This is a genomic window from Ruegeria sp. AI2, assembly GCF_056541275.1.
Map to the genome: position 1 here is coordinate 56,804 of NZ_JBQFYB010000008.1, position 54,853 is coordinate 111,656.

General features: G+C 59.4%; 60 protein-coding genes (1 of these 60 only partly in view). 27 read left to right on the plus strand and 33 right to left on the minus strand.

Features of this window, described 5'->3' with window-relative positions:
- Positions 1-642, plus strand: partial view of a glutathione-dependent disulfide-bond oxidoreductase gene (gene yghU, locus ACR0LL_RS14335; RefSeq protein ID WP_480587869.1) — the 3' portion only. The gene continues 237 nt to the left of window position 1, outside the view; 642 of the gene's 879 nt are visible here — the last part of the coding sequence; the start codon falls outside the window, past its left edge; the stop codon is at positions 640-642.
- 59 nt (positions 643-701) lie between these two features.
- Here the strand turns inward: yghU and ACR0LL_RS14340 are convergent, their stop codons facing one another.
- The gene (locus ACR0LL_RS14340; RefSeq protein ID WP_480587872.1) at positions 702-1,490 is read right to left on the minus strand and encodes an SseB family protein; all 789 of its coding nucleotides are present in this window, start codon (positions 1,488-1,490) and stop codon (positions 702-704) included.
- Complete coding sequence (locus ACR0LL_RS14345; protein ID WP_480587875.1) at positions 1,483-2,070, minus strand: uracil-DNA glycosylase family protein; 588 nt, start codon at positions 2,068-2,070, stop codon at positions 1,483-1,485. Before ACR0LL_RS14345 ends, ACR0LL_RS14340 begins: the two co-directional genes overlap by 8 nt.
- A gap of 249 nt (positions 2,071-2,319) precedes the next feature.
- On the opposite strand from ACR0LL_RS14345, the gene ACR0LL_RS14350 reads away from it, so the two are divergent.
- Genes ACR0LL_RS14350 through ACR0LL_RS14365 form a run of 4 tightly spaced genes read left to right on the plus strand, consistent with a single transcriptional unit; the run spans position 2,320 to position 6,891 of the window.
- Positions 2,320-2,979: an ABC transporter ATP-binding protein gene (locus ACR0LL_RS14350; protein WP_209504732.1), complete on the plus strand. Its 660-nt coding sequence runs from the start codon at positions 2,320-2,322 to the stop codon at positions 2,977-2,979.
- Positions 2,957-4,540 carry a KpsE/RkpR family capsule polysaccharide export protein gene (locus tag ACR0LL_RS14355; RefSeq protein ID WP_480587878.1) on the plus strand — a complete coding sequence of 528 codons (1,584 nt, stop codon included), beginning with the start codon at positions 2,957-2,959 and terminating at the stop codon, positions 4,538-4,540. The genes ACR0LL_RS14350 and ACR0LL_RS14355 overlap by 23 nt, the downstream gene beginning before the upstream one ends.
- A 5-nt stretch (positions 4,541-4,545) precedes the next feature.
- Positions 4,546-5,379: a 3-deoxy-8-phosphooctulonate synthase gene (gene kdsA / locus ACR0LL_RS14360; protein WP_480587881.1), complete on the plus strand. Its 834-nt coding sequence runs from the start codon at positions 4,546-4,548 to the stop codon at positions 5,377-5,379.
- 15 nt (positions 5,380-5,394) lie between these two features.
- Entirely contained in the window at positions 5,395-6,891 is a 1,497-nt protein-coding gene (locus ACR0LL_RS14365; protein ID WP_480587883.1) for a phosphomannomutase/phosphoglucomutase, read from the plus strand.
- A 47-nt stretch (positions 6,892-6,938) separates the two neighbouring features.
- Here the strand turns inward: ACR0LL_RS14365 and ACR0LL_RS14370 are convergent, their stop codons facing one another.
- A complete protein-coding gene (locus ACR0LL_RS14370; RefSeq protein WP_480587885.1) occupies positions 6,939-8,894 on the minus strand; it encodes an AsmA family protein in 1,956 nt (651 codons plus the stop codon).
- A gap of 95 nt (positions 8,895-8,989) precedes the next feature.
- Here ACR0LL_RS14370 and rimO point away from each other — a divergent pair, with 95 nt between their 5' ends.
- Positions 8,990-10,378 carry a 30S ribosomal protein S12 methylthiotransferase RimO gene (gene rimO / locus ACR0LL_RS14375; protein WP_480587887.1) on the plus strand — a complete coding sequence of 463 codons (1,389 nt, stop codon included), beginning with the start codon at positions 8,990-8,992 and terminating at the stop codon, positions 10,376-10,378.
- Positions 10,379-10,515: 137 nt separating this feature from the next.
- Here the strand turns inward: rimO and ACR0LL_RS14380 are convergent, their stop codons facing one another.
- A complete protein-coding gene (locus tag ACR0LL_RS14380; protein WP_209504738.1) occupies positions 10,516-10,704 on the minus strand; it encodes a hypothetical protein in 189 nt (62 codons plus the stop codon).
- 228 nt (positions 10,705-10,932) lie between these two features.
- Between ACR0LL_RS14380 and ACR0LL_RS14385 the strand changes: the two genes are divergently transcribed.
- Positions 10,933-11,175 carry a CDGSH iron-sulfur domain-containing protein gene (locus ACR0LL_RS14385; RefSeq protein ID WP_480587888.1) on the plus strand — a complete coding sequence of 81 codons (243 nt, stop codon included), beginning with the start codon at positions 10,933-10,935 and terminating at the stop codon, positions 11,173-11,175.
- On the opposite strand, the gene ACR0LL_RS14390 is transcribed toward ACR0LL_RS14385, so the two are convergent.
- The 5 genes from ACR0LL_RS14390 to ACR0LL_RS14410 all read right to left on the minus strand — a co-directional run bounded on the left by ACR0LL_RS14390 (position 11,176) and on the right by ACR0LL_RS14410 (position 13,112).
- The gene (locus ACR0LL_RS14390) at positions 11,176-11,436 is read right to left on the minus strand and encodes a DUF6455 family protein (RefSeq protein WP_480539282.1); all 261 of its coding nucleotides are present in this window, start codon (positions 11,434-11,436) and stop codon (positions 11,176-11,178) included. It lies immediately after the preceding gene.
- Positions 11,436-11,705: a DUF6455 family protein gene (locus ACR0LL_RS14395; RefSeq protein ID WP_480587890.1), complete on the minus strand. Its 270-nt coding sequence runs from the start codon at positions 11,703-11,705 to the stop codon at positions 11,436-11,438. The genes ACR0LL_RS14390 and ACR0LL_RS14395 overlap by 1 nt, the downstream gene beginning before the upstream one ends.
- 14 nt (positions 11,706-11,719) lie before the next feature.
- Positions 11,720-11,971, minus strand: a complete 252-nt coding sequence (locus ACR0LL_RS14400) for a DUF6455 family protein (protein ID WP_267366457.1) — start codon at positions 11,969-11,971, stop codon at positions 11,720-11,722.
- A gap of 68 nt (positions 11,972-12,039) precedes the next feature.
- Entirely contained in the window at positions 12,040-12,408 is a 369-nt protein-coding gene (locus ACR0LL_RS14405) for a YigZ family protein (protein WP_267366455.1), read from the minus strand.
- Entirely contained in the window at positions 12,405-13,112 is a 708-nt protein-coding gene (locus tag ACR0LL_RS14410) for a M48 family metallopeptidase (RefSeq protein WP_480587892.1), read from the minus strand. The genes ACR0LL_RS14405 and ACR0LL_RS14410 overlap by 4 nt, the downstream gene beginning before the upstream one ends.
- A gap of 121 nt (positions 13,113-13,233) precedes the next feature.
- On the opposite strand from ACR0LL_RS14410, the gene ACR0LL_RS14415 reads away from it, so the two are divergent.
- Entirely contained in the window at positions 13,234-13,473 is a 240-nt protein-coding gene (locus ACR0LL_RS14415; RefSeq protein WP_267364243.1) for a hypothetical protein, read from the plus strand.
- On the opposite strand, the gene ACR0LL_RS14420 is transcribed toward ACR0LL_RS14415, so the two are convergent.
- On the minus strand, positions 13,470-13,745 hold the full coding sequence (locus ACR0LL_RS14420; RefSeq protein ID WP_480587894.1) for a DUF167 domain-containing protein: 276 nt from the start codon (positions 13,743-13,745) through the stop codon (positions 13,470-13,472). The genes ACR0LL_RS14415 and ACR0LL_RS14420 overlap by 4 nt on opposite strands.
- 134 nt (positions 13,746-13,879) lie before the next feature.
- Between ACR0LL_RS14420 and ACR0LL_RS14425 the strand changes: the two genes are divergently transcribed.
- Complete coding sequence (locus ACR0LL_RS14425; RefSeq protein WP_267364247.1) at positions 13,880-14,458, plus strand: nitroreductase family protein; 579 nt, start codon at positions 13,880-13,882, stop codon at positions 14,456-14,458.
- Complete coding sequence (locus ACR0LL_RS14430; RefSeq protein ID WP_480587895.1) at positions 14,443-15,153, plus strand: EI24 domain-containing protein; 711 nt, start codon at positions 14,443-14,445, stop codon at positions 15,151-15,153. The genes ACR0LL_RS14425 and ACR0LL_RS14430 overlap by 16 nt, the downstream gene beginning before the upstream one ends.
- Before the next feature lie 6 nt (positions 15,154-15,159).
- On the opposite strand, the gene ACR0LL_RS14435 is transcribed toward ACR0LL_RS14430, so the two are convergent.
- Positions 15,160-15,432, minus strand: a complete 273-nt coding sequence (locus tag ACR0LL_RS14435) for a DUF1467 family protein (protein ID WP_209504749.1) — start codon at positions 15,430-15,432, stop codon at positions 15,160-15,162.
- 24 nt (positions 15,433-15,456) lie between these two features.
- The gene (gene mce / locus ACR0LL_RS14440) at positions 15,457-15,861 is read right to left on the minus strand and encodes a methylmalonyl-CoA epimerase (RefSeq protein ID WP_170346086.1); all 405 of its coding nucleotides are present in this window, start codon (positions 15,859-15,861) and stop codon (positions 15,457-15,459) included.
- Between the two features lie 136 nt (positions 15,862-15,997).
- On the opposite strand from mce, the gene ACR0LL_RS14445 reads away from it, so the two are divergent.
- Positions 15,998-16,717: a response regulator gene (locus ACR0LL_RS14445; RefSeq protein WP_480587897.1), complete on the plus strand. Its 720-nt coding sequence runs from the start codon at positions 15,998-16,000 to the stop codon at positions 16,715-16,717.
- Between the two features lie 180 nt (positions 16,718-16,897).
- Here the strand turns inward: ACR0LL_RS14445 and aspS are convergent, their stop codons facing one another.
- The 4 genes from aspS to ACR0LL_RS14465 form a co-directional block, all read right to left on the minus strand.
- Complete coding sequence (gene aspS, locus ACR0LL_RS14450) at positions 16,898-18,673, minus strand: aspartate--tRNA ligase (protein ID WP_480587898.1); 1,776 nt, start codon at positions 18,671-18,673, stop codon at positions 16,898-16,900.
- A 79-nt stretch (positions 18,674-18,752) separates the two neighbouring features.
- Positions 18,753-19,424, minus strand: coding sequence for a CPBP family intramembrane glutamic endopeptidase (locus ACR0LL_RS14455; RefSeq protein ID WP_480565369.1), 672 nt, complete (start codon positions 19,422-19,424; stop codon positions 18,753-18,755).
- Positions 19,421-20,068, minus strand: a complete 648-nt coding sequence (locus ACR0LL_RS14460) for an aminotransferase class IV family protein (RefSeq protein WP_480505948.1) — start codon at positions 20,066-20,068, stop codon at positions 19,421-19,423. The genes ACR0LL_RS14455 and ACR0LL_RS14460 overlap by 4 nt, the downstream gene beginning before the upstream one ends.
- Positions 20,023-21,150: an aminodeoxychorismate synthase component I gene (locus tag ACR0LL_RS14465; protein ID WP_480587900.1), complete on the minus strand. Its 1,128-nt coding sequence runs from the start codon at positions 21,148-21,150 to the stop codon at positions 20,023-20,025. The genes ACR0LL_RS14460 and ACR0LL_RS14465 overlap by 46 nt, the downstream gene beginning before the upstream one ends.
- A gap of 178 nt (positions 21,151-21,328) precedes the next feature.
- Here ACR0LL_RS14465 and carB point away from each other — a divergent pair, with 178 nt between their 5' ends.
- Complete coding sequence (carB, locus tag ACR0LL_RS14470; protein WP_480587901.1) at positions 21,329-24,682, plus strand: carbamoyl-phosphate synthase large subunit; 3,354 nt, start codon at positions 21,329-21,331, stop codon at positions 24,680-24,682.
- Positions 24,683-24,747: 65 nt separating this feature from the next.
- On the opposite strand, the gene ACR0LL_RS14475 is transcribed toward carB, so the two are convergent.
- Genes ACR0LL_RS14475 through ACR0LL_RS14485 form a run of 3 tightly spaced genes read right to left on the minus strand, consistent with a single transcriptional unit; the run spans position 24,748 to position 29,308 of the window.
- Positions 24,748-27,795: an efflux RND transporter permease subunit gene (locus tag ACR0LL_RS14475; protein ID WP_480587902.1), complete on the minus strand. Its 3,048-nt coding sequence runs from the start codon at positions 27,793-27,795 to the stop codon at positions 24,748-24,750.
- Positions 27,796-27,806: 11 nt separating this feature from the next.
- Positions 27,807-28,844 carry an efflux RND transporter periplasmic adaptor subunit gene (locus tag ACR0LL_RS14480; RefSeq protein WP_267364260.1) on the minus strand — a complete coding sequence of 346 codons (1,038 nt, stop codon included), beginning with the start codon at positions 28,842-28,844 and terminating at the stop codon, positions 27,807-27,809.
- Positions 28,841-29,308: a MarR family winged helix-turn-helix transcriptional regulator gene (locus ACR0LL_RS14485; protein ID WP_267364261.1), complete on the minus strand. Its 468-nt coding sequence runs from the start codon at positions 29,306-29,308 to the stop codon at positions 28,841-28,843. The genes ACR0LL_RS14480 and ACR0LL_RS14485 overlap by 4 nt, the downstream gene beginning before the upstream one ends.
- Before the next feature lie 159 nt (positions 29,309-29,467).
- Between ACR0LL_RS14485 and ACR0LL_RS14490 the strand changes: the two genes are divergently transcribed.
- The gene (locus tag ACR0LL_RS14490; protein WP_480587903.1) at positions 29,468-30,592 is read left to right on the plus strand and encodes a beta-ketoacyl-ACP synthase III; all 1,125 of its coding nucleotides are present in this window, start codon (positions 29,468-29,470) and stop codon (positions 30,590-30,592) included.
- Between the two features lie 26 nt (positions 30,593-30,618).
- On the opposite strand, the gene ACR0LL_RS14495 is transcribed toward ACR0LL_RS14490, so the two are convergent.
- Together ACR0LL_RS14495 and ACR0LL_RS14500 are read right to left on the minus strand one after the other, a co-directional pair.
- Positions 30,619-32,421 (minus strand): hypothetical protein, encoded by a 1,803-nt coding sequence (locus ACR0LL_RS14495; RefSeq protein WP_480587904.1) that lies wholly within the window; start codon positions 32,419-32,421, stop codon positions 30,619-30,621.
- 159 nt (positions 32,422-32,580) lie between these two features.
- Positions 32,581-33,042, minus strand: a complete 462-nt coding sequence (locus tag ACR0LL_RS14500; protein ID WP_480587906.1) for a hypothetical protein — start codon at positions 33,040-33,042, stop codon at positions 32,581-32,583.
- Positions 33,043-33,397: 355 nt separating this feature from the next.
- On the opposite strand from ACR0LL_RS14500, the gene ACR0LL_RS14505 reads away from it, so the two are divergent.
- Positions 33,398-33,976: a thymidine kinase gene (locus tag ACR0LL_RS14505; RefSeq protein ID WP_480587907.1), complete on the plus strand. Its 579-nt coding sequence runs from the start codon at positions 33,398-33,400 to the stop codon at positions 33,974-33,976.
- Here ACR0LL_RS14505 and ACR0LL_RS14510 read toward each other — a convergent pair.
- The 5 genes from ACR0LL_RS14510 to ACR0LL_RS14530 all read right to left on the minus strand — a co-directional run bounded on the left by ACR0LL_RS14510 (position 33,973) and on the right by ACR0LL_RS14530 (position 37,179).
- The gene (locus ACR0LL_RS14510) at positions 33,973-34,923 is read right to left on the minus strand and encodes a 2-hydroxyacid dehydrogenase (protein ID WP_480587909.1); all 951 of its coding nucleotides are present in this window, start codon (positions 34,921-34,923) and stop codon (positions 33,973-33,975) included. The genes ACR0LL_RS14505 and ACR0LL_RS14510 overlap by 4 nt on opposite strands.
- Complete coding sequence (locus ACR0LL_RS14515) at positions 34,923-35,261, minus strand: tRNA-binding protein (protein WP_267362951.1); 339 nt, start codon at positions 35,259-35,261, stop codon at positions 34,923-34,925. The genes ACR0LL_RS14510 and ACR0LL_RS14515 overlap by 1 nt, the downstream gene beginning before the upstream one ends.
- Positions 35,254-36,069 (minus strand): pyrroline-5-carboxylate reductase, encoded by an 816-nt coding sequence (gene proC, locus ACR0LL_RS14520; protein WP_480587911.1) that lies wholly within the window; start codon positions 36,067-36,069, stop codon positions 35,254-35,256. The genes ACR0LL_RS14515 and proC overlap by 8 nt, the downstream gene beginning before the upstream one ends.
- Positions 36,070-36,108: 39 nt before the next feature.
- Positions 36,109-36,609, minus strand: coding sequence for a type III secretion system chaperone family protein (locus ACR0LL_RS14525; protein ID WP_209598027.1), 501 nt, complete (start codon positions 36,607-36,609; stop codon positions 36,109-36,111).
- A 321-nt stretch (positions 36,610-36,930) separates the two neighbouring features.
- On the minus strand, positions 36,931-37,179 hold the full coding sequence (locus tag ACR0LL_RS14530) for an accessory factor UbiK family protein (RefSeq protein ID WP_050604795.1): 249 nt from the start codon (positions 37,177-37,179) through the stop codon (positions 36,931-36,933).
- 97 nt (positions 37,180-37,276) lie between these two features.
- On the opposite strand from ACR0LL_RS14530, the gene lgt reads away from it, so the two are divergent.
- The 5 genes from lgt to ACR0LL_RS14555 all read left to right on the plus strand — a co-directional run bounded on the left by lgt (position 37,277) and on the right by ACR0LL_RS14555 (position 41,499).
- On the plus strand, positions 37,277-38,167 hold the full coding sequence (gene lgt, locus ACR0LL_RS14535; RefSeq protein ID WP_480587913.1) for a prolipoprotein diacylglyceryl transferase: 891 nt from the start codon (positions 37,277-37,279) through the stop codon (positions 38,165-38,167).
- Positions 38,164-39,231 (plus strand): class I SAM-dependent methyltransferase, encoded by a 1,068-nt coding sequence (locus ACR0LL_RS14540; protein WP_480587915.1) that lies wholly within the window; start codon positions 38,164-38,166, stop codon positions 39,229-39,231. The genes lgt and ACR0LL_RS14540 overlap by 4 nt, the downstream gene beginning before the upstream one ends.
- A complete protein-coding gene (gene pgeF / locus ACR0LL_RS14545) occupies positions 39,228-39,986 on the plus strand; it encodes a peptidoglycan editing factor PgeF (RefSeq protein WP_267362960.1) in 759 nt (252 codons plus the stop codon). Before ACR0LL_RS14540 ends, pgeF begins: the two co-directional genes overlap by 4 nt.
- A 270-nt stretch (positions 39,987-40,256) precedes the next feature.
- Positions 40,257-40,385, plus strand: a complete 129-nt coding sequence (locus ACR0LL_RS14550; RefSeq protein WP_480587917.1) for a hypothetical protein — start codon at positions 40,257-40,259, stop codon at positions 40,383-40,385.
- 331 nt (positions 40,386-40,716) lie between these two features.
- Positions 40,717-41,499, plus strand: a complete 783-nt coding sequence (locus tag ACR0LL_RS14555) for a Hint domain-containing protein (protein ID WP_267362963.1) — start codon at positions 40,717-40,719, stop codon at positions 41,497-41,499.
- A 119-nt stretch (positions 41,500-41,618) separates the two neighbouring features.
- Here the strand turns inward: ACR0LL_RS14555 and ACR0LL_RS14560 are convergent, their stop codons facing one another.
- The gene (locus ACR0LL_RS14560) at positions 41,619-42,119 is read right to left on the minus strand and encodes an Lrp/AsnC family transcriptional regulator (protein ID WP_209504770.1); all 501 of its coding nucleotides are present in this window, start codon (positions 42,117-42,119) and stop codon (positions 41,619-41,621) included.
- Between the two features lie 227 nt (positions 42,120-42,346).
- Here ACR0LL_RS14560 and trxB point away from each other — a divergent pair, with 227 nt between their 5' ends.
- From trxB to ACR0LL_RS14580, 4 genes are all read left to right on the plus strand, one after another.
- Positions 42,347-43,288, plus strand: coding sequence for a thioredoxin-disulfide reductase (trxB, locus tag ACR0LL_RS14565; RefSeq protein WP_480587919.1), 942 nt, complete (start codon positions 42,347-42,349; stop codon positions 43,286-43,288).
- 3 nt (positions 43,289-43,291) lie between these two features.
- Positions 43,292-43,741: an RES family NAD+ phosphorylase gene (locus tag ACR0LL_RS14570; RefSeq protein WP_480587921.1), complete on the plus strand. Its 450-nt coding sequence runs from the start codon at positions 43,292-43,294 to the stop codon at positions 43,739-43,741.
- 80 nt (positions 43,742-43,821) lie between these two features.
- The gene (locus ACR0LL_RS14575) at positions 43,822-45,513 is read left to right on the plus strand and encodes an adenylate/guanylate cyclase domain-containing protein (protein WP_480587923.1); all 1,692 of its coding nucleotides are present in this window, start codon (positions 43,822-43,824) and stop codon (positions 45,511-45,513) included.
- A 196-nt stretch (positions 45,514-45,709) separates the two neighbouring features.
- Positions 45,710-47,428 (plus strand): bifunctional sulfate adenylyltransferase/adenylylsulfate kinase, encoded by a 1,719-nt coding sequence (locus tag ACR0LL_RS14580; RefSeq protein WP_480587925.1) that lies wholly within the window; start codon positions 45,710-45,712, stop codon positions 47,426-47,428.
- Between the two features lie 100 nt (positions 47,429-47,528).
- Here ACR0LL_RS14580 and ACR0LL_RS14585 read toward each other — a convergent pair whose 3' ends face one another.
- From ACR0LL_RS14585 to ACR0LL_RS14595, 3 genes are all read right to left on the minus strand, one after another.
- On the minus strand, positions 47,529-48,416 hold the full coding sequence (locus ACR0LL_RS14585; protein ID WP_480587927.1) for a PhzF family phenazine biosynthesis protein: 888 nt from the start codon (positions 48,414-48,416) through the stop codon (positions 47,529-47,531).
- 92 nt (positions 48,417-48,508) lie between these two features.
- Entirely contained in the window at positions 48,509-48,733 is a 225-nt protein-coding gene (locus ACR0LL_RS14590; RefSeq protein ID WP_209504776.1) for a DUF1150 family protein, read from the minus strand.
- A gap of 5 nt (positions 48,734-48,738) precedes the next feature.
- The gene (locus ACR0LL_RS14595; protein ID WP_058275530.1) at positions 48,739-49,152 is read right to left on the minus strand and encodes an Hsp20 family protein; all 414 of its coding nucleotides are present in this window, start codon (positions 49,150-49,152) and stop codon (positions 48,739-48,741) included.
- A gap of 163 nt (positions 49,153-49,315) precedes the next feature.
- Between ACR0LL_RS14595 and ACR0LL_RS14600 the strand changes: the two genes are divergently transcribed.
- From ACR0LL_RS14600 to ACR0LL_RS14615, 4 genes are all read left to right on the plus strand, one after another.
- Positions 49,316-49,540 (plus strand): YdcH family protein, encoded by a 225-nt coding sequence (locus ACR0LL_RS14600; RefSeq protein WP_267362973.1) that lies wholly within the window; start codon positions 49,316-49,318, stop codon positions 49,538-49,540.
- A 76-nt stretch (positions 49,541-49,616) separates the two neighbouring features.
- Positions 49,617-50,102 carry a 5-(carboxyamino)imidazole ribonucleotide mutase gene (gene purE / locus ACR0LL_RS14605; protein ID WP_480539325.1) on the plus strand — a complete coding sequence of 162 codons (486 nt, stop codon included), beginning with the start codon at positions 49,617-49,619 and terminating at the stop codon, positions 50,100-50,102.
- The gene (locus ACR0LL_RS14610; RefSeq protein ID WP_480587929.1) at positions 50,099-50,854 is read left to right on the plus strand and encodes an NAD(P)-binding domain-containing protein; all 756 of its coding nucleotides are present in this window, start codon (positions 50,099-50,101) and stop codon (positions 50,852-50,854) included. The genes purE and ACR0LL_RS14610 overlap by 4 nt, the downstream gene beginning before the upstream one ends.
- 2 nt (positions 50,855-50,856) lie before the next feature.
- Positions 50,857-51,924: a 5-(carboxyamino)imidazole ribonucleotide synthase gene (locus ACR0LL_RS14615; protein WP_480587931.1), complete on the plus strand. Its 1,068-nt coding sequence runs from the start codon at positions 50,857-50,859 to the stop codon at positions 51,922-51,924.
- Positions 51,925-51,989: 65 nt separating this feature from the next.
- On the opposite strand, the gene ACR0LL_RS14620 is transcribed toward ACR0LL_RS14615, so the two are convergent.
- Genes ACR0LL_RS14620 through ACR0LL_RS14630 form a run of 3 tightly spaced genes read right to left on the minus strand, consistent with a single transcriptional unit; the run spans position 51,990 to position 54,792 of the window.
- Positions 51,990-53,141 (minus strand): alpha-D-ribose 1-methylphosphonate 5-triphosphate diphosphatase, encoded by a 1,152-nt coding sequence (locus ACR0LL_RS14620; RefSeq protein WP_480587933.1) that lies wholly within the window; start codon positions 53,139-53,141, stop codon positions 51,990-51,992.
- Complete coding sequence (locus tag ACR0LL_RS14625; RefSeq protein WP_480587935.1) at positions 53,138-53,911, minus strand: alpha/beta fold hydrolase; 774 nt, start codon at positions 53,909-53,911, stop codon at positions 53,138-53,140. The genes ACR0LL_RS14620 and ACR0LL_RS14625 overlap by 4 nt, the downstream gene beginning before the upstream one ends.
- A gap of 29 nt (positions 53,912-53,940) precedes the next feature.
- Entirely contained in the window at positions 53,941-54,792 is an 852-nt protein-coding gene (locus ACR0LL_RS14630; protein ID WP_480587937.1) for a DMT family transporter, read from the minus strand.
- Positions 54,793-54,853: the final 61 nt, after the last annotated feature.

The window sequence follows — 54,853 nt, forward strand, 5'->3', positions numbered from 1 at the left end:
CTGATCAACATCGGCGAGGGCGACCAGTTCGGTTCAGGGTTTGTCGAGGTCAACCCAAACTCGAAAATCCCCGCCCTTTGGGATCGCTCTGGCGACAAGCCGGCTCGGGTGTTTGAAAGTGCCTCGATCCTGTTTCATCTGGCTGAGAAGTTCGGAGAGTTTCTGCCCGCGTCCGGGCCGGAACGGACCGAAGTCATGAACTGGCTATTCTGGCAAATGGGCAGCGCCCCTTATCTGGGCGGCGGGTTTGGCCATTTCTACGCCTACGCGCCCGAAAAGTGGGAATACCCGATCAACCGCTTTGCGATGGAGGCAAAACGCCAGCTGGACGTTCTGGACAGGGAACTGGCGAACAAGACCTATATCGCGGGCGAGGAATATACGATTGCCGACATGGCGATCTGGCCGTGGTACGGTCAACTGGTTCTGGGCCGTCTGTATAGCGCGGCAGAGTTCCTTGACGCGGAATCCTACAAGAACGTGGTGCGCTGGGCCAAGGCGATTGACGCACGGCCTGCGGTTCAGCGTGGCCGTATGGTCAACCGCGCCTTTGGCGAGCCGCACACGCAGCTTCACGAGCGTCACGACGCCCGTGATTTCGAAACACGTACGCAGGACAAACTGGAAGCTGCTGCGGAATAGCAGAGTCCCATCCTAGTGACACGCGGTGCATTGTGCGCCGCGTGTTTGCGTTTTGGCCGTTACTTCAGAATTGGCGGTTTCGCGGGATTGCTGCCCGGAACCTCGCGCACCAGATCTGCAACCTGCGGTTCGGGCAGGTCAAAGCGAAGTCCCGTCTTCGCCAGCAGCGCGGCAGCGGCGTCATCTGTGGAAAAGAACCCGACATCCATCGCCCCCGCTTCGATCCCCGAAAACGTCAACGCTTCCGAAGCTGCCTTGGCCAGCGCTGTCTCGGCCCCTTCGACCACACCGACAAACCCCAGCAAATGACCCTGAGCGCCCGCCTCGGATTTCGTGGCGACCAGATAGGCCGCACTGGCAAGTCCGCCAGCAGTTGCCAGCTTTGCATCAAGGGCGGTCAACAGGCTGTCCGGCAGACCGGAGGGCGGCATGAACTCGGCAAGCTTTTCCTCGACCTCTTTGGGGCCATGCTGCAACGTTTCGGCCAGCCAGCCCAGGGCCTCGGCAGGCACCAGCATGGATGATGGCGCAGTTTCCAGGTTCAGGCCCAGCCCGATACCCTGCCCTGCCAGCATCCCCGACAACACACGCCCCGACAGCGCAACATAAGGCACTGGCCTCCCGGCAAACCGCGCCAATCGTTCCTCGCGGTCGAACGCCAACACAAAGCGCCCGTCGGCCACATCGAACACCTCGGGCGAGATGTTTTCGCCCATCGCTTCCTCGGTCAGCATCAAAAACAGCTCACTATCAGCAAGCCGTTCAAAAAACCGCAGACGGGCAGCATCGTTCTGCGGATCTGCCAGCATCGCGGCATGCGCCGTGTCCAACGCTGTGGCTTCAGTCATTCAGCACCTCTTGGACCCGCGCGCGCAGAACCGGCAGCAGTTCTGCCTCGAACCACGGGTTTTTCTTTACCCATGCCGTATTCCGCCAGGACGGATGAGGCAAGGCAAAGACCCGCGGCGCATGGTCCTGCCAGTTCCGAACGGTATCCGTCACCGACCCTCGCGCGCCCAGATGATATTTATGCGCATGACCACCGACCAACACCGTCAACGGCACCTGCCCCAGTTCCTGCATCACCCTGTCATGCCAGGTTTTGCCGCATATCGCGGGCGGAGGAAGGTCCGCGCCGCGGGTATCATAGCCGGGGAAACAGAACGCCATGGGCACAATCGACACAAGGTCACGATCATAAAAAACAGGTTCATCGACCCCAAGCCAGTGGCGCAGCCTGTCGCCTGACGGGTCAGTAAAGGGCTGCCCCGACTCGTGCACGCGCGCACCCGGTGCCTGCCCTGCGATCAGGATGGGTGTTCCGCGCCGAAACCAGACCACCGGGCGGGGTTCATGGGCAGTTTTGGTTTGCGCAAAGGACGCGGCGCACAGGCGGCACGCGCGGATTTCGCCATCTAAATCTTTCATCTTGTTGCAAAACCTCCCAAAGCTGTTTTGCAAGGATCAGGTGTGAAACCACATAATAAAGGTGCGGCAGATTACCAGAAGTGCAGCGGAATTGCCGACAACCGATCAGTTGTTTGAGGGGTCGGCAGCAACGCATTGAACATTTGTTTCATAATTCGACATAATGTAGCCAACATGAAACGGTAAAAACCATCCTTTCTGACCGCCTGAAAGCGCGGCGACACAACGGAAACGAGCAGCAGGCCCCGAATGCTAGAGTTCGACAATGTCAGCAAGTCCTTCTGGACCGGGACGCGCCGCAAGGTGATCCTGGACAGGGTCTCGTTCCGTGTCGAACTGGGCACGTCGCTGGGCGTTCTGGCCCCGAATGGTACTGGCAAAACCACGCTGATCAACATGATGGCCGGCCTGGAAAAACCCGACGAGGGCGTGATCCGCCGCGAATGCCGGGTCTCGTTCCCCATGGGTTTCACCGGGGGTGTAACCGGCAAGTTGTCGGCGCTTGAGAACGCGCGATACATCGCCAAGATTTACGGCATGGACCCGGACTATGTTGAGGCGTATTGCAAATGGCTCTGCGGTTTGGGTGAATATTTCGAACAGCCGCTGTCCACCTATTCTTCGGGGATGCGGTCTCGATTCACGTTTTCTTTGATGCTGGCGCTGGATTTCGACATGTATCTTGTCGATGAAGGGATGCCAGCGTCTACAGATGTTGAATTCAACGAAAAAGCAGGGGCGATCCTGAAGGAAAGGTTGCGCACCACGACATTGGTGATCGTGTCGCACAGCCCGACTGTTTTGGAAAAATTCGCTCAGCAGGCCGCCGTTCTGCTGGACGGGCAATTGTACATGTTTGACTCCTTGGAAGAGGCAAAGCAGCTATATGACTACGAAACCCAAGGTTAGAAAGTACAACTGGCGCAGCAATCGACAGGTGGACGATTCGGCCGAGGCGCGAGCGGATGCAATCTCGCGCATACGGGGCGCGACGCAAGGTCAGGCACCGGCGGCCGAGGTCCAGCCAGGCACGCAAATTGACGACATCAAGCGCGAAGGCCTGACAGGCCGCCAGTTGCGTATTGCGCGTAAACTCGCGCAGAAACACGGACTGGCAGCAACATCGGACTATGATGCGGTGCGCTTGCTGCGCAAGAAAGGCATTGATCCGTTTCAGCGCACGAACCTTCTTGATCTTGCCGCGGCAAAGCCCTCGGGACAGGGCGACAGTTCGAAGGTCAAAGACAAGATCAGCATTCAGTTGCCGCAATCTGTAGGCACAAGCACACCGAACCTTCCGGGACCCGAGCTCAGCCCGGCTGAGCGGCGCAACCTTGAAGTCGGTCAGATTCAGAAGGACATCGCGCGTCGACGCAGGCGTAAGCTGTTTGGCCTTTTCGCGCGTCTGGCCGCCTTTGTGTTCCTTCCGACCTTTGTTGTGGGGTTCTATTTCTATCGCATCGCCACCCCGATGTATGCCAGCGATTCCGAGTTTCTGATCCTGCAAGCCGATGGCGGGCCGGGTTCCATCGGCGGGCTGCTCGCCGGGACGCAATTCGCCACCACGCAGGATTCAATCTCGGTTCAATCTTTCCTGGAATCGAAAGAGGCTTTGTTGCTGCTGGATCGGGACGCCGGTTTTTCTGATGTCTTCAAGCAGGAAGTGATTGATCCGATTCAAAGGCTATCACCCGACGCCACGCTGGAAGACGCATACAAGCTGTTCAAACGCATGATCACAATCGGGTATGATCCAACCGAAGGGGTCATTCGGATGGAGGTTGTTGCACCAGACGCACAGACCTCAACCGAGTTCTCGGAGCGTTTGATCTCTTACGCCGAAGCCCGGGTGAATGCCCTGTCCGGCAAGAAGCGTGAAGACCAGATGCGCGACGCATTGGAAAGCTTTGAAGCGGCGCAGGAGGCGCGGCGGCAGGCGCAGGAGGAATTGATCGAGCTTCAGCTTCAAGGGGCGGTGCTGGACCCCGAGAATGTCATTGCCAGCCTGCGCGCCCGCATCAACGAGATCGAGATATTGGTGCAGGACAAAGAGCTTGAACTTGCCGCCCTGCAAGACAACCTGCGTCCGAACAAAGCCAAGGTCGACGGCGTCAAGGCTGATATTGCCCGGCTTGAAAGGGTGCTGGAACAACTAAATGCCGAGATGCAGGATGCTTCCGATGGCGAAAATTCGCTGGCGCGGTTGAGCGTGCGCATCCAGATCGCTCAGGCGGATCTGGCGGCACGGGACATGATGCTGCAAACGGCAATGCAGCAAATGGAATCGACCCGATCCGAAGCTAACCGGCAGGTGCGTTACCTGACCGTCTCGGTGAACCCGATCCCAAGTCAGGAACCCAGCTATCCGCGCACGTTCGAAAATACGATTTTGGCATTCCTGTTGTTTGCTGGTATCTACCTCATGATCTCGCTTACCGCGTCGGTCCTTCGTGAACAGGTATCCTCATAAGACTCATGAAACATGTAAAAATCTCCGACCTGACAGTCGGCAACGACCTTCCGCTGACCATTATTGCAGGCCCTTGCCAGCTTGAAACGGCAGACCACGCACAGATGATTGCTGGCAAGATGAAAGAGGCCTGCGATGCAGCCGGCGCGCAATATGTCTTCAAGGCATCTTATGACAAGGCGAACCGGACCTCGCTGTCCGGCAAGCGTGGCATGGGCATTGATGCGGGGTTGCAGGTTCTGGATAGCATCCGCAAATCGATGGGCATTCCGGTCCTGACCGATGTTCATACCGAAGCGCAGTGCGCCATCGCTGCCGAGGCGGTAGATGTCCTGCAAATCCCGGCGTTTTTGTGCCGCCAGACGGATATGCTGCTGGCTGCGGGCAATACGGGAGCAGTGGTCAATGTGAAAAAGGGTCAGTTTCTTGCGCCGTGGGAGATGCCCAATATCGTGTCCAAGATCGAAAGCACAGGCAACACGAATATCCTGCTGACCGAACGTGGCACTTCGTTCGGCTATAACACGCTGGTGGCTGATATGCGGTCCCTGCCGCAAATGGCCCAAACCGGATACCCGGTGGTGATGGATGCGACCCATTCCGTGCAGCAACCGGGAGGAAAAGGTGGCTCCTCGGGCGGGCAACGCGAATTTGCACCGGTCATGGCGCGCGCCGCCGTGTCGCTGGGTATTGGCGCGGTGTTCATTGAAACACACCAGGATCCGGACAATGCCCCTTCGGATGGGCCCAACATGATTCCGTTGGATCAGATGCCCCAACTCATTGACACTTTGATGCGCTTCGATGCGCTGGCCAAAGCTGATCCTATTCAGATTTAACGACTGAGACTTGTTATGACCAAACCAATTCCCGAGGTAACACCGAACACCTGGAGTTTTCTGCGCGACGCGATGATCAAACCCACCGGGTTTCGCGAATATGACGCCCGCTGGAAATATCCGGAAGAGATCAACCTTCCAGGCATGACAGCGCTGGGCCTTGGGCTGGGTACCCAAATGCGCAGGCGCGGGATCGAACCCGTGATCGCCGTAGGAAACGATTATCGTGACTATTCACTGGCGATCAAAAACGCCCTGATCCTGGGATTGATGCAGGCCGGTATCCGCGTGAAAGACATTGGCCCTGCGCTTAGCCCAATGGCCTATTTCGCGCAGTTTCATCTGGATGTACCGGCCGTGGCGATGGTTACGGCCAGCCACAATCCAAACGGCTGGACTGGGGTCAAAATGGGCTTTGACCGCCCTTTGACACACGGCCCCGACGAGATGTCTGAATTGCGCGACATCGTTCTGAACGGCGAAGGTCAGGCGCATGAGGGTGGATCTTGGGAATTCGTCGAGGGCGTGAAGGAAGCGTATATCGACGACCTCGTCGGTGATTTCAAAGTGTCCCGCCCGCTAAAGATTGTCTGCGCAACCGGAAACGGCACCGCTTCGGCCTTTGCGCCCGAAATCTTCGAACGGATGGGGGTTGAGGTCGTCCCCAGCCATAACCGGCTGGATTACACTTTCCCGAATTACAACCCGAACCCCGAAGCGATGGAAATGCTGCATGACATGGCGGCAACGGTAAAATCCAGCGGTGCCGATCTGGCGCTTGGGTTTGACGGTGACGGTGATCGTTGTGGCGTCGTAGATGATGAAGGCGAAGAAATCTTTGCCGACAAGGTGGGTGTGATCATGGCCCGCGATCTTGCCAAGCTGCACCCCGGATCGACCTTTGTCGCAGATGTGAAATCTACCGGCCTGTTTGCCAGCGATCCCGAGTTGCAGTCCCTTGGCGTCAAGGCGGATTACTGGAAAACCGGCCACAGCCACATGAAACGGCGCGTCAAGGAAATCGGCGCGCTGGCTGGGTTCGAAAAGTCGGGCCATTACTTTCTGGCCGAACCGGTCGGGCGCGGTTACGACTGCGGAATGCGCGTCGCGGTCGAGATCTGCAAGCTGATGGACCGCAACCCGGATCAAAGCATGTCCGACCTGCGCAAGGCGCTGCCCAAAACATGGTCAACGCCCACCATGTCACCTTATGCAGCAGATACCGAAAAATACGATATCCTGCAGCGTCTGGTCGACAAGCTCGTTGCCAAAAGCGAAGCTAGTGAGACATTTGCTGGCCGTGCGATCAAAGAGGTCGTTACGGTGAACGGCGCACGTGTCATTCTGGACAATGGCAGCTGGGGGCTGGTGCGGGCTTCATCCAACACACCCAATCTGGTGGTCGTCTGTGAAAGCAGCGAAAGCGAGGCTGAGATGCGGGCGATCTTTGCCGATATCGATGCGGTGATCCGAACCGAACCCGGTGTTGGCGATTACGACCAGACCATCTGAAGAAAACTGCTTGGGGCATATCTGATCGCCCCAAGCGCAACACTTGCTCAGTTGCCGCCAAACAGTTTGAGCAGCCCTTTCTTCGCCTCTTCTTCAAGCTTGTTCTTAAGCGCATCTTCGATCTGATCGCTGTCCGTGATGGTAGTATCCAGCTCGTTTCCAACCTTTTCAAAAACTTTCTGTTTCGCGTCGTTTTCCAGCTCTTTGACCTTCACATCTGCCGCTGCTTCGATGACCTTGGTCAGATCCGGCTTGATTGACGGGTTGCTCCACGGGCCAACGATACGCACAGGCACCGATATGCCCTGCCCCGAATTGGCCCGCAAAGCTACGGGCGTGAACAGATAATCGATATTGCGCGCACCCAGCCCCACGACCCCCTGACCATCGGCGCGGAAATTCTTGAGCGACATAAGCAGATCGTTATTCGTCAACACACCCTGATCGATGGCGAAGCTGGCCGACAGGCTGTTGAACACAGTTGTCCCGCCTGATCCGGTCCCCTGCCCCATAAGTCGATCCAGATCGAAACCGGATATTACCCCCGTCCCGACATCCAGATTTCCCTTACCGCTGAGAGAATGCATAATCTGATCCTCAGACTGACCTACACCCAGAAACTCAACGGTTCCTGCCGCGCTTCCCGACAGGCGTTCGACCCCGGCCAGTGTCGACAACGCCTGTTTCAGATCAATCTCACTTGCTGTCACCTTGCCACCCACGGACAGGCCATTGCGATTGTTGGCAACCACCTGTCCGTTCAACTGACCCGAAAACAACGTTGCCGGATGCATGGCAAAAACCGCCCGCGCACGGTCCAGTGTCAGCGTCAGGTCACTTTTCCCAAAGGTCATGCCGGGAACCGCGATTGAGTTGGCCGTCAGGCGAATATTTCCATTCGCCAAAGCCAATGCGGATGCGTCGATTGGGTCTTTTGACCAACCTTCCTGAACTGGTGACGCAGGTTGAGACGCGCCACCCGACCCGGTGCCGGTTTCGGATATCTTTGACAGGTCAAGATCGCCCGCATCCAACCGTGCGACGATCTGAGGGGGATCGGAAATGGTGATATCCGCCTCTCCGACGAACCGGTTGCCATCCAACTGCGCTGTCATGCTTCGCAGGGAAATCCGACCGTCCCGCGTATAGGTCATTTGTGCAGAGATATCAGCAACGTTACCCAATCCCCACGGCACAGCCACACCCGCCTGACCGAAGGCCGCCAGCATCTTTTCCGTATCTCGGGTGGTGATCTTTGTGGTCCCGTCCATCTCTCCGGCCAGATTGACGTGGCCGTCAAAGCCTATCTCACCACCCGGTGCAGTCAGGGCCAGTTCAAGCGCGGTTACGGACCCTGCGGCAAAAGCTGGCAAGTCCGGGATCTTCAAATCAACCTGAACAGCACCTCCGGGTACAGGCATTGATGCTTCCATTACCATCGGCGCAGTGACCAGAGGCCAACTGGCCGACAAGGTGACATCAGGAAAATCCATCTGCGCGGCACCTTCTTCCACATAGATCAGTCGCGCATTATTTAGCTGCAACTCTTCCAAAGTTACGGCCGACGATGCGCCTGCCGGAACCGTCCCCGCAGACGGTGTGGCAGTCGCGGTGGTCACAGGCGCGCTCAGCTCCCAGTTTCCGCGCCCTTGCGAACGCTCCAGCCGCAGCACAGGGTTTTCCGCGAAAACACGTTTGATCCGCAGATCCCCATTCAAAAGCGCAGCAGCATCCACGCCCACGGCAAGGCTATCAGCGCTCAGCATCGGCTCTGGCCCGGCCCAGCTGGCGTTCCCAAAACGCACCGGCCCGGTTTCCATACCCAGCACGGGCCAGAACGACAGGCGCACATCGCCGCTCAATGTCAGTTCGCGCCCTGTCTGGGCTTTGACCTGCTCGGCCAGAATCGCGCCAAGCTTGTCGCCTGGCATCAGCAATAGCGCGCCAATGACCAGCCCAACTACCGCCACAACAATAAACAGGATGCGTATCAGCCATTTCATGATCTGCTCTCCGCCTTTTGGCTTGTCTTTGCCGCGATCATTCAAATCGCACGTCACATTTGCAAGGGGAAGCTTTCCCCACTATATGCCGCGCCATGACGACGAACCCGCCAAACCTCCGCCCTGACCTGGCTCCGGCCGCCCGGATCACCGAGACACCCCGTTCAAACCAGCCGACGATCGGCATGGTGTCGCTGGGCTGTCCAAAAGCTTTGGTCGACAGCGAACGCATTCTGACCCGGCTTCGTGCTGAAGGATACGGCATTTCGCCCGATTATGCCGGGGCCGATGCCGTCATTGTGAACACCTGCGGGTTCCTCGACAGCGCCAAGGCGGAATCGCTGGACGCAATCGGAGAGGCACTGGTTGAAAACGGCAAGGTCATCGTCACCGGCTGTCTGGGGGCCGAACCGGATTACATCCGCGAACACCACCCCCGCATCATGGCGGTCACCGGTCCGCATCAGTATGAACAGGTACTGGATGCGGTTCACGCCGCCGTTCCCCCTGACCCTGACCCGTTCGTCGATCTGCTGCCCGCCAGCAGCGTTCGACTGACCCCCCGCCACTACAGTTATCTGAAAATCTCCGAGGGCTGTAACCACAAATGCAAGTTCTGCATCATCCCCGATATGCGGGGAAAACTGGCCAGCCGTCCGGCCTATGCGGTTCTACGCGAGGCGGAAAAGCTGGTCGAAAATGGCGTGCGCGAACTGCTGGTGATCTCGCAGGATACTTCGGCCTATGGGCTGGACCGGAAATACGATGTGAACCCGTGGAAAGACCGCGAGGTACGCAGCCACATCACCGATCTGGCCCGAGAACTGGGTCAGATGGATGCCTGGGTGCGGCTGCACTATGTCTATCCCTATCCACATGTGCGCGAGTTGATCCCGCTGATGGCGGACGCCGGGTCCAACATACTGCCCTATCTGGATATCCCGTTCCAGCACGCCCACCCGGATGTTCTGAAACGGATGGCCCGCCCCGCGGCAGCGGCCAAAACTCTGGACGAAATTCAGACCTGGCGCGCAATCTGCCCGGATATCACCCTGCGTTCGACCTTTATCGTTGGCTATCCCGGTGAGTCTGAGGCCGAATTCCAAACCCTGCTGGACTGGATGGATGAGGCGCAACTGGATCGTGTCGGCTGTTTTCAATACGAAAACGTGGATGGTGCGCGCTCAAACGACCTGCCCGATCACGTCCCGGCAGAAGTCAAACAAGAACGTTGGGATCGCTTCATGGAAAAGGCGCAGGCCATTTCAGAAGCCAAGTTGCAGGCTAAAGTCGGACAAAAGCTTCAAGTAATCGTCGACGAAGTGGATGACGAAGCCGCCACCTGCCGCACAAAATCGGACGCGCCTGAGATCGACGGCAACCTGTTTATTGACGAGGGCTTCGAAGGCTTCACTCCCGGCGATATCGTCACGGTCGAAGTGGACGAGGCGGGGGAATACGATCTGTGGGGAAAACCCGTTTGACGCCAGTAACCTGCCCATAATGCCCTGGGGTGAATAGTTACCCCGTACAGCGCAGGTAGAAAAAAACCGCCATGAATGGCGGTGATAATTCCTGAAAATGGTGCAGGCGGTCCGTAGTCAGACCGCCTGCGATAAGCTTACTGAGAAACCGGGTTGCAGACGGTTTGACCTGCTTCGGTTGTTGCCAGTTCATAGCCTGCCGAGCAGCTGGCCGAGCCATACTTGTCATAGTCGGGTTGTACGTAAACAGGGGTCGGTTCTTCCTGCTGCGCACAAGCGGTCAGGACCAGGGCAAATGCGCCAACGGCTGCAAGTTTCAGTTTCATGTCCGTCAATCCTCTATTACTTTTCTGATATTGCCCAGCTTTTCGGGGCCGCAATCAGAATACGGTCTGAACGGCAATCTGGCAACCAATTCGATCACAACCTTGTGAGTCAGAGCGATTCCATGCCAGTTCGAAGCCCAAACGATGATCCTTGAGGCATTACATCTACCCTTTTGTCTGTACTGCCCTAAATTGTGCGACGTTTTCAGCCAAAGACGGAGAAACCACATGTCAGACACACCCGTTATTGCCCAGAAAACCCCTTTTTCAGTCGAGGTTGTCGAAGGGAAAACCTATTTCTGGTGCGCGTGTGGAAAATCGAACCGGCAGCCCTTTTGCGATGGATCACATAAGGACAGCGGGTTCGAACCGGTGAAATACACGGCCGAGACCAGCAAAAAGGTCTTCTTTTGCGGGTGCAAACACAGTGCAAACGCGCCGCTATGCGATGGAACGCATAAAGACCTTTGATCAACCTTTTAATCTGTTCAGTGTCTCTGAATTTGCACAGAAATCCGGGGCCGTGTCCGCTGGATGCTGCCGCTGAGCCAGCCAGCTGGTGCATTGCGCATCACAACCCGATGCGCGACAGCGCGTGACCAGTTCGGCGTATTCTTCGGGCGACAGCCGCCCTTCGGCCATGGCTTCGCTCAGTGAAATTCCCATGCTTCGCGAGACAGAGCGCGTCAACCAAAAGTGCTTTTCGACCTCACCCAGAATATCCCGAGGCATCACGCGTCCTCCGCTTGCAAAACTTTGATGGCCTTGAAACGCTCACGGTTCGGGCATGTGCATGGGGCATGATCAATCTGTTCGCGCCGTTCCAGCCACTCTGGGCAGGTTCTGGCCCAGGCACAGCCTCGGCATTGCTGCACGATCTCGGCCCAATCCTCATGTTTCAGGTGACCGTCCCGATAGGCTGCGGCCAGGTCGGTTCCTGTGACCTCGCCCATCCGCAGTACCAGGCGCAGGTGGGCCATGATTTCACCGAGACGTGGCATGGCGAACCTGACAGTTAAGGCATCAATTTGTGCAGTAACTCCTGGTTACGGCAATATTCAGGTGTCCGCCCAGCGGTCGCCATTTTCTTAAGCAGATCCTGACAATGATCCGGGTTCGGACAATCGGTACATCGCAGAACTGCGTCAGAAATCTGGTCGACAGATAGCTTGCCGCCAATGGCTGCTTCCTCAAGATCGATGTCCAGCATTCTGGCCATATCGTCCACCAATCCGGCATGAAGCCGCAAGGACTCTCGGGTGGGCATGCTATATCCTTTCCCTTTCGCGCTTTACGAAATCCTAGCGCATCCGGAAGGTCAGACTTTGATACAGGTCAAGATTGGACGCCGATGTGGTCCAGATAGGCCCGGGTTGCATCCTGAACGCGGCGAAAGCGGTCCCCACCCAGCTTTTTGCCTCCGTACCAGCGGGTGACGATGATCACGTGATTGTCCAGCCCTGCACGCTCGATCATCCGCAGGATTACCATACCGGCCCCGCTTTCCCCATCATCGGCCTTCAGCGCGCCGGTCGGCAAGGAGGCGGCCCACGTGTTATGTGTGGCCTTGGCATAAGATTTATCGGACTTCAGTTGGTCCAAAACCGCGTCAACTTCCGCGCGTGATACCACGCGCGCCCCGGAAACCGCATATTTCGACCCGCGATCCGTCAAAATCACGCCAAGGCGCACAAGATCGGTCATTGCGTCAGTCCCAGTTGCGTCGCGGTTTCAAGCACGATGTGAACGCGCTGCGCATTTGGCGGGTGGGTGCCCAGAAACCTGTCGCCGGGATCCGGAATCCGGTCAAAGAACTTCGCCCCAACCAGCGGGTTGTAGCCCGCATTATGTGTAATGATCGTGCCCATCTGGTCAGCCTCAAGCTCAAAATCCTTCACATAAGCCTGAACACCAACCTGCGCCCCAACTTTCTGGGCCTCTTCTATGTCGGCGGCGTCGCCCCCGCGCAGCTTTTCCGCCTTTCCGAACTCAGTTGCGCTTGCGCTGGCATTTTCGCTTTGCCGTGCGATGTGGCCCAAAACGTGATGGGCCGCCTCGTGCCCCATGACAAAAGCCAGTTCATCTGCATTTTGTGTGGAGCGGATCATCGCAAGTGTAAAGATTATGGTGGGTTGCTTCTGGTCGTCCAATGTCTGAAACGCATTGGCCGGCGCACGTGGGTTCAGATCAACGAGAATCCGGAAATCGCATTTCTGAAGCCTTGATTGTTTCAAACACTGGCTGCGAGCCTGGGCCCCAATGTTCTGGCTGACTTCGCGAAAGGTCTGGGCCATGGTTTCGGACTCCGGCCCTTCACCCAGCCAATCCTCGGCGGGTTGCACGCGCAGTGCACCTTCCGCACAGGCCGCAAGCAGCAGGGGAAGCACCAAAACAAAGCGTCTGCGCATGTTACATCCTTCGGCTCGGTCTGACCGTGATTTCAACATAGTACGTGCTGTTCAGAGTGACCACACAATGCTTTGAAACGAACGTCTTGCATTGCGCGTCGACGGCTTGCACTCTGTCCTTATGTTTTCGATTGAGCATGAATTCGACTCGACGGTCATAACGCTTGTGGACGAAGGTGAAAAACCTTTGCAAGAGGATGTTGTGATCAACAATTTCGCCGAATGCGTCACGCTGGAACAGTTTGATCCGCGAACCGACCAGGTGCAAAAGATCACCTTGTCGCCCGAACAGGTCCGCGATCTGGCCGCGGCGCTGGACCTGCCCGAGGGGGTTTACCAGATCCGTGAAACGGGGCCTTAGGGCACATAGACAAACACCTTGTTGCGCGCGGTTTGCCCCTGCTTGAGTGTCAGTGTCGAAGGGGCAACGCCAAGACATTTCGCAAGGATCACCTGAACCGCATGGTTGGCTTTGCCACTGTCAGGCGGTGCCGTGACAAATACCCTGATCTGCCCGTCTTTTACGACCATCCGGTCGCGCGCGGCCTTGGGTGTAACTTTCAGATGAAACGTTGCCCCGGCGTGCGCCTGCGCGCTGAGATCCGGCAGATCTCGTAGTTTGAATTTCGCCATTGTCGCCCCTTCCCTCAATAGTCTTGCATGATGGGCGGTGGAATGAAATTGATCCACGCGATCCGTCGCCGCGCCCTTGAAACCCTCGGCATGCCGACCAAGATACAGAGACGTGATGTAAAGGAAGTTAACATATGTCCATGAAAAACCCCGCTGCTCTGGAGTTTTTGCAGTCGCGCCGGTCCCGACCCGCCAAGACACTGGTTGCCCCGGCTCCGACACGGGACGAATTGCGCCCCCTGCTGACCGCAGCCGCACGCAGCCCCGATCACGGAAAACTGGAACCCTGGCGATTTATCGTTCTGGAACAGGGGGCCATGGCACGGTTGGCAACCCTGACCGAGGCCTGCGGGCAACGGCTGAACAAAAGTCCGGAAGACATTGCAAAAGCGCGCAGCCAGTTCGACATGGGGCATCTGGCCGTAGCCGTGATCGAAGTACAAAAACCGTCCGAGAAAATACCCGCGATCGAACAAACCTATTCTGCGGGCGCGGTCTGTCTGGCCCTGCTGAATGCCGCGCTGGCCGCAGGCTGGGGCGCAAACTGGCTATCGGGTTGGCAAACCCATGACCACGACTTCTGCGTTGACGCCTTTGGGCTTGCCGACAACGAACGTGTCGCCGGGCTGATACATATCGCCACCGAGGGAACAGCACCACCCGAACGCCCGCGGCCCGATGTGGCAGCCTTGACGGAATGGATCACAGAATGATCATCCTGAACGCCTTTTTCAGCGCGCTCGGCCAGATCGGAGACCCCAAATTCCGCGCCGTTCTGCTGCGCGGTGTAGGTTTGACCATCCTGTTGCTGGGTCTCGCCTGTGCGGGTGCGATCAGCTTGATCAACTGGTTGTCGGGCAGTGAAATCTCGCTGCCATTTGTCGGAGCTGTCCCGTGGCTGAACGACGTTCTGAACTATTCAGGTATCGTTCTCGTCCTGATCCTGCCTGTTTTCCTGATGGTGCCGGTGGCGTCAGCCATCACATCGATCTTTCTGGACGAGGTGGCACAGGCGGTCGAGGACAAGCACTTTCCAGACTTGCCACCTGCACGACGCATCCCGGTGTCAGAAGCCCTGTTGGACGGCCTCAGCTTTCTTGGCGTGCTGATTGTCGCGAACCTGCTGGCGCTGATCCTCTATGCGATCTTCACCCCGTTTGCGCCCTTCATCTTCTGGGCCATGAACGGGTTCCTGTTGGGGCGGGAATACTTCACGCTGGCTGCAATGCGCCGGATCGGGCGGGATGGCGCGCGCCAACTGCGGGCCAGGCATTCGACCACGATCTGGGTCGCTGGAACGCTGATGGCCATCCCGCTGTCGATACCGCTGTTGAATCTGGTGATCCCGATCCTTGGCGCGGCGACATTCACCCATATTTTTCATGCTGTGTCAGGCCAAAAGGTCTGACACAGATTAGCGCGGCTCCAGTTGGTTCAACCAGTCGAAGTCCCGCACTGAAATTGCACCAGATATGATGATCCCGGCAATGATAACCCACAAAACCACTGCAATGGCGGTGGTGATCCACATCTTGGCCTTCAGATGATGGACTTCCGGCGCGCCCGCATGGGTGCCCGGAACGATATCGTTCAGGTCACCCTGAGTTTTGATGCGAATGGGCAGAACCACAAGCAACGTCATGAACCAGATGACGGCGAACAGCACCAGTGCAGCGGTAATGGTCACTTCAGGCCCTCCCGGTTTTGCGGATCATACCTGTTCCAGCTCGACAAGGCAGCCGTTGAAGTCTTTAGGATGCAGGAACAGCACCGGTTTGCCATGCGCGCCGATCTTGGGTTCACCCGACCCCAGAACACGGGCACCGGTCGCTTTTAAATGATCACGGGCGGCGATGATGTCTTCGACCTCATAGCATACGTGATGAATACCACCTGCCGGGTTCTTTTCCAGAAACCCGTTGATAGGGCTGTCGTCGCCCAGCGGGTACAAAAGTTCGATCTTGGTGTTGGGCAGTTCGATGAACACAACCGTGACGCCATGATCCGGTTCGTCCTGCGGCGCGCCAACCTTGGCGCCCAGCGCATTGCGGTATTGCTCGGATGCCGCCTCAAGGTCGGGTACGGCGATGGCAACGTGGTTCAGACGTCCAATCATGTCTCACTCCTGATGTCCTGCGTTGCGTGGGTTATGGGGGCTGCTCTGCGAAAGAACAAGTGCGCCAAATCGCGCGTTAACGTCGTGTTAGCCAGAAGTTCCTAGCGTGAAGCATCTGCTGGATAGGAGAGCTGCCATGGACGATTCGGGCCTCATTGCCACCACCGCCGCCACGCCCACCGCAACGCGGCCTTTGCTGGGGCAGACAATTCTGGTTGTTGAAGACAGCCGATATGCCTGCGATGCGATCCGCCTGATGTGCCTGCATAGCGGCGCACGTATCCGACGCGCTGACTGCCTGAAATCGGCACGGCGACACCTGCAGATCTATCGCCCCTCGGTCATTCTGGTCGATATGGGCCTGCCCGACGGGTCCGGAGCTGACCTGATCGCCGAACTGGCCGAAGCTTCACCACGGATCAGCGTGATCATGGGCCTGTCGGGCGATGACGCCACCGAAGGTCTGGCCCACGCTGCCGGGGCGGATGGCTTTCTGTCCAAGCCGATAAAATCATTGTCTTATTTTCAGAAGTCCATTCTGGAGCGCCTGCCCGAGGATCGACGCCCAAGCGGGCTCCACTCGGTTCGCGACGAAGTCATCCAACCCGACCCGATGGCTTATCAGGACGACATGGCCCATATCGCCGATGTCCTTACCGGGCCCAACGATCATCGCACATGGGATTACGCTGCCCAGTTCCTGCAAGGGGTCGCACGAGAAGCCGATGACAGACCGTTGGCAGAAGCCGCCCGAAAGCTGGCGCTTTCACGGGCGAACGGCGCACCGATCACCGCGCAGGCAGCGCAGGTCGCCGGCATGGTGCAGAACCGCCTGGAACAGAGAAAGGCGATTTGACGTGATTGCAGCTTATTTCATCACTGCAACGCTTCTGTGCATCTGGGCCTATCGCCAAACACGGCAGACTGCACGCTCAATTCGTGTCAACCGAGGCGATTTGAACAACCCACTGGACTGACCCGCGAATGCTAATCGGCTTCAAAACGAAACCACCCGCTTGATGCGGGCGGCTCTCGTTCAGTCCTGCGGGATTAGGCGCAAGCCCAGTTCCATCAGTTGATCCGAGGTCGGGTCTGAAGGCGCGTCCATCATCAGATCTTCGGCCCGCTGGTTCATAGGGAACATCATGACCTCGCGGATATTGGCCTCATCCGCCAACAGCATCACGATCCGGTCGATCCCAGCGGCGCAGCCACCGTGCGGCGGCGCACCGTAGTGGAAGGCGTTGAACAGAGCGCCAAAGCGGGATTTCACTTCATCCTCGCCATAGCCTGCCAGTTCAAAGGCCTTCAGCATGATTTCCGGCTTGTGGTTCCGGATCGCACCCGACACCAGCTCATATCCATTGCACGCGAGGTCATACTGATACCCGCGCACATCCAGCGGATTGCCCTGTAGCGCTTCCATGCCGCCCTGCGGCATCGAAAACGGGTTGTGCTCAAAGTCGATCGCGCCGGTTTCTTCGTCTTGCTCGTAGATCGGGAAATCAACAATCCAGGCAAAGGCAAAGCGGTCTTTCTCGGTCAGGCCAAGCTCGTCGCCGATCACATCGCGCGCCTTGCCTGCAACCTTTTCAAAGGCTTTCGGCTTGCCGCCCAGGAAAAACGCCGCATCGCCGACACCCAGACCCAATTGCTGACGGATAGCCTCGGTCCGCTCGGGGCCGATGTTCTTGGCCAGCGGGCCCGCAGCCTCCATCCCTTCGCCCTGATCGCGCCAGAAGATGTAGCCCATACCAGGCAGACCCTCTTTCTGGGCAAATGTGTTCATGCGGTCACAGAACTTGCGGCTGCCACCGGTTGGCGCGGGGATAGCGCGAATTTCGGTGCCTTCCTGTTCGAGCAGCTTTGCAAAAATCGCGAAGCCAGACCCCCGGAAGTGGTCAGAGACCACTTGCATTTTGATAGGGTTCCGAAGGTCGGGCTTGTCCGTGCCGTACCACAGCGCCGAATCCTTGTAGGAAATCTGCGGCCAGTCCTGATCGACCTTGCGGCCACCGCCGAACTCTTCGAACACACCGGTCAAAACGGGCTGGATCGTGTCGAACACGTCCTGCTGCTCGACAAAGGACATCTCGAGATCGAGCTGGTAGAAATCGGTGGGTGAGCGGTCGGCGCGCGGGTCTTCGTCGCGGAAGCAGGGCGCAATCTGGAAATACTTGTCGAAACCCGACACCATAATCAGCTGCTTGAACTGCTGTGGGGCTTGCGGCAACGCGTAGAACTTGCCCGGATGCAGGCGCGACGGCACAAGGAAGTCACGCGCGCCTTCGGGCGAGGACGCGGTGATGATCGGCGTCTGGTACTCGCGGAACCCCTGATCCCACATACGCTTGCGCATGGAGGCCACCACGTCCGAGCGCAGGGTCATGTTGCGCTGCATCGCCTCGCGTCGCAGGTCGAGGTAACGATAACGCAGGCGTGTTTCCTCGGGGTATTCCTGATCGCCGAACACCATCAGCGGCAGTTCCTCGGCGGCCCCCAGAACTTCCAGTTCGCGCACGTAAACCTCGATCTCACCGGTGGGCAGTTTCGGGTTAACCAGTTCGGCGGCACGCGCCTTGACGGTTCCGTCGATGCGGATGCACCATTCGGAACGCACCTTTTCAAGCGCAGCAAAAGCGGCGCTGTCGCCATCGCACAAAACCTGTGTCACACCAAAATGGTCGCGCAGGTCGATGAACAGGACGCCCCCGTGATCTCGGACCCGATGCACCCAACCGGACAGGCGAACGGTTTCACCGACATTAGCGGCGGTCAGTGCGGCGCAGGTGTGGCTGCGATAGGCGTGCATGGATCATATCCCTTCGGGCGCAGAATTCGTCGCGCCGATACACCCTGTCAGGCCCGGAAAGTCAAGGCGGGTCGCCCTGTCAAAACGGCCTTTGCACGTTGCCTGAGTAGAAATAGACACCCAGCCCGACCGCAAAGATGATATTGCCCGCAATCGCGTGCAGCAGCACCGCATAGAAGAACGAGCCGCGCTGCCTGTAGGCCCATGCAAACAGCAGCCCGCCCGCAAATGTCATGAGGACGACAATCCAGCTCCAATACATCAGATGCGCGAACGAGAAGATGGCAGCATTCAGCACATAAGCCGCGCGCCCTTCTGGCAGGATCGCGTGATAGCGACGGAAGAACAGTGGGCGGAACAGAAGTTCCTGTGGCAGTGCAGACAAAACAGGATAACCGATCCAGATAAACGCCAGCATCTCAGGGCGGTGTACTAGCAGAAAAAACGCGGCGTCGGGGCGTGTCACCTGAATCAGCCCAACGCAAAACACGGACATGAAAGCGGTAAACAGCACAACTTCGCGAAGCGACCAGTTGGCCCAATCATAGCGCAACTCGGCCCATTGAAAGCCCGGTGTCCAATGCAGCAGCATGATCCCCAGCCCGGTCAGGGCAAACAGAGCCGGAAACATCCAGTTCGGTGGAAACAAAACCGCGATGATCAGCGGCAGGACAACATAGAACAGGCCGAACTCAACTCTTAACCGCGGCAATGCAACCGGCGGTCCGACCATCGCGCTGTCTTTGGTCACGTGTCTATCAGCTCCACCCGGATCAGCCCGCGCAATGAATTGCCCATGTAGGCAGTTTGTGCATTTTTCAGGTCGCTCAAGGTCAGCACGGCCTCAGACACCGTTCCTTTATCCAGTAATTCTTCGCGCAATATGCCAGGCAACAGACCGCTGGAGAGCGCAGGTGTCAGAATACGACCGTCCTGTTTTTCGACGAAAAGGTTGCTGATGGTGCCCTCACACAGCTCATCAAGCTCATTCAGGAATAACACCTCGTCTATGCCATCCGTCAGCGCGGCGCGAGTATTGTCATAAAGGGCGCGGCGGCTTGTCTTGTGACGCAGCCAAAGATCATTGGAAGCCAGTCGCTGATCAGACAGGGCGATGCGCCAGACCGGAGGGTTGCTGGCCAGAACCCCGGTGGTCAATTCGAATGCGCCCGATGCGTCCAGTGTAAGGCGGCACCGCAAGGGGGTGTCGCCCAACGCGCCATCCAGCGCGGCGGTCGCTGAATCCGGGTTGAAGGGAAGGCCAAAGGCCGCAGCGGTTCGGGCCATGCGCGCAAGGTGACGGTCTTTTCGGACAAAGCCCTGACCTGGCCGAAACGCCAGTGTTTCGATCAGGCGGAAATCAGGCTCAGCTGGCGGGCGAAGCGGGCTTTCCATAGCGCCTCCTCATATTCTGCCGGGGCGGTGCTGTCCCAGACAAGGCCCCCGCCCACGTTCAGGGTGGCCTGATCGTCTTCCAGCATCAGCGTACGGATGGCCACGTTGAACTCGGACCGGCCATCAGGCGCGGCCCAGCCGATGGTGCCACAATAGATGTCGCGTGGCCAGGGTTCCAGCCCGGCCAGAATTTCCATGGCGCGAATTTTGGGGGCGCCCGTGATCGAGCCGCAGGGAAACAACGCCGTCAGTATATCGCTGAGCCCTGCGCATTTGAGCAACTGGGCACGGACAAGTGAAACCATCTGATGCACTGTCGCATAAGTTTCCACCTTGAACAGTTCAGGGACATGAACGGAACCGGGCAATGCGACACGGCTGATATCGTTGCGCAGAAGATCGACGATCATCAGGTTTTCCGCCCGGTTCTTTTCGTCCGTGGTCAGAAACGCCCGGCGCCGCATATCCTCGTCCGGGTCTTCGCTGCGCGGCTGGGTGCCCTTCATCGGTCGAGTCTCGATCTTTCCATCCGCGTCTGTGCGGAAGAACAACTCTGGCGAGCGGCTGAGCAAATCCGGCAACCCGACCTGCTGCACCAGCGCACCATGCCCAACGGGCTGCCCCGCTGCCAGTGCCGCATAAAGGGTTTCACTGCTGCCCGAGACGGTCAGGTCAATCGGAAAGGTCAGGTTCGCCTGATAGATATCACCGGCACCGATGGCATCATGCACCACTTGAAAGGCTTCGCCATAGCGCGCCTCGTCCCAGCGCGGCTGAAACGCGCGCACCTCGCCCGCGGGCGTCGGTAAAGCAACCCGATCCGGCGCGCCGTAGACCCCAAAGCACAGCAAGGGCAGCCGACGCGATTCCGGCAAAAGATTGATCAGCCGGGGTTCAAGCACATATCCCAGTTCATAACTGGCATAGCCAGCCAGCCAGGCCCCGCCCGCGCGCGCCTCATCCAGCGCCGCCAGAGCCTGGGGCACGTCCTCCGCCGTATCCGCGCGGATAATCCGAGTCGGGCGCTGAAACCGGGTTCCGCGACCGGCTGGTCCCTGATCAAAACGAATACGCAACTGCATCCTCTTTTGCCGTGAAGGGCGATATAGAGAATACTCTGGCAGGGGAAAGGGGGGAAAGCGGCAATTTCGCTTCTGTTTCCGATACCCCTTGAACCTTTCTGCGTGGTCCCTATAACGCACGACAATTTGGGCGCTTGGGCGGCGCCAGCGACTCGTGCAAAATCGAAGGGGCCAGGCCATGCCGAAGAGAACCGACATCAAGTCGATCATGATCATCGGGGCGGGTCCCATTGTTATCGGTCAGGCCTGCGAGTTCGACTATTCCGGCGCTCAGGCCTGCAAGGCCCTGCGCGAAGAAGGTTACCGGGTTATTCTGGTCAACTCGAACCCGGCGACAATCATGACTGACCCCGGACTTGCCGATGCCACCTATATCGAGCCGATCACGCCCGAGGTCGTCGCCAAGATCATCGAAAAGGAACGCCCTGACGCCCTGCTGCCAACAATGGGCGGGCAAACCGGTCTGAACACCTCGCTCGCGCTGGAAGAGATGGGGGTGTTGGACAAGTTCGGTGTCGAGATGATCGGTGCCAAACGCGACGCCATCGAGATGGCCGAGGATCGCAAATTGTTCCGCGAGGCGATGGATCGGCTGGGGCTGGAAAACCCCAAAGCCACCATCGTGACCGCCCCCAAGAAGGCCGACGGCTCTGCCGATCTGGAAGCAGGTGTGCAGATCGCTCTGGACGAGTTGGAGGAAATCGGCCTGCCCGCCATCATCCGCCCGGCCTTTACCTTGGGCGGCACAGGCGGCGGCGTGGCCTATAACCGCGAGGATTATATCCATTTCTGCCGCTCGGGCATGGATGCCTCGCCTGTCAACCAGATCCTCGTCGATGAAAGCCTGCTGGGCTGGAAAGAATACGAGATGGAAGTGGTGCGCGACACTGCCGACAACGCCATCATCGTCTGTTCCATCGAAAACGTCGACCCGATGGGCGTGCACACGGGTGACTCGATCACCGTGGCCCCTGCCCTGACGCTGACCGACAAGGAATACCAGATCATGCGCAACGGCTCGATTGCCGTGCTGCGCGAGATCGGGGTGGAAACCGGCGGCTCGAACGTGCAATGGGCGATCAACCCCGATGATGGCCGCATGGTTGTGATCGAAATGAACCCGCGCGTGTCGCGTTCATCGGCGCTGGCCTCCAAGGCGACGGGTTTCCCGATTGCCAAGATCGCCGCGAAACTGGCCGTGGGCTACACGCTGGACGAGTTGGACAATGACATCACCAAGGTCACGCCTGCGTCGTTCGAACCTACCATCGACTATGTCGTCACCAAGATCCCGAAATTCGCGTTTGAAAAATTCCCCGGCTCTGAACCCTACCTGACCACTGCAATGAAGTCAGTGGGTGAGGCGATGTCCATCGGGCGCACCATCCACGAATCCATGCAGAAGGCGCTGGCATCGATGGAATCCGGCCTGACCGGGTTTGATGAGATCGAAATTCCGGGGTTGAGCATCGGCCTGTGGGATGAGGTCGAAAGCAGCGATGACAAGGCGCATGTCATCAAGGCGATCAGCAAGCAGACCCCCGACCGTCTGCGCACTATCGCACAAGCCATGCGTCATGGCCTGGCCGACGATGAAATCTTTGGCGTCACCAAGTTTGACCCTTGGTTCCTGGCCCGCATTCGCGAGATCATCGAAGCAGAACGCACCGTGCGCAAGGACGGTCTGCCAGTGACCGAAGAAGGCATCCGCAAGCTCAAGATGCTGGGCTTTACCGATGCGCGTCTGGGCAATCTGTCAGGCCGCAGCGAAGATAACGTGCGCCGCGCCCGCCACAATCTGGGCGTTACCGCGGTCTTCAAACGCATCGATACCTGCGCTGCTGAGTTCGAAGCGCAAACCCCCTATATGTACTCGACCTACGAAGCCCCGATGATGGGCGATGTCGAATGCGAGGCACGCCCAAGCGACCGCAAGAAGGTCGTTATTCTTGGTGGTGGTCCGAACCGGATCGGTCAGGGGATCGAGTTCGATTATTGCTGCTGCCACGCCTGTTATGCGCTGACCGAGGCCGGGTACGAGACCATCATGGTCAATTGCAACCCCGAGACGGTTTCGACCGACTACGACACCTCGGACCGTCTGTATTTTGAGCCGCTGACCTTTGAACACGTCATGGAAATCCTGACGAAAGAACAGGAAAATGGCACGCTGCACGGCGTGATCGTTCAGTTCGGTGGTCAAACACCGTTGAAGCTGGCCAACGCGCTTGAGGCCGAGGGTATTCCGATTCTGGGTACCACGCCGGACGCAATCGACCTGGCCGAAGACCGCGAACGGTTCCAGGCGCTGGTCAATGAACTGGGCCTGAAACAGCCCAGAAACGGCATTGCCTCGACCGACGAAAAGGCGCTGGAGATTGCGGAAGAGATCGGTTTCCCGCTGGTCATCCGCCCCTCTTACGTTCTGGGCGGTCGCGCGATGGAAATCGTGCGCGATATGGATCAGCTGCGACGCTATATCAACGAGGCCGTTGTGGTCTCCGGCGACAGCCCCGTACTGCTGGACAGCTATCTGGCCGGCGCAGTCGAACTGGACGTAGACGCCCTGTGTGACGGCACCGACGTTCACGTCGCGGGTATCATGCAGCACATCGAAGAAGCGGGCGTTCACTCGGGCGATTCCGCCTGTTCGCTGCCGCCCTATTCGCTGTCGAAAGAGATCATCGGGCAGATCAAGGATCAGGCGTTCAAGCTGGCCAAGGCGCTGAATGTTGTTGGCCTGATGAATGTGCAATTCGCGATCAAGGATGATGAGATCTATCTGATCGAAGTGAACCCGCGCGCCTCGCGCACCGTGCCGTTTGTTGCCAAGGCCACCGACAGTGCGATTGCGTCGATTGCGGCGCGCATCATGGCGGGCGAGAAGTTGGCCGATTTCCCGATGCGCCCGCCCTATCAGGAAGGCAAGGACACCAAGATCGCGGACCAGATGACGCTGGCCGATCCGGATATGCCCTGGTTCTCGGTGAAAGAGGCCGTCATGCCCTTCGCCCGTTTCCCCGGCGTCGACACCATCCTTGGCCCGGAAATGCGCTCGACCGGCGAGGTGATGGGCTGGGACCGTGACTTCCCACGCGCGTTCCTCAAGGCGCAGATGGGCGCGGGCATGGTGCTGCCGTCCTCTGGCCGTGCGTTCATTTCGATCAAGGATGCCGACAAGGGCAAAGCCATGCTGGAAGCGGCACAAGTTCTGGTTGATCAGGGTTTCACGCTTGTGGCCACACGCGGTACCCAAAGCTGGCTGGACAAACAGGGTGTTGCCTGTGACGTGGTGAACAAGGTGTACGAAGGCCGCCCGGATGTTGTGGACATGCTGAAAGACGGTCAGGTGCAGCTGGTGATGAACACCACCGAAGGTGCGCAGGCGGTTGAGGACAGCAAGGCCATCCGCTCGATCGCGCTGTATGACAAGATCCCGTATTTCACCACCGCTGCAGGGGCCAACGCCGCAGCACTGGCGATCAAGGCACAAGCTGAGGGCGACGTTGAGGTGAAATCGCTACAGGGGTAAAGACCCCTGACCCAAACGAAAAAGCCCCAGAGGAAACTCTGGGGCTTTTCTTTATTTCCAATGCCTTACGCAGGCGTTTCCATCGTTTTCTTTGGTTCGTCACGGGCGAAGAACAGCAGGTAAAACACCGGTGCCGCAACCATTGTCAGCACGGTGGCAAATGCCAGACCGCCCATGATCGTCACTGCCATCGAGACGAAGAAAGCATCCGTCAGCAGTGGCGCCATGCCCAGAATGGTCGTGACAGCCGCCAGCATGACGGGCCGCAAACGCGACACGGATGCTTCGATGATTGCCTCGCGCAGGGGCTTGCCGGTGGCGCGGACCAGATCGATTTCTTCAACCAGAACAATGCCGTTCTTGATCAGCATACCCGACAGGCTGAGCAGGCCCAGAAGTGCCGTAAAGGTGAAGGGCAGCCCTGTTCCTAGCAGGCCGATCACCACGCCGTTCACGGACATCGGCACCAGCAGCCAGATGATGATCGGCTGACGGATCGCGTTGAACAACAGGACCGAAATCAACACCATGATCAGCAGGCTCAGCGGCAATTGTCTGCCTAGGCTTGCCTGCGCGTCGCGCGAATTTTCGAACTCACCGCCCCACTCCATCTTGTACCCGGGCGGCAATTCGATGGCCTCGATGGCGTCCCGAACTTCGGCGTGAACCTGTGCCGCAGTCAGGTCGGGCGGGATGTCCGCGCCGACGGTGATAGTCAGAACCCGATCACGACGGTGAACCAGCGTATTGAGCGTTTTGTACTCGAATCCATCCACCATTTGTTCAATTGGTACAAATTTTTCCGACTGGTCCGAGTACACGACCTGATCGACGATCGAGTAATCTCCGTCCGCAGGTCGGCGCAGGATGATCGGGATCAGGCGGTCGCGCTCGCGGAACACACCACCCGTAATGCCGTCGGTCGAGAATTGCAGGGTGGCGGCGATGTCTTCGCGTGTGACACCTGCTGTCTGCGCCCGTTCGGTGGCATAGATCGGTTGCAGCGCCAGTTCCTGTTCGCGCCAGTCGTGATGAACCAGCAGCGCGTTCGGGGATGCGGCTGCCATGCGCTGCACTGCCACGTCCGCGAGCTGGCGCAGCACGACCGGATCGCTGCCCGAGAAGCGGGCCTGAATCGGATCACCACCGCCGGGGCCAAAAACCAGGCGCTTGGTGCCAAACTCACCTTCGGGGAACTGGACTGACCCAAACGCCTCAAGGTCCGCTTGCAGCGCCGGGATGTCGTCCAGGCTTGCTGTGCGGATGACCATGTGCCCATAGCTGGGATTCGGCTTTTCGGCGGAGTAGGTCAGCATGAAACGGGTAGCCCCCTGACCGACAAAGGTCGTGACCGAGACGACGTCGTCGCGTGCTGCCAGCCACTCTTCGAACACCGCCATGTCTTCGGCGGTTCGTGCAATCGGTGTGCCCTGCGGCAGTTTGTAGTGCACGAAGAACAAAGGCGTGTTGGAGTTGGGGAAGAACTGCTGTTTCATCAGCCCAAACCCGGCATAGCACACCACGGTTACGCCGACGAGACCAGCAACAACCAGCCATCGGAAGCGCAGCGCAAAGCGCAGGATCGCACCATAGGTGCGGAACAGGAGGCCGCCGTAAGCGTCGATCTCGCCTGCTTTGCCCTGTTTGAAGAAGTAATGCCCCAATAGCGGCGTGACGGTGATCGCCAAAACCCAGCTGAGCAACAGTGAAATGCCGATCACGGCGAACAGAGAGAACAGGAATTCTCCGGTTGCGTCAGGGCTGAGGCCAATGCCCGCAAAGGCCATGATGCCAATCACGGTCGCACCCAGCAACGGGATCTGGGTTTTTGACGCCACATCCTCGGCCGCATTGCGCGAGGACTGGCCGCGCAGCATGGAGATCTGCATCCCTTCGGCCACGACGATGGCGTTGTCCACCAGCATCCCCATGGCGATGATCAGGGCACCCAATGAGATTCTTTCCATCTCGATTGAGAAGAGCGACATGAACAGAAGCGTGCCGACAACAGTCAGCAACAGGGTCGAGCCGACAACAATGGCCGCGCGCCAGCCCATGAAGATGCCCAGAACGGCGACCACGATGGCCACCGACATGGCAAGGTTCACGAGAAAGTCGTTCGAGGCCTGTTCGACCACCACATGTTGCTGATAGATCGGCAGGATTTCGACACCGAAGGGAATGCTTGTGTTCAATTCCGCGAACTTTGCATCAGCACGTTTACCAACCTCGACAATGTTTTCCGTGGCCAGACCCGCGATACCCAAGGTGAAGGCCTCGGTCCCGTTGTAGCGGATGATGATGTCGGGGTCGTTCTGACGGGCGCGATAGACATCGGACATGTCAAAGAGGTTGATCACCTGCCCTTGTGAACCAACAGACAGGCCCGCAATGGCCGACACGCTGTCTGACCCTTCGGCCGTCAGGATGGAGGTCCGGTCGTTATCAGAGCGTAAGGACCCTGAGGAATTGACCGAATCCGCATTGGCGATGGCCTGGTTGATTGCTTGCAGCGGGACATTCTGGTTCACCGAAATCGCCAGATCGGGTTCGACAAAGATCGCCTCGTCCGGCAGGCCCTGAACCTCGACATCGGCGACGCCGTCCACGGTGAGCAGTTCCCGCCGCAGGAACGTTGCCAGTTCGTGTTTTTCAGCGTCCGAGAACCCTTGGGCGGTCACCGCATAGAACAGGCCGAAAACATCGCCGAACCCGTCATTCACAAACGGCTGGCCGACGCCCGAAGGTAGGCCGCGCGCGGCGTCGCGCACCTTGGCCCTGAGCCGGGTCCAGATGGCTGGCAGTTCGGTGCCGTCGTATGTCGACTTGATCTCGACCTCGATCAGGGACCGTCCGGGTTGGTTGACCGAGGTGATGACATCCACCTCGCCCATCTGCTGTATAGCGGATTCTAGCGGTTCCGATACTTCCAGCGCCACCTGTTCTGCCGTGGCACCGGGGTATTGCGTGGCGATGACCGCGTTTTTGATTGTAAAGGCCGGGTCTTCCAGACGGCCAAGCGATGTGAACCCCCAGATGCCCCCAATGAGGGCAATGAGGATGACCAGCCATGTGTAAAGCGGCCGGTCGATTGAGGCGCGGGCGATATTCATCTGTCAGCCCCTCAGTTCGCGAAACCGGCAAACCGGCGCACCGTCTGACCATCCGTCAGCACAGCGCCCCCGGCCACGACGACCTCATCCCCGTCAGAGAGGCCCGTCAGCACCCGGACATCGCCGGTTTGCGTGGGCTCGATGGTCACCGGGACGCGGCGCACGGTGCCCTCATCCGCCCCGACCGGGGAAAACACCATGACGTTCAGCGCGCCGTTTGCGTCGGCGACAACAGCGGTCGCCGGTACGATGATGCCTGTGCGGTTGTCCTGCACCTGAACGTTGACGGTAACGGAAGAACCGGGAAAGATTTGCAGCCCCTTTGGCGGGGTCAGGCCGAACTGGATGCGGAAGGTTTGACCGACGCTGGAGGTTTCAGCGTCGAATTCACGGATTTCCAGCGGGAAGACTTCGTCACTGACCGGGAATTTCGCGGTGATGAAGATGTCGTCATTCTGACCAGAGCGTTGAAACAGGATCTCGGGCACGTCGACCACGATGCGCAATTCGGACATGTCGTGAATGCGGACGATGGGCGTGCCTGCCGAGACGGTCGTAAACGCCTCGACCGAGCGGCTTGAGACCAGCGCGTCAAAGGGCGCGGTCAGCGTGGCGTGTTCCAGTTCATACTCCGCGTCGCGCAGGGCGATCGCGGCCAGTTGCGCCTCGGTCTCGGCATCGTCCACGGCCACCTGGCTGGCGGTTGTACCGCGCAGGCGCGACAGGCGCGCAACGGTGCGGTCGGCCTGCTCCTTTTGCAACCGCGCCCGATCAAGGCGCAGCTCGAACGGTTCCTGATCCAGACGGGCAATCAGGCCATCCTTGGGAATCACGAAGCCTTCGTTGATGGGCATTTCGACAATCTGCCCCGCAACCTGAAAGGCCAGATCAACGGTCTGGCGCGCGGCGACGCGGCCGAAAAACTGCCGCGTGAAACCGGGCGCGGTTTCGCGCACCTGCATGAGTTTCACCGGTTTCGGGGTCTCTTGAGCGGCAATCGGGGTTGCCAGAATGGCCAGTGCAAGGCCCAGAGAGGTCAGGAGCTTCATTTCTTCAATCCCTCGGGAATTCCCGTTTTCAATACGTTGTCGCGGATTTTACGCGCCAGTCGCGCGAATTCGGCAGTTTCTTGTTCGTTGAGGCCCGAGGCCCTGTGAAACAGGTCCCCGGCGGCGGCGACCAGCATGTTGCGGGCCTCTTCGCCCTGCTTTGTCAGCACCAGCAACCAGGCGCGGCGGTCCTCGGGGTCACGCCGCCGCATCAGATAGCCCGCTTTTTCAAGGGCATCCGCAGTGGCGGTGATCGTTGATGGTACGCTTAACATATCGGCGGCCAGAACGCCCATGCGCTTGGGCTGATCCAGCTTGATCAGCATGTGGCATTCCGGGTGGCTCAGGTCTGTTTCGATACAGTCGAAGGTCTCTTCCAGTTTCCAGTACAGGGCATAGACGCCCATGATCGCCTGAATCTCGGGGCTGAGGCGGCCAAGTCTGGCACTGATATCGTCGGGCATTGGGGGTCTCCGCGCGGGTTACGGGGCGATATACTTCAATTTATGAACTATTCAAGATATGAAACTGCACCCCGGAACGGATTCCCTTGGGTCAACATATCTTGATCAAATCACGCCATGACTGCATTTTGGGCGAATCCGAAACATTCAGGGCCCGCCATGTATACCCCCGCCATCACCGGTACCGGTGTCTTCACGCCGGAAAACGTCATCACCAACGCCGAGCTTGTCGAAGCGTTCAACGCCTATGCCGACAAGCAGAACGCGAAGAATGCCGAGGCCATCGCAGCCGGGCAGATGGAGGCGATGCAGCATTCCTCGGAAGAGTTCATCGTCAAGGCGTCGGGCATTCATAACCGGTACGTGATGGACAAGGCCGGGGTGCTGAACCCCGACGTGATGCACCCGACGCTGCGCCAGCGCAGTGATGACGAGCCCGGGATCATGACCGAGATGGCAGTGGATGCCTGCAAGAAGGCGCTGGCGCAGGCGGGGCGCACGGCGGCGGATGTCGATCTGGTGATCTGCGCGGCCTCGAACCACGAGCGCGCCTATCCGGCGATTGCAATCGAGATTCAGCAGGAAATGGGCATCGACGGGTTTGGCTTTGACATGAATGTCGCCTGTTCTTCGGCCACGTTCGGCATTCAGGCGGCGGCGGATATGGTGCGGTCCGGGTCGGTGCGCGCGGCGTTGGTGGTGAACCCTGAAATCTGCTCGGGCCATCTGGAATGGCGCGACCGGGATTGTCACTTTATCTTTGGCGATGTGGCGACGGCAACGCTGATCGAGCGGATCGAAGACGCCAAAGGCCCGCATTTCGAGATCCTGTCAACCCGCTGTGCCACCGCCTTTTCAAACAATATCCGCAACAATAACGGGTTCCTGCGCCGGTCGCGCCCCGATGGCGTGATTGACCGCCGTGACATGCAGTTCATGCAGAACGGCCGGAAGGTGTTCAAGGAAGTGTTGCCGATGGTCAGCAAGCATATCAGCGACCATATGGAAGCCGAAGGGGTCAGCAATACCGACCTCAAACGCCTGTGGCTGCATCAGGCCAACAAGACGATGAACGATTTCATCGGCAAGAAGGTTCTGGGCCGCGAACCCGAGGCGGGCGAGCAACCCAATATCCTTCAGGATTATGCGAACACCTCATCCGCAGGGTCGATCATTGCGTTTTCGAAATACTCTGACGATCTGCAAGAGGGCGATCTGGGCCTGATCTGTTCTTTTGGGGCCGGGTATTCGGTTGGATCGGTGATCGTCAAGCGTCACGCCTGATCGGCATTCCGCAAAGCGCTTACGGACTAGAGATCGGCCGCGAGCTGAAAAACCTGAAACGCGGCCCCTTCCCCACCATCAATCCGGCTGAGATAGGCGGGGGTTTCACCCTTGGCTAGCTGGGATTGCAGACCGCGCCCCTGAGATGCCCAATCCCAGAATTCGGCACGGGGTGCGGCGGTGCAGAGCAGCACATAGCTTACACCCAGCGCGGCAAGACGCGGACCGGCCTGGGACGCATCCATACGCAAAACCGCGATCTGCGCCTGAATTCCGGCCCGGTTGCGGTGATAATTCCCCGCCAGAACCGAATGATCGGTATAGCGCAGCACTTCTGCCGCATAATCAAAATCGACCAGAACCATTCCGGCTGGCAGGTCTTGCAAGGCCGCGTAGGCCTCGGGCGCTTTGCAGGGGGCGCCGATGTTTTGCGAATCCTGCGCGGCCTCGGCGACGGGTGCCGCAAGGGAGGGGCGCGCAAACCGTTCCAGCTGTTTTTCCACGCTGCTACCAATCTTTGGCGAGACGCAGACGATAAAGCCTATCATAGCCAGGCCGGAAAGCGTGCGGCCATGGGTTCTGTAACTGACGTAAAGGGCCCGCAGCATCTGAGCCTGAACAGCCACAAGAGACACGCCCAGAAACGTCATCATCCGGGACTGGTACAGAAACATGGAAAACCCGGTCACAATCAGCGCCAGAAACAGGAAGTAATCCATTTTGTCTTGCGACTGGCGGGCAAAGAACAAGGCTGCCACCGCCGTGATGACGGACATGGCGATCAGGGCCGCAGCCTCTCCCCGATGTCGTTCCAGCACGACGGTGATATTCTGTGCTTCGGCAACCTGGCTGAGCCAGAAGTCGCGCATGTCCTGAGGCAGGTCCGCAATCGGGTTTTCAAGGCAGTAGGGCGCAAATGCGTAAGCGCAGCCAAGTGTTACAGCGCCTGTCGCAAGACACGCGCCGATGCGCCCCCAATAGGACCAGCCCGACCCGACCCAGGCTGCTGCACACAGGCACAGGGCCGCGATCCCGGCCGGCAGGGCCACACTGATCGTCAGGGCATCGCAGCTTGGGAACAGAAAGCCCTGACGCCCCGTTGTTGCAACTCTGGCCAACAACAGGGTCAGCGCCAGCCCGGTTCCAAACACCACGGTGCGGCGGCGGGCGGCTGTGCCGGTCACGATCCAGTCAATCGTGAAGAACACCGCGATAATCGCGACCTGCACGATCGATTCGGTTCCGATTGACACCGAAAGGGCCAGACAGACACCCAGCCATCCCGCAGCAGAGGGTTTGGCCTTGCGCAGGACAAAGAACATGAGGGCCGCTGCAAACAGCAGAATCTGAACATTGTGGTGGTCAAACGAGAAATAGTCGAACTTCCGATAATGTTCGAGCGTCAGCGCACCGACCACCAGTGCCGAAATCGCGCCATTTCGCCCGCCCAACGCTGCGCCGGTGACAGCAAAGGCCCACAGGGTCAGCCCCGCCAGCAGCACCGGCCACACAAACGCGGTCACTTGCAAGGCGGTGTCGGGCGGCACGACCATCGCGGACAACGCGTAGAGCCCGGCAATCGGCGCATCGACAAGCCGGGACCAGTGCATCAGCGTGCCGTCACCGGGCCCCAGCCGATGCTGATAGGCGTCAAACCAGCCCTGCCCCGCCAGCAAGTCCTGTACCATGACCCAGCGCATCGCGTCGTCGGGGCCTTCCTGATAAGCGCCAAACAGCACCGTTGCCAGAAAGAGCGCATAGACAAACAGGAACGACCGCCAAACCATACGGTCTGCGAGAATGCTGTAATTTTCCTGCATTTTCTGCATGGTTTACTGCCCTTGACGATCTTGCCTGCGCCACAGCTTATCTGAAAGACGTGACTGAATTGAGGCGCAGAGTCCGGTTGATGATCATGCAACAAAGCGCACGACATCTGCGGCGATCCGGGCAGGCGGTTTTTGGCCGATAGCTGGCCGCCGCCAAGCCTAGCTGACGCTTTCTTCTTCCAGGTGCAGTTTCATTTCAATCAGGACCTGCTGAAGCATACTGGTTTCTTTCAGCAGCCTTTTGGCTTCGTTCACCGTGATGATGCCATCTTCGATTGCAGCCTGATATTCCGTCATCAGCATTGCAAACCGCTGGCTGAGCGCGATGACATCCGAATTCACCCCGCCTGTGCGTGGTGCCACGGTGTTGCGTTCGCTGTACGACAAGGTGATGTTTTTCAGATCCGCCAGTGCGGATGTCACATGCGGATAAGTTGCTGCGTTTTCAAGCCGGGCCACCGCATCCACGGGCATGAACCTGTCCGCGTGTTCCGCATTGTCCGAATAATACCGGCCCAGGGTCGCCTTGGATTTTCCGGTGATTTCACAAGCAGCTTCTATTCCGACATCTTTGACCAGCGCTTCTGTGTGTTTCTTCAGATAGGCCCCGATATCTGCCATTGATTTACCTTTGTTACCTGCAAACGCCTGCCCGATGTCCAAACCGGGGAAAGCGTCGGGAAATTTCCCATACCTGAGTCATAATTGAAATGTCATACATTGACTATCCCTCAGATAAGCGGGGGATTTTGTGAGTGAGTGGCGGCAGTTCAAGCCGGTAAAGAGTGATTGCAGGGCGGTATTGTTGGGCCTTGCTTTGTTTTGGCCACATGTTGGCCGACGGCGTCGCTGTTGCAGACGCGGGGGTTCCATCCCCTACGAGCCCAGCTCGGCCTCTGCACACGCAACGGCGACGTCGCTTCTTACATCCCTTTGCTCTCTTGTTCCTTTTGGCCGGGCGTTTTAGACCCACGCTATGGCAAAGCTGTATTTCAACTATTCCACCATGAACGCGGGCAAGTCGACCGTGTTGCTACAGGCCTCGCACAACTATCGCGAGCGCGGAATGCAGACCTACCTGATGACCGCCGCCATTGACGGGCGGGCGGGTGCGGGGCGGATTGCATCGCGCATCGGCATATCGGAGCAGGCTGACACTTTCACACCCGAAGATGATGTCTTCGCCATGATCCGGTCCCGGCTGGACAAAGGTTCCGTGGCCTGCGTTTTCATCGACGAGGCACAATTCCTGTCCGAGGCCCAGGTCTGGCAACTGGCCCGTGCGGTGGACGATCTGGATGTGCCGGTGCTTGCCTATGGGCTGCGCGTGGATTTTCAGGGCAAGCTGTTCCCCGGCTCTGCCGCCCTGCTGGCCCTTGCCGACGAAATGCGCGAAGTGCGCACGATCTGTGAATGCGGCCGCAAGGCCACGATGGTGATTCGTCGCGACGAGACCGGCAAGGCCATCACCGAAGGGGCGCAGGTGCAGATCGGCGGGAACGAGACCTATGTCTCGCTCTGCCGCAAACACTGGCGCGAGGCGGTGGGCGACTAGACCGGGTTGGGCAGCGCCCTACCCGCGACAAAGGCCGCCACGTTATCCAGCGCCATGTGCCCCATGCTGCTGCGCACCTCTTCGGTGGCGGTGCCCAGATGGGGCAGCAGGGTGACGTTTTCCATATCGCACAGGGCTAGTGGCACTTTGGGTTCGAATTCGTAGACGTCCAGCCCCGCCCCCGCGATCTGACCGGTTTGCAGCGCCGTGATCAGCGCGGCCTCGTTCACCACCTCGCCACGGGCGATGTTGACCAGAATAGCCGAGGGGTTCATCGCCTCAAGAACCTGCGCATTGATCAGGTGGCGGGTTTCCGCACCACCGGGAACCGCAAGCACAAGGAAATCGACCGAAGTGGCGAGTGTTTCAAGGTCAGGTGTGAATTCTGCCGGGAAATCCAGATCTTTTGCATTGCGGGACTGATAGGCCACCTGCATGGCAAACCCGAAATGACAGCGGCGCGCGATGGCCTGTCCGATGCGGCCCATACCGACGATGCCCACGCGCTTGCCGGTCACGTGATGGCCCAGCATCTGCGTCGGGTGCCAGCCCTGCCACTGACCCGACCGCACCAGCCGCTCACCCTCACCGGCGCGCCGGGCTGTGGTCAGCAGCAGGGTCATGGCGATATCAGCCGTGGCATCGGTGACCGCGCCGGGGGTGTTGGTTACGTCAATCCCGGCCGCAAGTGCGGCATCCACGTCGATATGGTTGAAGCCAACACCGAAATTGGCCAGCAGCTTGCAGCGCGGCGGACCGGCTTCTGCAAAAACCTGCGACGAAAACTGATCACCCAGCGTCGGGACGACCACGTCGTAATCGGCCAGAGCGGCCAGCATCTCCTGCCGTGACATGGGCAGGGTGTTTTCCCGGATGGTCACATCGAAATCGGCGCGGGCGCGCGATTCGACTGCCGGGGTCATCGGGCGCGTGATCAGCAGTTTCATCAGTGCATCCGCCCGCCTGTAGGAACCTTGCCGTCGGGGCCGATCAAAACGATCTCGCCGCTGTCATCGGGTAGGCCCAGCACCAGAACTTCGGACATGAACTTGCCGATCTGGCGCGGAGGGAAGTTGACGACAGCCATGACCTGTTTGCCAACCAGAGTGGCCGGATCGTAATGCGCGGTGATCTGGGCCGAGGTCTTGCGCTCGCCGATCTCGTCACCAAAGTCGATCCACATCTTGATCGCGGGTTTGCGGGCCTCGGGATAAGGCTCGGCGCGGATCACCTCGCCCACGCGAATATCGACCTTGAGAAAGTCGTCGAACGAAATTTCACTCACGCGAGAGCTCCTTGGATCGGTCGGTTGCGGCCTTGACGGCACGGTTCAGCAGGTCGGGAAAGCCGGTTTCCTGATGCATCAGCACCTCAAGCGCGGCTTGTGTGGTACCGTTCGGAGAGGTCACGTTGATGCGCAGCTGCGCGGGGTCTTCGTCGGACGCCATGGCCAGTGCCCCGGCACCGGCCACTGTGGACTTGGCCAGTTTCATCGCAAGCTCGGCAGGCAGGCCATGCGCCTCGCCCGCTGCGGCCAGGGTTTCGATCAGATGGAACACATAGGCCGGGCCGGACCCGCTGAGCCCGGTGACGGCGTCCATCTGTGCCTCATCCTCCAGGCGAACGGTCTGGCCCACTGCCGCCAGCAGGTTTTCGGCCTGTTCCATATCGGTCTCGGAGGCGTGTGCGTTGCCGATCAGTGCCGTGATGCCCTGACGGATAGCAGCGGGTGTGTTGGGCATGGCGCGAATGATCGGGGTGTCTTGGCCCAGAACGGATTCGAAGGTGGCAATCGAGGTGCCAGCCGCAACGGAAATGAACAGGCTGGACCCGCCGCCCAGTGCCTGAAGGGCAGGCAGGGCTTCGCCCATCATCTGCGGTTTGACCGCAACCAGCACCACGGCGGGGGATTCGGGCAAGGGTGCGTTGATATTGACGCCCTGCGCCTTCAGCCAATCTGACGGGTAGGGATCGATGACCCAAACGGAAGCTGGCGGAAGGCCGTGTTCCAGCCATCCCGCCAGCATTGCGGACCCCATCTTTCCGCACCCCAGAAGCACAAGCCCCTGTTCGGCCACTCGCGTCATGTCCATTTGCCCCTCCCGCTTTACATATCGGTTCGGGGCAAAGGTTTACGCGCGGCCGTAGGCCTCTGCAATGGCCACTTGCATGGCTTCTTCTGGCCCTCTGTTGCCCCAGGTCACCAATTGGATCGCGGGGTAGTACCGCTCGGCGCTCATGACGGCGGCATTGATCATCGTGTCGATCTGGTCAGCGCTGGCCGTTTGTCCGCCTGCAAGGACCAGACCATAGCGATAGACCATCAGCTTCTGGTTTGCCCAATAGGTAAACGCGCCTGCCCAGCACTGGTCGTTCATCTTGTTGAGCAACTCATAGAGCTGCATTTCACGCTCGGCCGGTGGTTCCATTTCGAAGCTGCACACCATGCGCAGCGTTTCGTCATAGTTGGACCAGGCCAGTGTGATCGAGTAGGTGCGCCACTGCCCTTCAACGGCCATGGCAATCTGATCGTCCCCAATGCGATCAAAATCCCAGTCGTGATGTTCGGCCAGATGCTCAACAATGTCGATCGGATGAATGTCTTCTTCGAGATACTGCTCGGAAAGGGCCATAATGCCACCTCACTAATCTCTAGCATTTCGGGGCTGGCAGCGCCCCAGCGCTAGTTGCCTGCTCTACAAACCGGGCTTCCCCCATAGGCCTGTACTAAATATGGTGCGATGTGGCGTAAGTTCTGGCAACCCTAATTATTGGGGATAACAGCAATAAGTTGTGGACAGAAGGCAACGGCGATCAAAATATTGGCGCCAGAGTCAGCTTTGTCTTGAATAAATTCTGCGACACGTCAGAATACACAGCACCGCACAATCCGGGCTGGATTGCGCGGCGGAATGCTTTGTCCGAAAATTGTGAATAAAGGGAACGCCGGGGCGTTATTTGTCCAGTTTCGCCTCGAGCGCGGCGATGCGGGCTTCGAGTGCCGCGTTTTCTTCGCGCGCCTTCTGAGCCATGGCGCGCACGGCGTCGAATTCTTCGCGGGTGACGAAATCGCGGTCGGCCAGCCAGCGGTCGATCATCGACTTCATCGCGTTTTCAGCCTCTTCCCGCGCGCCCTGCGCCACGCCCATGGCGTTGGTCATCAGCTGGGACACGTCATCCAGGATTTTGTTGCGGGTCTGCATATCTGTTCTCCGATCTCGCGGTTTACCTGTATATGGGCAAAGAATGGCGCGGGCTCAAGGTTGACTTGACCTGCAAACCCCGGGCAATGAGACGCACATGCAGGCTGTTCTGAATTTCCCCGATCTGTCGCCCGAACTGTTCTCGATCCCGCTGTTCGGGATGGAATTCGCGTTAAGGTGGTATGCGCTGGCCTATATCGCGGGCATCCTGATCGCGTGGCGGCTGGCTGTTGTGGCGTTGCGCCGCCCGGCGCTCTGGCCTGCGGATGGCCCGCCGATGAAGCCCGAACAGCTGGAGGATCTGGTTACCTGGATCATTCTGGGCGTGATTCTGGGCGGGCGGCTGGGCTTTGTGCTGTTTTATCAGCCGGGTTATTACCTGTCGCACCCGCTGGAGATCGTGAAGGTCTGGCAAGGCGGCATGGCGTTTCATGGCGGCCTGCTGGGCGTGATCCTTGCGTCGTACCTGTTTGCACGACGGCACCGGATCCCTGCCCTGTCGCTGGGGGATCTGGTTGCCTACACCGTTCCGCCCGGATTGCTGCTGGGGCGGCTGGCCAATTTCGTCAACGCCGAGCTGTGGGGCCGCCCGAGTGAGCTGCCCTGGGCTGTCGTCTTTCCTGGATATGCTGCGCAGGATTGCCCCGGCGTGGTCGCAGGCATGTGCGCCCGGCACCCGTCGCAGCTGTATGAGGCCGCGCTGGAGGGGGTGTTGCTTGGGGCGGTATTGCTGTGGCTGGTCTATCGGCGCGGCGGTTTTCGCACACCGGGCCTTGTCATGGGGACGTTTCTTGCGGGCTACGGCGCGTCGCGCTTTATCGTCGAGTTCTTTCGCCAGCCGGACGCACAATTCGTATCGCCCGGCAATCCGCTGGGGCTGGCCTGGCATGTGGGCGGGTACGGGCTGACCATGGGGCAGTTCCTGTCGCTGCCGATGATCGCGCTTGGATTGTGGTTTGCCCTGCGCGCGCGGCGGCGGGCGGTATGAGCCTGACCGATCATCTGGTCGCCCGCATCCGGCAGGACGGACCCATGAGCGTGGCGGATTACATGGCTGAGTGCCTGCTGCATCCGACGCTGGGCTATTACACGACCCGTGATCCGCTGGGGGTTGCGGGGGATTTCACCACAGCCCCGGAAATCAGTCAGATGTTCGGAGAGCTGGTCGGGCTGTCTCTGGCGCAAAGCTGGATGGATCAGGGACGGCCCGCACCGTTTACCCTGTGTGAGCTGGGGCCGGGGCGCGGTACCCTGATGGCCGATATTCTGCGCGCCACACGGTCTGTACCCGGTTTTCACGAGGCGGCGCAGGTAGTTCTGGTCGAAGCATCGCCTGTATTGAAACAGGTGCAGGCTGAAACCCTGAACGAATACAAGGCGGCCTGGATCGACATGATCGCCGACCTGCCCGACCAGCCGCTGTTGCTGGTTGCCAATGAGTTCTTTGATGCCCTGCCCATCCGCCAGTTCCAGCGTGACGGTACGGGCTGGCGCGAGCGTCTGGTGGGTGAGCGTGACGGTGGGTTGACGTTCGGACTGGGCGCGATCGGGCCGCAGGTGGCGTTGAATGACAGGCTGTCGGACACCAAGGACGGTGATCTGGTCGAACTGTGTGCTGCTGCGATTCCCGTTTTGACCGTGATCGCAGGGCGGGTCGCCAGCCATGGCGGCGCGGCATTGATTGTGGATTATGGCGACTGGCATTCGCTGGGCGATACCTTGCAGGCGCTGCAAAACCACGAGCATTCCGATCCTCTGGCATCGCCCGGTCAGGCCGATTTGACCGCGCATGTGGATTTTGAGCCTTTGGCCGTTGCGACCCGCGCCTGTGGGTGCAGGCATACGCGCTTGACACCGCAGGGCGTCTTCCTTGAACGGCTGGGGATCACCGCCCGCGCGCAAGCCCTGTCCAAGGCGCTGAGCGGTTCCGAGCTGGATGCGCTGATTGCCGCGCATCGGCGGTTGACGCATCCTGATGAAATGGGAAATCTGTTCAAGGTGATGGGCCTTTTCCCGGCCTATGCAGCCCCACCACCAGGATTGGAACCATGACGCTGGAAATTCTGACCTCGGATCTGCTGTCGCCATTTCGCCATGGGTTCTTTACCCGTCGCGGCGGCGCGTCTTCAGGAATTTTCAGCGGGTTGAACTGCGGTCAGGGGTCCTCGGATCAAACCGAGATTGTCGCGCTGAACCGGCGGCGGGTGGCCGACGCGATGGAGGTGGACCCCGAGGCAATGGTCGCGGTGCATCAGGTTCATTCCCCAACGGTTCTGACAGTCCAAGCCCCGGTTGACGGTGAAAAGCCCAAAGCGGACGCCATTGTCACAGCAACACCCGGTCTGGCCCTGACGATCCTGACGGCCGATTGCCAGCCGGTTCTGTTCGCCGATCCCGACGCGCATGTGATCGGTGCGGCCCATGCCGGGTGGCGCGGCGCGCTGGACGGTGTTCTGGAAGCGACGCTGGACGCGATGGAGGCGCTGGGAGCCGACCGCAGCAATATCTGCGCCGTGATCGGACCCAGTATTTCCCAGCGCGCTTACGAGGTGGGGCCAGAGTTTCTGGACGCGTTCCTGGCGGATTCGCCGGACAACAGCCGCTTTTTTGCCAATGGTGAAAGTGACCGCCTGCAATTTGATCTGCCCGCCTTCGGGTTGCACCGGCTGCGGCAGGCGGGAATCGGACAGGCCGAGTGGACCCGACACTGCACATATTCCGACCCTGACAGGTTCTATTCCTATCGCCGATCAACGCACGCGAACGAGGTCGATTACGGGCGGTTGATTTCCGTCATAAGATTGTGATCTTCGTCCAGATTTAGGTACCCTGCCACTTTTCCGCCACATTTGTTGTGTTGATTGGGCATCAGAATCGTAACGAGTTTTTGCCAGTAATCAGATCGTTATCTGACGTTCGAAAATCGGGCGCTGGCGTGTTGAGTGGGAGGTCCATCTGACTTCATTTTTCTGTCCGCAAATCATCCCGGATAAGCCTTATCCCTGCCGCAAACCCGCGTCACAAAAGGTTTACAGAGGATGTGGGGAAATACACCCCGTTCAGAGCAGGACCAAAAAATGAAAACCAAATCACGCTTTCTGAAAGCCATGGTCGCGGCCACTCGGGGCCAGAACCTGGAAATGCCGTGGAAGCGGGTAACAAGCAATTCTGTCAGGGTCGCCAGTCGCATCGCGGCACGACGCTGAGACAGAAAAACCCAGAGACCAAGCTGCCGGTCTCATCTGGGTCAACGCGTATCAGGTTCGCTCCGGCCTGATGTATCGCGCGTCACGAGCGAGGGGTTCGTGACTTTTTAGGAGTTGTGTGTGTGCGGGCAATTTCGCCCGTGAAGTACGAGTTTGTCTGGGGGGTCAATGTGTTGACCATTGGAAAGCGAGATTTAGTCGCGTTGCGGGACCGTACCGGTTGCCGCCCGAGGGTCACCCATTTGTTTCAAGGCAAAGAACCAGTTCGCCGGGCGGGTCTGTACGGGGGTACGCCGCGCCTGACCGAACATTTTGAGGGGACGGAATATTAATGACTATTCCTAATTCACTGGCCCGCGCGGCCAGAAATGCTATCGAAACGTCTGTTATGCTGCGGGACGCGCCGCGGCCGGTTTCCAAGCCAAAAGCCCAGCTGCGCCGCTATGAGGTCAGCAGCCTGTTGAAGAACGGAGATGTGGTTCAGACCCGCCACATCGCGCCTGCCCTGCCGATGTTTGAAGACGCGTTTTGCGCCTTCACACGTGGATCTTTGGTAGAAACGGAACATGGACCGATGGCAATCGAGGATTTGATGCCGGGGGATACGGTCCTGACGCAGGATGGCGCATCGGAAACCGTGCTGTGGAAGGGATCTGTCACGTTGATCCCCGGGCGCGCGGATTCACGTGGCCGGACGCGGCCGCTGACGCGGATCATGGCGGATACGTTCGGGATGCAAAAGCCAATGTCGGGTGTCATTGCCGGCCCGGCGGCGCGAATCGTGGGAACACCTGCGCATTTGCGGCACCTGCATGGGGGGCAGCCGATTCTTACACCCGTGTCCGAATTTCAGGACGGGATGGGTGTAATTGAAACAATGCCGCCTACCCCCGTTGAACTGTTTCACATTTGTTTAAAACGCCATTCCGTTATTCGCGTAGATGGATTACAGTTCGAAACATATCATCCAGGTGTGAATGCGGTTCGCATGATCAGCCACTCGCTTCGGTCGATCTATCTGAACCTGTTCGCGCATATCGAGTCGCTGAACGATTTCGGCCCGCTGCTGATGCCGCGCGCCGGAGATGGTGAGATCGACGCGATGACGGCCTGAGCATGATTGTGATTACTGCATTATGGGGGGCATCATGCAGCTGGTAATAAGTTGGGTTCTATCCCTTGCGGTGGCAGCACTGTTGCCACCAATCACCGCGCAACCAAAACGTGTTGGCGTTACGCCGTCCGGTTCATACGTTCTTCCAGAACGTCGAACGGTACGCCTGGCTCGTCTTTTGCGCCGCGAATAACGAGCGATGTCTTGACGCTGGCCACGTTTGGCGTGGTCAGCAACTCGCCCGTCAGAAACTGCTGAAAGCTGCTCAGGTCAGGTGCGACGCATTTCAGGATGAAATCCACTTCGCCGTTCAGCATGTGGCATTCGCGGACCAATGGCCATTCGCGGCAGCGGCCTTCGAACGCGCGCAGTTCGACTTCGGCCTGGCTGTCCAGACCGACCATGGCAAATACCTGAACCTCGAACCCCAACTCGCGCGAGTTGACCTCGGCGTGATAGCCAGTGATGAAACCGGATTCTTCGAGTGTGCGCACCCGGCGCAGACAGGGCGGGGCCGAGATTCCGACCCGTTTTGCCAGCTCGACATTGGTCATACGACCGTCCGCCTGCAGTTCCGCCAGAATCTTGCGATCAATATCATCCAGCCGAGTCGTGACCATCAAATGCTCCTGATTTTTTCGGTTCTTATATCAGCACCCCACACGCGCGCAATAATGTTTCGCAGATGCGCAATTTTCTTTGTTTCCTTTTCGCTTTCTCCCCTAAAACCCAGGGCACCCCAGCCCGCGGGGGCCTGAACAGTAAGGGGCTTTAAGCCGGGCCGGTCGGTCGCTATATCGGGGCGACGGGCCGCGGGCCCAATTCAGGCAATTCGAGCGGGGGCACCATGGCCGACACAAGACACACCAAGGTTCTGATCATCGGGTCGGGACCCGCAGGATACACCGCAGGCGTATATGCAAGCCGCGCCATGCTGGAACCCATTCTGGTACAGGGCATCGAACCCGGTGGTCAGCTGACAACGACCACCGAAGTCGAAAACTGGCCCGGCGACACCGAGGTGCAGGGCCCGGACCTGATGGTGCGGATGCAGGACCATGCCAAGGCCATGGGATGCGAGGTGATCGGCGATATCATCAGCGATCTGGACCTCAGCAAGCGCCCCTTCACCGCCAAGGGCGACAGCGGCACCACATACACGGCGGACGCCGTCATTCTGGCCACCGGCGCGCGTGCGAAATGGCTGGGTCTGCCGTCGGAAGAGAAATTCAAGGGCTTTGGCGTCTCGGCTTGCGCCACCTGTGACGGGTTCTTCTATCGCGGGCAGGAAATCGTGGTGATCGGCGGCGGCAACACAGCCGTGGAAGAGGCCCTGTTCCTGACCAATTTCGCCAGCAAGGTGACCCTGATCCACCGCCGTGATGAGTTGCGGGCGGAAAAGATCCTTCAGGATCGCCTGTTGAAGAATGAAAAGATCGAACCGATGTGGTTCCACCAGTTGGAAGAAGTGATCGGCACCGACGCGCCTTTGGGCGTTGAAGGCGTTCGGGTCAAACATGTCAAAACCGGCGAGATTACCGAGATCCCGTGCAAGGGCGTCTTTGTCGCCATCGGCCACGCCCCAGCGAACGAGTTGGTTAAGGAGACGCTGGAAACCCATATGGGTGGCTATGTCGTCACCAAACCGGGCAGCACCGAAACCTCGATCCCCGGCGTGTTCGCGGCAGGCGATCTGACCGACCATGTCTATCGTCAGGCGGTAACAAGCGCGGGAATGGGCTGTATGGCGGCCCTGGATGCCGAACGGTTCCTGGCCGAACAGGACTGATACATGCTTGAATTCTCTGGCCCTGTCTGGAGAATTCTGTTTGCGTCGCAGGCAGCAGCCCCATTGCTGCCTGCCCGCGCGCCCGAGGGGCGCTTTCACCATTCCGGACAGTTCGGGCTTTATGCCTCGCTCAGCGCCGAGGGCGCTTCGGTCGCCATCCGGCGCTACGTCTCGGGTGATGATCCCGACCGCGTGATACAAAGGTTTCTGGTGGAAAACGCGCAGTTGGTGGATTACCGCGGGCAGACGGCAGCGTCGGTGATCTGGCAGGATATTCGCGCGACGGGGATCCCTTCGCCCACATGGTCTTTTTCGGATAAAGCGCGGGCAATAGGGGCGGACGGCTTGATCTACAGCTCGCGCTCGCGCCCTGACCTCAGCCATCTGGTGCTGTTTTGTGCGGACAAGATATCAATTCAATCCCAACACACCGCGACCCACTGGCGGGCCTAGATTTGCACCCGAAGCCTTGACCTGACCGCGAACGTCCTCGCAAAGTCCAACCAAGGCGAACAGCGATACAGGTGGTATTCTTGAAGAGCGCTTTGTGGCGTGGCGGTTGGGCAACCCGGCTTCGGATCGGCAGCGGGTTGGTTCTGTTTGCTTTCGCTTTCTTCCATTTCATCAACATCGGACTGGGCCTGTTTCACACCGATTATCTGCACGGGATGCAGGACGGTCGAACAGCGGTGACGCGGCACAGTCTTATGAGCCTGCTGCTTTATGCGGCGTTGTTCACACATGCCGGTCTGGCGCTAGCCTCGATCGCACAGCGCCGGACCCTACGCATGCCGTTCAGCACGGCGTTGCAGGTGGTTCTTGGTCTGCTGATACCTTTGCAGTTGATCTCGCATGTCATTCAGACCCGGGTCGCGCACGAGATCTATGACGTCAACGACGAGATGGGGTACATCATCATCCTGATGTGGCCCAGTACCGTGATTTGGATGCAAAGCGCACTGTTGCTGATCGTCTGGGTGCATGGCTGTATCGGGCTGCATATGTGGTTACGGCTGACGAAATGGTGGTCCAGCGCCGTACCCTATCTGATCGGTGTTGCCGTCTTCATCCCTACGTTCGCCTTGGCTGGTCTGCTGACCGAGGGCCGCCGCATTTGGTTAGAATTCGCGGATGAGTTTCTGCGGGAACAATATATCGAGCATTACAACTGGCCCTCGCCCGAGGCGTTCCAGACCATGTTCACCGTCAAGGATAATGCCCTTTTGGCGTTCTGGCTCGCCTTGGCGGCCACGGGTCTTGTGTATATCGGGCGCAAGCTGTGGCGGCGCAGGCATTCGGTGCGGGTAAGTTACAGCAACGGGCCCGAGGTGGATGCCGAAAAGGGCATGACACTGCTTGAGATTTCGCAGGCACATAGTGTGCCCCATACGGCCTTGTGCGGCGGGAAGGGACGCTGCACCACATGCCGCGTCATCATCGAGGAAGGCGCTAACGCCCTGCCCCCGCCCGGCGATGTCGAGGCCCGCAGCCTGGCCGCTGTCGGCGCCTCACCGCAGACACGGCTGGCCTGCCAGATCCGCCCGACGGAACCGACCACCGTTTTCCGCGTTTTTCAACCGGATGGCGGGCGCGTTCGCGGGCATGCCAGTCAGGGGCAGGAACGGAAACTGGCCGTGCTGTTTCTGGACATGCGCGGATTTACCGCCCGCACGACGGGGCAGCTGCCCTATGATATCGTGTTCCTGCTGAACCGGTTCTTCGACGCCGTCGTGCCTGCCATCACCAAGGACGGCGGTGTCGTGGACAAGTATATGGGAGACGGGTTGCTGGCGGTTTTCGAAAAACCCGATGCAGCCGCATCCGCCAGCGCGGGGTTGAAGGCTGCGATAGATATCAGCCATGCCCTCGACCGGTTCAACGAGCAGCTTGAGGCCGAAGGCAGCCCCGGCATTCGCATCGGAATGGGCTTACACCTTGGTGATCTGGTGCTGGGTGAGATTGGCGCGCAGGGACATGCCGCGAGAACGATCATCGGCGACGCCGTCAATGTGGCCAGCCGACTGGAAAGCGAAACCAAGGCCTTGGGGGTCGAGTTGCTGGTCTCGCAAGAGGTGTTGAAGGCTGCGGGTATGGACCTGCCGCCGGAGGGTGTCCGGATGTTCCAGCTGCGCGGCGTTGCCGATCCGATTCCCACCCTGCCAGTCACCCGCGCGTCCGAGCTTGCGCCGCACACGCGAAAACAGGAACAGTCATACCTTGCATGATCGGATTATCTACGCCCAGGGGAACCAGATCATCATTTTGATTTCAGAGTTGGAAATTCCTTCCAATCCGCGAGAAATCAGCGCATATCGTCCTTTGTTTCATTGACGCCAGTGGACTTCGCGCGACAGTCGGTGCAAATGCCCCGAAAACGCCCTTGAATCATTGGCAACACAACACTGCGATAAGAGTATTCAGATGACAATGTTAAGCAATCTGGCCCCCATTCCCGAACTTTATGTGTCGTATGACTCGGCCCAGAAACTGAAAGTCGAAGCCGCCGACCTGACCAGTTGGGATCTGAGCCCGCGCCAGATCTGTGATCTGGAGCTGCTGATGAACGGCGGTTTCAACCCGCTCAAAGGTTTCCTGAGCGAGGCCGATTACGACAATGTCGTCGAAAACATGCGTCTAGCTGATGGCACGCTATGGCCGATGCCCATCACGCTGGACGTCAGCGAAGACTTTGCGGACAAGATCGAACTGGGTCAGGATATCGCGCTGCGCGATCAGGAAGGCGTGATTCTGGGCACCATGACGGTCACTGACCGCTGGACCCCGAACAAGGCCCGCGAGGCCGAGAAGGTTTTTGGCGCAGATGACGATGCCCACCCGGCTGTGAACTATCTGCACAATGTGGCGGGCAAGGTCTATCTGGGTGGCCCTGTCGTGGGCATCCAGCAGCCCGTTCACTATGACTTCCGCGGTCGCCGCGATACGCCGAACGAGCTGCGCGCCTATTTCCGCAAGCTGGGCTGGCGCCGGATCGTGGCCTTCCAAACCCGCAACCCCTTGCACCGTGCGCATCAGGAGCTGACCTTCCGCGCCGCCAAGGAAGCGCAGGCCAACCTGCTGATCCACCCGGTCGTCGGCATGACCAAGCCGGGCGACGTGGACCACTTTACCCGCGTGCGCTGCTATGAGGCGGTGCTGGACAAGTATCCCGCATCCACCACCTCGATGAGCCTGCTGAATCTGGCGATGCGCATGGCTGGCCCGCGCGAGGCGGTCTGGCACGGGCTGATCCGTGCCAACCATGGCTGCACCCATTTCATCGTGGGCCGCGATCACGCGGGCCCGGGCAAGAACTCGGCCGGGGAAGATTTCTATGGCCCCTATGACGCGCAGGATCTGTTCCGCCAGTTCCAGGACGAGATCGGCGTCGAGATGGTCGATTTCAAGCACATGGTCTATGTGCAGGAACGCGCGCAATACGAGCCGAATGACGAGATTCTGGACAAGGACAATGTCACGATCCTGAACATCTCGGGCACCGAGCTGCGCCGCCGTCTGGCCGAGGGTCTGGAAATCCCCGAATGGTTCAGCTTTCCCGAAGTGGTGACCGAGCTGCGCAAGACCAAGCCGCCACGCAGCCAGCAGGGCTTTACCGTGTTCTTCACCGGCTTCTCGGGCTCGGGCAAGTCCACCATCGCCAACGCGCTTATGGTCAAGCTGATGGAGATGGGGGGCCGTCCGGTCACGTTGCTGGATGGCGACATCGTGCGGAAAAACCTGTCATCCGAACTGGGTTTCTCGAAAGAGCATCGCGACCTGAACATCCGCCGGATCGGATATGTCGCATCCGAGATCACCAAGAATGGTGGCATCGCCATCTGCGCCCCGATCGCACCTTATGCCACCACGCGCCGCGCGGTGCGCGAAGAGATCGAGCAGTTCGGTGCCTTCTGCGAAGTGCATGTCGCGACCACCATCGAAGAGTGTGAGCGGCGCGACCGCAAGGGTCTGTACAAGCTGGCCCGCGAAGGCAAGATCAAGGAATTTACCGGTATCTCGGACCCGTATGACGTGCCTCAGAACCCTGAATTGCGTGTCGAGACCGAGAATGTCGAGGTCGACAACTGCGCTCATCAGGTGCTGCTGAAGCTGGAAAGCATGGGCCTGATCGCAGCCGGCTGAACCAGATGAATGAATGCCGCGGCCTCCGGTTCTCGGGGGCCGTTTTTGTTTTGATAGTCTGAGGCGTTCCGGGCAGTCCCTGGGGACGGGAACGGTTCGGCTACTGGGTGGCTTGTGGCAGATCCACCTGCCCGCGCATCAGGATGTGCCCTTGACCGGCAACCTTGATTCCCGTCATCGCGTCGGTGGGGCCAACGCGCTTGACAACAGCCTGACCGGGGCGGCCCATATCGTGACCCTGTTCCGCAACGAAACTGTCTTTGGTCATCAGCCCATATTTCCACAGATAGGCCGCCATGGCCCCGGTGGCAGACCCGGTAAACGGATCCTCGGGCGGGCTGGGCGGGGCCATGAGCAGGCGCGAGAACGTATCGCCCGCGTCGGTGGCCCCTTGGAGCGTCACAAGAAACGGCTCGGCCATGTCCGAGCCAGAATACCCTGCCGTCGCAGCCACTTTGCGCAGCGTGTCCTCGGACAGGCGGGCCGCGCGCAAAGCGTCATGATCGCGCAGAACGGTAATACAGAAGGGCAAGCCGGTTGAAACCATCCGGGGTGGCGAGATGATGGCTTCTTGCGGCAGGCTGATCGCCTTTGCCACCAGATCGGCTGGCACATGCGCACCAAATTGCGGGGCGACCTGCGTCATTTCAATCTGTTCGCCCTGCAATCCGATCGAAACGATGCCAGCGCCGGTTTCCAGCGTCAGGTTATCGCTGGAGATCATGCCGCGCGACCGCATCGCCGCTACGGTGGCAATCGTCGGATGACCGGCAAAGGGAATTTCACGGCTGGCCAGAAAATAACGGACGCGGATGTCGGCCACGTCGGACGGGCCGGTGAATGTGCATTCGACCAGAGAGGTTTCGCGCACATAGGCCATGCAGACCTCGGCCGAGAGACCCGCGCCGCCGTGGACCACGGCACAACCGTTGCCGCCAAATGCACGATTGGTGAAGGCGTCTACCCAGTCGAATTCAAACCAGCTCATGCAGTCGGCTCCGTTACAGGTTAAAAGCGGCAGTTTCGCCGATGCGCGTGTGTTGCGGGGAACGTTTCAGCCCCACCGGACAAAGGGGCCGTTCAGTGAACGGCCACAGGTGAAAGATCGTGCTGACGGGCCAGAACGAAGGCCAGCTTGCGGTCGGCCACAAGCGCCAGTTGCTGCCCATCGGAATCGTGCACGGCATAAAGGTGATCCAGATCACCTGCCTGATCGCGCAGATCACGCGGCAGATCGGCAACGTCGACTGTTTTCACATAGACGATACGATCGCCTTCGGTGTTGATTTCAATCGGTGTATTCATTGCTCTTACCCCTTCCGTATGTTGATTGTCTGAACCACGGTTTCCGGCACGGCGCGGGTCAGATCCACATGCAGAAGACCGTTTTCCATGATCGCCTCGCCCACCTCGACCCCGTCGGCCAGCACGAACATGCGCTGAAACTGACGCGCCGCGATGCCACGGTGCAGGAAGATGCGCCCCTCGCTGTCGTCGCGCTGACGGCCCCGGATCACCAGTTGGCGATCCTCGATGGTGATCGACAGATCCTCTTCGGCGAACCCGGCCACCGCAAGGGTGATGCGGTAGGAAAAGTCCGAGGTCTGTTCGATGTTATAGGGCGGGTATCCTTCATTACCGGCCTTGGCAGACCGTTCCAGAAGGCGTTCCAGCTGCTCGAACCCCAAAAGATGCGGGTATGAGCCAAGAGTAAGTTTCGACACGTATTTTCGTCCTTTATTGTCAAAGCGACGTGGTGCGCGGTCCCGTTCCGGCAACCGCTTGTTATAGAATATGGGAAGAAAACAGGATGTCCACAAGGTCTGGCGCGATAACGTCTGACACACTATCTTGTTGGGCAAGCACCACAACAAGCCCGAGTCGCCGATGAACGCGCCCACCGACCTTTCAATGAAAACCGAAGAAGTTCTGCGGGTTGAGTTGGAGGTTTTTCGCCGCCAGCACCGCGACCTTGATGAGGCGATCGAGGCGCTGCACGAAAAAGGAACGGCTGATCAGTTGACCCTTCGGCGTCTGAAAAAGGAAAAACTGCGCCTGAAAGACTTCATCCGCCTGATCGAAGACCGCCTGACCCCCGATATCATTGCCTGAAAGCCCTGTACCGCATTGCCACAAAAGCGGATTTGGCTATAGTGCGCGCTCTTTCTGAGCACGGGGACGTAAGCGGATGAGCGATGTGACAGTGGGGATCATCATGGGCAGCCAGTCGGACTGGCCCACGATGAAGGAAGCCGCAGATATTCTGGATGAACTGGGCATCGCTTATGAGGCGCGTATCGTTTCGGCCCATCGCACCCCGGACCGGTTGTGGGACTATGGCAAGACCGCCGTATCACGCGGGTTGCAGGTGATCATCGCGGGCGCTGGCGGAGCGGCACATCTGCCGGGCATGATGGCCTCGAAAACACGCGTACCGGTGATTGGCGTGCCTGTGCAGACGCGGGCCCTGTCGGGGGTGGATTCGCTGTATTCCATTGTGCAGATGCCCAAGGGCTTTCCGGTGGCGACCATGGCAATTGGGTCGGCTGGCGGAGCCAATGCGGGCCTGATGGCAGCGGGCATTCTGGCCTTGCAGGATGAAGCCCTGGCCGCGCGGCTGGATGCCTGGCGTGACGCGTTGTCCGCCTCGATCCCCGAGGAACCGCTGGGATGAGCCGGATCGGGTTTATCGGCACCGGGCATATCGCCGCGCCGATTGCGCGGCTGATGGCCGCCAAAGGGCATGAGATCAGCGTGACAGAACGCAACGCCGAGGTCTCGACCGCCCTGAAGGCCGAACTGGGCGTGACTATCGCGCCTCCGCAAGCGGTGATTGACGCCTCGGACATCGTGTTCCTGTGCCTGCGCCCGCATATTGCGGCCGAGGTTCTGGCCCCCCTGACCTTTCGTGCCGATCAGCAGGTCGTGTCAGTTATGGCGGCCGTTTCCGCCGAGGATTTGGCCAAGCTTTGCGCCCCTGCGTCGGATTTCGTCCAAACCATCCCGCTGGGGTTCTTGCAGTCCGGCGGCTGTCCGATGGCGGCGTTCGGCAATGACCGCTTGCTGGCCGAGCTGTTTGAGCCGGAAAACCCAGTGGTCAAGGTTGCGGATGAGGCGGCGCTGAACGCGCATTTTGCCATTTGTGCCATTGTTCCCGGCATTCTGGATCTGATGGCCACCGGGGCCGAATGGCTGGGTGACGTAACCGGCGATGCGGACGGGGCCGAGTTCTATACCACGCAGTTGATGGCGGGTTTTCTCGCCGCGATGGAAAAAGGCACAGCCGGGCGGTTGGCACAGGAGCGCGACGCTTTGGCGACCGAAGGTACTTTGAGCCTGCAAATGACGGGCACCCTGATCGAACAGGGCGCGCATGAGGCGCTGAGAGCGGCGCTTGGCGCAATTGGAAAACGTTTGGAGAATTGACGATGGCGGAGATGCTCGCCCAAGGTGCAGTGATCGGGATTCTGGGTGGCGGCCAGCTGGGCCGGATGCTGTCGGTGGCGGCCTCTCGGCTGGGGTTTGTCAGCCACATCTACGAGCCGGGCGCAAACCCGCCTGCCGGGCAGGTTGCGGATCGGGTTACGACAGCGGCCTACGACGATATCGACGCCTTGACGGCCTTCGCCGATGCGGTGGACGTCATCACCTATGAGTTCGAGAACATCCCGACCGAGGCATTGGATATTCTGGAAGCCCATCGCCCCATTCGTCCCGGGCGTGAGGCATTGAGGGTCAGTCAGGACCGCCTGACCGAGAAGACGTTCCTGCAAGGGCTTGGCCTGAAAACGGCTCCGTTTGCGGATATCACCGATCTGGACAGCCTGAATGCGGCCATCGAAGAAATCGGCACGCCCGCCATCCTGAAGACCCGCCGCTTTGGCTATGACGGCAAAGGACAAGCCAGATTGCGCACCCCCCGGGATGCCGAGGCCGCGCTGGCCGATATGGCTGATGCGCCTGCCCTTCTGGAGGGGTTCGTTGATTTCTCACACGAGGTTTCGATCATTGCAGCGCGGGGGCTGGACGGTCAGGTGGCCTGTTTTGACCCGGGTGAGAATGTGCACCGCGACGGCATCCTGCACACCACCACCATTCCTGCCCGACTGTCCCCCGCCCAGCGCACCGATGCCATCCTGCTGGCGGCCAATATCTTGAACGCGCTGGAATATGTCGGTGTCATGGGCGTTGAGCTGTTCGTGACACCCGGCGGGCTGATCGTGAACGAGATCGCGCCGCGCGTGCATAATTCGGGCCACTGGACGCAGAATGGCTGCGCCGTGGATCAGTTCGAACAGCACATCCGCGCGGTGACGGGCTGGCCGTTGGGCGACGGGCAGCGCCACTCGGATGTGGTGATGGAGAACCTGATTGGCGACGATATGGACCGTGTGCCCGAGCTGGCGCGCGAACGGGACGTCGCGCTGCATCTTTACGGCAAGGCCGAGGTCAAGGCCGGTCGCAAGATGGGACATTTCAACCGGATCATGCGGTAGAATATCGCGCTGCGGCGCGATGCCTTCGGCGAGAGTATTTGGAAAAAGGTGAAGCCGGTCTGGTTTCACCCCACAAAGCGCACCGCGATATCCCCTGACATATAGCTGAAGCGCCCGCCCGCCAATGTCGCGGCGACCCGGTGAGTGGTTGCATCAAGGATTACCAGATCGGCGCGTTTGCCCGCGGCAAGCGTGCCCCGGTCCTGCAAGTCCAGCACCCGCGCGGGGCCGGATGAGATCAGCGCCCAGGCCCCTGCGAGATCCAGCAGCCCGGTTTTGGCCAGCATCAGCGCCGCGCGGCGTGGACTGGGATAATGGTAATCCGAGGCCAGCGCATCACAGAGCCCCATGGCGATCAGCTCTACCGCGCTGGCGTTGCCCTTATGCGAGCCACCGCGGACCACATTGGGCGAGCCGAGAATGACGTGATCCCCAGCAGCGCGCGCGGCCTCGGCGGCTTCAAGCTTTTCGGGAAACTCGGCAATACGCACCCCTTGGCTGCGCCACCAAGCGCGCGCCTCTGCAGTTGCGTCATCGTGGCTGCCCAGACGCACGCCCATGTCCGCAAGGTCCGAACAGAGCGCTTCTAGCGCGGCCGGAACCTCAGCCTTGCGGGCGTGCATGCCGAGCAGCATCGCAAAATGCGCTTCCGGATTGCGTCCGGCCTTCAATGCCTGCCCGGTCAGGCGCGGTGGTTTCTTGCCCTGTGCCAAACGATCATGCGGCAGGTGATCATTGAAGACCACGTATGGCACCTGCCAATCGGCGATGCGACGGGCCAGCCCGTCGTAATCCGCTAGCATATTGGTCTCAAACCGCAATTGCGGGATCAGATCGGTGACCGTGCTGCCCTTGACCGCTGCGATGGCCGCAAACACCTGCGCGGCAAAGTCCGGGCCGCGCACGCCGCCTTCCCAGCTGTAAAACTGCGCCAGAACGGCTGTGGTGATGCCGTTGGCGGCCAGTTCGGCCTCGACCGACAGAATGCCCTCATTCATCTGCTTCATCGCGCCGCGACGTGGGGCGATATGGCGTTCGAACCCATCGCCGTGCAAGTCGACAATACCTGGCAGAACAAGAAACCCGGTCAGGTCAATCCGCCGCCCGGTTGCGTCTTTCTGAATGACCCCATCCGCAATAGAGAGGTCTGCGCGTGACAGCCCTTCATCCGGTAGCAGAACCTCGGCACCGGTCAATGTCAGATCCAATGTGGTCATTCTGATGGCTCCGCCTCCGGTTCCGAGCAATTTTGCCCGATGCAGATCTCGTCTATTACGTCCATCACACCATCCAGCCAAGTGATCTGCGGATCAAACCGACCAAATTCGATGAAGTGCAAAGCCTGTGCCATGACCTGCGGGTTGTTCATCATGAAGGTGTGGGTCACCGGCAAGACGAGATGATCGGCCATGCCTTCGACCTTGGTGGATTCGACCGACACCTTGCCATCGTCCGGGCCGTCGATCAGAGATGAAAACACGAGGTTCAAGGACTGATCACCTGCGATGACACCCAGTTCGAAATCCACGGGCGGCAGGCGGCTGGGAATACCATCCGGGCCCGTACCCAGTTGCAGTCCGGCCGGGCCGTTCAGGTATCCGAACACCTCCCACGCGCTGAGTTCATCGACCAGCTGGCTACCCTGATTGGGTGGCCCCAGCATGACGACACGGCCCATGTTTTCAGGGCTGTGGTCCTGCAACCAGTATCGCAACAAGATGCCGCCCATGGAATGCGCAACGACATTGACGGTGTCACTGCCGCAGGCTGCAAATGCTTGCGGGATGGTTTGTTCGGCCAGTTCGGGGATGCCGATTTCGGTCGATGGGTAACCGGGGCGCACGACGGAATAGCCATTCGCTTTGAACAGTTGTTCCATCACGCTGAATGACGCCTCGGTCCGGGCCAGACCGTGCAGCAGGACAACGCATTTTGCGCTGGCCACGGCGGGAAAAAGGCAACAAAGCAGGGCGATCAGAATTCTCATACCCGCCAGATAAAGCCTGTGCGCCTGCGTTAAAAGCCCTTCCCACGTTGACGTCGCAGGACAGCCAGCGCGATACCGCCCAAAACCAGTGCCGCACCAACAAGCAGCCGCACACCCGCGCTTTCCCCCAACAGCACCACGCCGCCCACAATCGCGATCACCGGCACGCTGAGCTGGACGACTGCCGCCGTCGAAGGTGCCAGCTGGGGCAGAACGCGATACCACAAGGCGTATCCCAGACCCGAGGTCACGCCACCTGACAAGGCCGCAAGGAGATAGCCCAATCCGGTCATGTGCCACTCTGCCCCTGTGGCCGTCAGGGCCAGCGCGGTCACCGGCAGCGCGACGATGAAATTTGCGGCCGTGCCCTGCAACGCATCAGGCTCGGACCGCCCGGCCAGTGAATAGGCTGCCCAGCCGATCCCGGCTGCAATCATCAAAACGGTTCCGGTTGGATCGACCTGCACTGTTCCTGTGGGCCACAGAACACAGGCCAGACCACCCAGTGCAATCCCTGCCCCGGCCAGCTGTCGCCGGGTGGGTTTGGCCCCGGCAAGGGCGGTGGCGGCGAACATGGTGATCTGCACAACAGCAAACAGGATAAGCGCGCCCAGCCCCGCATCCAACGTCAGATAGGCAATGGAAAACCCGATCATATACAGGGAAAGCGACCCCGCCCCGATAAACCGCCTGCGGTTGCGCACGGGCAAATGTCCTCTGCGCAGCAGCACCAGTGCAGCCAGAACCAACGCCCCCGCCAGAACCCGAATAATGGCGAACCCCGCAGGATCACTGGACGCGCTGTCGATAGCCAGTCGGTTCAGAATGGAGTTCGCCGCAAAGGCGCACATGGTCAGGGCGGTCAGAAGGAACAGTCGCATTTCAACCACATACCGACTTGGCGGCGCGTTGGACACTCACAATTCGGGCACACGCGGCCCA

Coding starts and splice junctions, on each gene's coding strand:
- ACR0LL_RS14555 (WP_267362963.1), top strand. CDS start 40,717: ATGACTATTCCTAATTCACTGGCCCGCGCGGCCAGAAATGCTATCGAA.
- ACR0LL_RS14610 (WP_480587929.1), top strand. CDS start 50,099: ATGAGCCGGATCGGGTTTATCGGCACCGGGCATATCGCCGCGCCGATT.
- rimO (WP_480587887.1), top strand. CDS start 8,990: ATGACGACGAACCCGCCAAACCTCCGCCCTGACCTGGCTCCGGCCGCC.
- ACR0LL_RS14420 (WP_480587894.1), bottom strand. CDS start 13,745: ATGGCGAAATTCAAACTACGAGATCTGCCGGATCTCAGCGCGCAGGCG.
- mce (WP_170346086.1), bottom strand. CDS start 15,861: ATGATTGGACGTCTGAACCACGTTGCCATCGCCGTACCCGACCTTGAG.
- proC (WP_480587911.1), bottom strand. CDS start 36,069: ATGGACATGACGCGAGTGGCCGAACAGGGGCTTGTGCTTCTGGGGTGC.
- ACR0LL_RS14500 (WP_480587906.1), bottom strand. CDS start 33,042: ATGGCAGATATCGGGGCCTATCTGAAGAAACACACAGAAGCGCTGGTC.
- ACR0LL_RS14415 (WP_267364243.1), top strand. CDS start 13,234: ATGTTTTCGATTGAGCATGAATTCGACTCGACGGTCATAACGCTTGTG.
- trxB (WP_480587919.1), top strand. CDS start 42,347: ATGGCCGACACAAGACACACCAAGGTTCTGATCATCGGGTCGGGACCC.
- ACR0LL_RS14620 (WP_480587933.1), bottom strand. CDS start 53,141: ATGACCACATTGGATCTGACATTGACCGGTGCCGAGGTTCTGCTACCG.
- ACR0LL_RS14570 (WP_480587921.1), top strand. CDS start 43,292: ATGCTTGAATTCTCTGGCCCTGTCTGGAGAATTCTGTTTGCGTCGCAG.
- ACR0LL_RS14615 (WP_480587931.1), top strand. CDS start 50,857: ATGGCGGAGATGCTCGCCCAAGGTGCAGTGATCGGGATTCTGGGTGGC.
- ACR0LL_RS14550 (WP_480587917.1), top strand. CDS start 40,257: ATGAAAACCAAATCACGCTTTCTGAAAGCCATGGTCGCGGCCACTCGG.
- ACR0LL_RS14485 (WP_267364261.1), bottom strand. CDS start 29,308: ATGCCCGACGATATCAGTGCCAGACTTGGCCGCCTCAGCCCCGAGATT.
- ACR0LL_RS14385 (WP_480587888.1), top strand. CDS start 10,933: ATGTCAGACACACCCGTTATTGCCCAGAAAACCCCTTTTTCAGTCGAG.
- ACR0LL_RS14585 (WP_480587927.1), bottom strand. CDS start 48,416: ATGAGCTGGTTTGAATTCGACTGGGTAGACGCCTTCACCAATCGTGCA.
- ACR0LL_RS14475 (WP_480587902.1), bottom strand. CDS start 27,795: ATGAATATCGCCCGCGCCTCAATCGACCGGCCGCTTTACACATGGCTG.
- ACR0LL_RS14380 (WP_209504738.1), bottom strand. CDS start 10,704: ATGAAACTGAAACTTGCAGCCGTTGGCGCATTTGCCCTGGTCCTGACC.
- kdsA (WP_480587881.1), top strand. CDS start 4,546: ATGAAACATGTAAAAATCTCCGACCTGACAGTCGGCAACGACCTTCCG.
- lgt (WP_480587913.1), top strand. CDS start 37,277: ATGCAGGCTGTTCTGAATTTCCCCGATCTGTCGCCCGAACTGTTCTCG.
- ACR0LL_RS14560 (WP_209504770.1), bottom strand. CDS start 42,119: ATGGTCACGACTCGGCTGGATGATATTGATCGCAAGATTCTGGCGGAA.
- ACR0LL_RS14425 (WP_267364247.1), top strand. CDS start 13,880: ATGTCCATGAAAAACCCCGCTGCTCTGGAGTTTTTGCAGTCGCGCCGG.
- ACR0LL_RS14400 (WP_267366457.1), bottom strand. CDS start 11,971: ATGCCCACCCGAGAGTCCTTGCGGCTTCATGCCGGATTGGTGGACGAT.
- purE (WP_480539325.1), top strand. CDS start 49,617: ATGAGCGATGTGACAGTGGGGATCATCATGGGCAGCCAGTCGGACTGG.
- ACR0LL_RS14630 (WP_480587937.1), bottom strand. CDS start 54,792: ATGCGACTGTTCCTTCTGACCGCCCTGACCATGTGCGCCTTTGCGGCG.
- ACR0LL_RS14460 (WP_480505948.1), bottom strand. CDS start 20,068: ATGGAAAGCCCGCTTCGCCCGCCAGCTGAGCCTGATTTCCGCCTGATC.
- ACR0LL_RS14490 (WP_480587903.1), top strand. CDS start 29,468: ATGTATACCCCCGCCATCACCGGTACCGGTGTCTTCACGCCGGAAAAC.
- ACR0LL_RS14600 (WP_267362973.1), top strand. CDS start 49,316: ATGAACGCGCCCACCGACCTTTCAATGAAAACCGAAGAAGTTCTGCGG.
- ACR0LL_RS14410 (WP_480587892.1), bottom strand. CDS start 13,112: ATGCGCAGACGCTTTGTTTTGGTGCTTCCCCTGCTGCTTGCGGCCTGT.
- ACR0LL_RS14465 (WP_480587900.1), bottom strand. CDS start 21,150: ATGCAGTTGCGTATTCGTTTTGATCAGGGACCAGCCGGTCGCGGAACC.
- ACR0LL_RS14625 (WP_480587935.1), bottom strand. CDS start 53,911: ATGAGAATTCTGATCGCCCTGCTTTGTTGCCTTTTTCCCGCCGTGGCC.
- ACR0LL_RS14340 (WP_480587872.1), bottom strand. CDS start 1,490: ATGACTGAAGCCACAGCGTTGGACACGGCGCATGCCGCGATGCTGGCA.
- ACR0LL_RS14580 (WP_480587925.1), top strand. CDS start 45,710: ATGACAATGTTAAGCAATCTGGCCCCCATTCCCGAACTTTATGTGTCG.
- ACR0LL_RS14350 (WP_209504732.1), top strand. CDS start 2,320: ATGCTAGAGTTCGACAATGTCAGCAAGTCCTTCTGGACCGGGACGCGC.
- ACR0LL_RS14345 (WP_480587875.1), bottom strand. CDS start 2,070: ATGAAAGATTTAGATGGCGAAATCCGCGCGTGCCGCCTGTGCGCCGCG.
- carB (WP_480587901.1), top strand. CDS start 21,329: ATGCCGAAGAGAACCGACATCAAGTCGATCATGATCATCGGGGCGGGT.
- ACR0LL_RS14530 (WP_050604795.1), bottom strand. CDS start 37,179: ATGCAGACCCGCAACAAAATCCTGGATGACGTGTCCCAGCTGATGACC.
- ACR0LL_RS14390 (WP_480539282.1), bottom strand. CDS start 11,436: ATGCCTCGGGATATTCTGGGTGAGGTCGAAAAGCACTTTTGGTTGACG.
- ACR0LL_RS14365 (WP_480587883.1), top strand. CDS start 5,395: ATGACCAAACCAATTCCCGAGGTAACACCGAACACCTGGAGTTTTCTG.
- pgeF (WP_267362960.1), top strand. CDS start 39,228: ATGACGCTGGAAATTCTGACCTCGGATCTGCTGTCGCCATTTCGCCAT.
- ACR0LL_RS14590 (WP_209504776.1), bottom strand. CDS start 48,733: ATGAATACACCGATTGAAATCAACACCGAAGGCGATCGTATCGTCTAT.
- ACR0LL_RS14540 (WP_480587915.1), top strand. CDS start 38,164: ATGAGCCTGACCGATCATCTGGTCGCCCGCATCCGGCAGGACGGACCC.
- ACR0LL_RS14505 (WP_480587907.1), top strand. CDS start 33,398: ATGGCAAAGCTGTATTTCAACTATTCCACCATGAACGCGGGCAAGTCG.
- aspS (WP_480587898.1), bottom strand. CDS start 18,673: ATGCACGCCTATCGCAGCCACACCTGCGCCGCACTGACCGCCGCTAAT.
- ACR0LL_RS14395 (WP_480587890.1), bottom strand. CDS start 11,705: ATGCCACGTCTCGGTGAAATCATGGCCCACCTGCGCCTGGTACTGCGG.
- ACR0LL_RS14355 (WP_480587878.1), top strand. CDS start 2,957: ATGACTACGAAACCCAAGGTTAGAAAGTACAACTGGCGCAGCAATCGA.
- ACR0LL_RS14445 (WP_480587897.1), top strand. CDS start 15,998: ATGGACGATTCGGGCCTCATTGCCACCACCGCCGCCACGCCCACCGCA.
- ACR0LL_RS14525 (WP_209598027.1), bottom strand. CDS start 36,609: ATGGCCCTTTCCGAGCAGTATCTCGAAGAAGACATTCATCCGATCGAC.
- ACR0LL_RS14495 (WP_480587904.1), bottom strand. CDS start 32,421: ATGCAGAAAATGCAGGAAAATTACAGCATTCTCGCAGACCGTATGGTT.
- ACR0LL_RS14510 (WP_480587909.1), bottom strand. CDS start 34,923: ATGAAACTGCTGATCACGCGCCCGATGACCCCGGCAGTCGAATCGCGC.
- ACR0LL_RS14370 (WP_480587885.1), bottom strand. CDS start 8,894: ATGAAATGGCTGATACGCATCCTGTTTATTGTTGTGGCGGTAGTTGGG.
- ACR0LL_RS14430 (WP_480587895.1), top strand. CDS start 14,443: ATGGATCACAGAATGATCATCCTGAACGCCTTTTTCAGCGCGCTCGGC.
- ACR0LL_RS14405 (WP_267366455.1), bottom strand. CDS start 12,408: ATGACCGATCTTGTGCGCCTTGGCGTGATTTTGACGGATCGCGGGTCG.
- ACR0LL_RS14480 (WP_267364260.1), bottom strand. CDS start 28,844: ATGAAGCTCCTGACCTCTCTGGGCCTTGCACTGGCCATTCTGGCAACC.